This window comes from Streptomyces sp. B8-7 (assembly GCF_058833805.1).
Window position 1 is genome coordinate 690,030 of record NZ_JBYRRL010000003.1, and the last position, 56,577, is coordinate 746,606.

The 56,577-nt window shown below is 75.9% G+C and carries 47 protein-coding genes and 3 pseudogenes (1 of these 50 cut by a window edge); 22 read left to right on the plus strand and 28 right to left on the minus strand.

All coding sequences use genetic code 11. The annotated features are described in order from the left end of the window. Window positions 1-92: 92 nt before the first annotated feature. Window positions 93-845 carry a GntR family transcriptional regulator gene (locus AC5K6T_RS18175; RefSeq protein WP_493210294.1) on the plus strand — a complete coding sequence of 251 codons (753 nt, stop codon included), beginning with the start codon at window positions 93-95 and terminating at the stop codon, window positions 843-845. Here the strand turns inward: AC5K6T_RS18175 and AC5K6T_RS18180 are convergent. Both AC5K6T_RS18180 and AC5K6T_RS18185 read right to left on the minus strand, forming a co-directional pair. Further along, window positions 812-1,615 carry a class I SAM-dependent methyltransferase gene (locus tag AC5K6T_RS18180; protein ID WP_493210296.1) on the minus strand — a complete coding sequence of 268 codons (804 nt, stop codon included), beginning with the start codon at window positions 1,613-1,615 and terminating at the stop codon, window positions 812-814. The two genes, AC5K6T_RS18175 and AC5K6T_RS18180, sit on opposite strands and share 34 nt — an antisense overlap. Window positions 1,616-1,702: 87 nt before the next feature. Continuing rightward, a complete protein-coding gene (locus AC5K6T_RS18185; RefSeq protein WP_493210298.1) occupies window positions 1,703-2,944 on the minus strand; it encodes a cytochrome P450 family protein in 1,242 nt (413 codons plus the stop codon). 356 nt (window positions 2,945-3,300) lie between these two features. Here AC5K6T_RS18185 and AC5K6T_RS18190 point away from each other — a divergent pair. Continuing rightward, window positions 3,301-4,194: pseudogene (locus AC5K6T_RS18190) on the plus strand (D-alanyl-D-alanine carboxypeptidase family protein); the annotation flags it as partial. A gap of 35 nt (window positions 4,195-4,229) precedes the next feature. On the opposite strand, the gene AC5K6T_RS18195 reads toward AC5K6T_RS18190, so the two are convergent. From AC5K6T_RS18195 to AC5K6T_RS18235, 9 genes are all read right to left on the minus strand, one after another. After that, window positions 4,230-5,588, minus strand: coding sequence for a glycosyltransferase 87 family protein (locus tag AC5K6T_RS18195; RefSeq protein WP_493210839.1), 1,359 nt, complete (start codon window positions 5,586-5,588; stop codon window positions 4,230-4,232). Between the two features lie 38 nt (window positions 5,589-5,626). Continuing rightward, window positions 5,627-7,195 (minus strand): polyprenol phosphomannose-dependent alpha 1,6 mannosyltransferase MptB, encoded by a 1,569-nt coding sequence (gene mptB / locus AC5K6T_RS18200; RefSeq protein ID WP_493210300.1) that lies wholly within the window; start codon window positions 7,193-7,195, stop codon window positions 5,627-5,629. A 96-nt stretch (window positions 7,196-7,291) separates the two neighbouring features. Next, window positions 7,292-8,233, minus strand: a complete 942-nt coding sequence (locus AC5K6T_RS18205) for a glutaminase (RefSeq protein WP_493210302.1) — start codon at window positions 8,231-8,233, stop codon at window positions 7,292-7,294. Window positions 8,234-8,603: 370 nt separating this feature from the next. After that, window positions 8,604-9,653 (minus strand): asparaginase, encoded by a 1,050-nt coding sequence (locus AC5K6T_RS18210; protein ID WP_493210304.1) that lies wholly within the window; start codon window positions 9,651-9,653, stop codon window positions 8,604-8,606. Between the two features lie 343 nt (window positions 9,654-9,996). After that, window positions 9,997-10,674 (minus strand): FadR/GntR family transcriptional regulator, encoded by a 678-nt coding sequence (locus AC5K6T_RS18215; RefSeq protein ID WP_493210841.1) that lies wholly within the window; start codon window positions 10,672-10,674, stop codon window positions 9,997-9,999. A gap of 149 nt (window positions 10,675-10,823) precedes the next feature. Continuing rightward, the gene (crcB, locus tag AC5K6T_RS18220; protein ID WP_493210306.1) at window positions 10,824-11,198 is read right to left on the minus strand and encodes a fluoride efflux transporter CrcB; all 375 of its coding nucleotides are present in this window, start codon (window positions 11,196-11,198) and stop codon (window positions 10,824-10,826) included. After that, window positions 11,195-11,557: a DUF190 domain-containing protein gene (locus AC5K6T_RS18225; protein ID WP_493210307.1), complete on the minus strand. Its 363-nt coding sequence runs from the start codon at window positions 11,555-11,557 to the stop codon at window positions 11,195-11,197. The genes crcB (AC5K6T_RS18220) and AC5K6T_RS18225 overlap by 4 nt, the downstream gene beginning before the upstream one ends. Then, entirely contained in the window at window positions 11,554-12,003 is a 450-nt protein-coding gene (gene crcB / locus AC5K6T_RS18230) for a fluoride efflux transporter CrcB (RefSeq protein WP_493210309.1), read from the minus strand. The genes AC5K6T_RS18225 and crcB (AC5K6T_RS18230) overlap by 4 nt, the downstream gene beginning before the upstream one ends. A gap of 574 nt (window positions 12,004-12,577) precedes the next feature. After that, window positions 12,578-12,895 (minus strand): ArsR family transcriptional regulator, encoded by a 318-nt coding sequence (locus AC5K6T_RS18235; RefSeq protein ID WP_493210311.1) that lies wholly within the window; start codon window positions 12,893-12,895, stop codon window positions 12,578-12,580. A 419-nt stretch (window positions 12,896-13,314) separates the two neighbouring features. On the opposite strand from AC5K6T_RS18235, the gene AC5K6T_RS18240 reads away from it, so the two are divergent. Both AC5K6T_RS18240 and AC5K6T_RS18245 read left to right on the plus strand, forming a co-directional pair. Beyond that, window positions 13,315-13,671, plus strand: coding sequence for a VOC family protein (locus AC5K6T_RS18240; protein ID WP_493210312.1), 357 nt, complete (start codon window positions 13,315-13,317; stop codon window positions 13,669-13,671). An 88-nt stretch (window positions 13,672-13,759) separates the two neighbouring features. Next, a complete protein-coding gene (locus AC5K6T_RS18245) occupies window positions 13,760-14,161 on the plus strand; it encodes a MarR family winged helix-turn-helix transcriptional regulator (protein ID WP_493210313.1) in 402 nt (133 codons plus the stop codon). A gap of 80 nt (window positions 14,162-14,241) precedes the next feature. Here the strand turns inward: AC5K6T_RS18245 and AC5K6T_RS18250 are convergent, their stop codons facing one another. From AC5K6T_RS18250 to AC5K6T_RS18265, 4 genes are all read right to left on the minus strand, one after another. After that, window positions 14,242-15,072, minus strand: coding sequence for an MBL fold metallo-hydrolase (locus AC5K6T_RS18250; protein WP_493210314.1), 831 nt, complete (start codon window positions 15,070-15,072; stop codon window positions 14,242-14,244). 83 nt (window positions 15,073-15,155) lie between these two features. Next, the gene (locus AC5K6T_RS18255) at window positions 15,156-15,566 is read right to left on the minus strand and encodes an SseB family protein (protein ID WP_493210315.1); all 411 of its coding nucleotides are present in this window, start codon (window positions 15,564-15,566) and stop codon (window positions 15,156-15,158) included. 330 nt (window positions 15,567-15,896) lie between these two features. Further along, a complete protein-coding gene (locus AC5K6T_RS18260) occupies window positions 15,897-16,328 on the minus strand; it encodes a tetratricopeptide repeat protein (RefSeq protein ID WP_493210317.1) in 432 nt (143 codons plus the stop codon). Window positions 16,329-16,687: 359 nt separating this feature from the next. After that, the gene (locus tag AC5K6T_RS18265; RefSeq protein WP_493210319.1) at window positions 16,688-17,887 is read right to left on the minus strand and encodes an NAD(P)/FAD-dependent oxidoreductase; all 1,200 of its coding nucleotides are present in this window, start codon (window positions 17,885-17,887) and stop codon (window positions 16,688-16,690) included. A gap of 399 nt (window positions 17,888-18,286) precedes the next feature. On the opposite strand from AC5K6T_RS18265, the gene AC5K6T_RS18270 reads away from it, so the two are divergent. Further along, window positions 18,287-19,678, plus strand: coding sequence for an MFS transporter (locus AC5K6T_RS18270; RefSeq protein ID WP_493210320.1), 1,392 nt, complete (start codon window positions 18,287-18,289; stop codon window positions 19,676-19,678). Between the two features lie 56 nt (window positions 19,679-19,734). Here the strand turns inward: AC5K6T_RS18270 and AC5K6T_RS18275 are convergent, their stop codons facing one another. The 4 genes from AC5K6T_RS18275 to lnt all read right to left on the minus strand — a co-directional run bounded on the left by AC5K6T_RS18275 (window position 19,735) and on the right by lnt (window position 24,849). After that, entirely contained in the window at window positions 19,735-21,747 is a 2,013-nt protein-coding gene (locus AC5K6T_RS18275) for a helix-turn-helix domain-containing protein (RefSeq protein ID WP_493210322.1), read from the minus strand. Window positions 21,748-21,823: 76 nt separating this feature from the next. Next, the gene (locus AC5K6T_RS18280; RefSeq protein ID WP_493210323.1) at window positions 21,824-22,633 is read right to left on the minus strand and encodes a 3-hydroxybutyrate dehydrogenase; all 810 of its coding nucleotides are present in this window, start codon (window positions 22,631-22,633) and stop codon (window positions 21,824-21,826) included. A gap of 54 nt (window positions 22,634-22,687) precedes the next feature. Further along, a complete protein-coding gene (locus tag AC5K6T_RS18285) occupies window positions 22,688-23,167 on the minus strand; it encodes an NUDIX hydrolase (protein ID WP_493210324.1) in 480 nt (159 codons plus the stop codon). 71 nt (window positions 23,168-23,238) lie between these two features. Further along, window positions 23,239-24,849: an apolipoprotein N-acyltransferase gene (gene lnt / locus AC5K6T_RS18290; protein WP_493210326.1), complete on the minus strand. Its 1,611-nt coding sequence runs from the start codon at window positions 24,847-24,849 to the stop codon at window positions 23,239-23,241. A gap of 326 nt (window positions 24,850-25,175) precedes the next feature. On the opposite strand from lnt, the gene AC5K6T_RS18295 reads away from it, so the two are divergent. After that, entirely contained in the window at window positions 25,176-26,237 is a 1,062-nt protein-coding gene (locus AC5K6T_RS18295) for an O-antigen ligase family protein (RefSeq protein ID WP_493210328.1), read from the plus strand. A gap of 384 nt (window positions 26,238-26,621) precedes the next feature. Here AC5K6T_RS18295 and AC5K6T_RS18300 read toward each other — a convergent pair whose 3' ends face one another. After that, a complete protein-coding gene (locus AC5K6T_RS18300; RefSeq protein ID WP_493210330.1) occupies window positions 26,622-27,167 on the minus strand; it encodes a hypothetical protein in 546 nt (181 codons plus the stop codon). 420 nt (window positions 27,168-27,587) lie between these two features. Beyond that, window positions 27,588-28,382, minus strand: a complete 795-nt coding sequence (locus AC5K6T_RS18305) for a glutamate racemase (RefSeq protein ID WP_493210332.1) — start codon at window positions 28,380-28,382, stop codon at window positions 27,588-27,590. Between the two features lie 39 nt (window positions 28,383-28,421). Here AC5K6T_RS18305 and AC5K6T_RS18310 point away from each other — a divergent pair, with 39 nt between their 5' ends. Beyond that, complete coding sequence (locus AC5K6T_RS18310; protein ID WP_493210334.1) at window positions 28,422-29,615, plus strand: glycosyltransferase; 1,194 nt, start codon at window positions 28,422-28,424, stop codon at window positions 29,613-29,615. Between the two features lie 138 nt (window positions 29,616-29,753). On the opposite strand, the gene AC5K6T_RS18315 is transcribed toward AC5K6T_RS18310, so the two are convergent. Then, entirely contained in the window at window positions 29,754-31,076 is a 1,323-nt protein-coding gene (locus AC5K6T_RS18315) for a TerD family protein (RefSeq protein ID WP_493210843.1), read from the minus strand. 354 nt (window positions 31,077-31,430) lie between these two features. Here AC5K6T_RS18315 and AC5K6T_RS18320 point away from each other — a divergent pair, with 354 nt between their 5' ends. The 3 genes from AC5K6T_RS18320 (at window position 31,431) to AC5K6T_RS18330 (ending at window position 35,835) form a co-directional block, all read left to right on the plus strand. Next, on the plus strand, window positions 31,431-31,865 hold the full coding sequence (locus AC5K6T_RS18320) for a DUF6643 family protein (RefSeq protein ID WP_493210335.1): 435 nt from the start codon (window positions 31,431-31,433) through the stop codon (window positions 31,863-31,865). A 41-nt stretch (window positions 31,866-31,906) separates the two neighbouring features. Beyond that, the gene (locus tag AC5K6T_RS18325; RefSeq protein ID WP_493210336.1) at window positions 31,907-32,731 is read left to right on the plus strand and encodes an MOSC domain-containing protein; all 825 of its coding nucleotides are present in this window, start codon (window positions 31,907-31,909) and stop codon (window positions 32,729-32,731) included. A gap of 641 nt (window positions 32,732-33,372) precedes the next feature. Then, the gene (locus AC5K6T_RS18330; RefSeq protein WP_493210337.1) at window positions 33,373-35,835 is read left to right on the plus strand and encodes a right-handed parallel beta-helix repeat-containing protein; all 2,463 of its coding nucleotides are present in this window, start codon (window positions 33,373-33,375) and stop codon (window positions 35,833-35,835) included. Here the strand turns inward: AC5K6T_RS18330 and AC5K6T_RS18335 are convergent. Further along, entirely contained in the window at window positions 35,823-38,246 is a 2,424-nt protein-coding gene (locus tag AC5K6T_RS18335) for a hypothetical protein (protein ID WP_493210339.1), read from the minus strand. The two genes, AC5K6T_RS18330 and AC5K6T_RS18335, sit on opposite strands and share 13 nt — an antisense overlap. Window positions 38,247-38,747: 501 nt before the next feature. On the opposite strand from AC5K6T_RS18335, the gene AC5K6T_RS18340 reads away from it, so the two are divergent. Beyond that, complete coding sequence (locus AC5K6T_RS18340) at window positions 38,748-39,602, plus strand: DeoR/GlpR family DNA-binding transcription regulator (protein WP_493210341.1); 855 nt, start codon at window positions 38,748-38,750, stop codon at window positions 39,600-39,602. Between the two features lie 232 nt (window positions 39,603-39,834). Next, window positions 39,835-40,305: an SRPBCC family protein gene (locus AC5K6T_RS18345; protein WP_493210343.1), complete on the plus strand. Its 471-nt coding sequence runs from the start codon at window positions 39,835-39,837 to the stop codon at window positions 40,303-40,305. Between the two features lie 61 nt (window positions 40,306-40,366). Here AC5K6T_RS18345 and cds1 read toward each other — a convergent pair whose 3' ends face one another. Further along, window positions 40,367-41,491 carry an L-cysteine desulfhydrase Cds1 gene (gene cds1 / locus AC5K6T_RS18350; RefSeq protein ID WP_493210344.1) on the minus strand — a complete coding sequence of 375 codons (1,125 nt, stop codon included), beginning with the start codon at window positions 41,489-41,491 and terminating at the stop codon, window positions 40,367-40,369. 350 nt (window positions 41,492-41,841) lie between these two features. On the opposite strand from cds1, the gene AC5K6T_RS18355 reads away from it, so the two are divergent. The 3 genes from AC5K6T_RS18355 (at window position 41,842) to AC5K6T_RS18365 (ending at window position 43,374) form a co-directional block, all read left to right on the plus strand. Then, window positions 41,842-42,165, plus strand: a complete 324-nt coding sequence (locus AC5K6T_RS18355) for a hypothetical protein (protein WP_493210346.1) — start codon at window positions 41,842-41,844, stop codon at window positions 42,163-42,165. A gap of 184 nt (window positions 42,166-42,349) precedes the next feature. After that, complete coding sequence (locus AC5K6T_RS18360) at window positions 42,350-42,934, plus strand: ATP-binding protein (protein WP_493210348.1); 585 nt, start codon at window positions 42,350-42,352, stop codon at window positions 42,932-42,934. A 251-nt stretch (window positions 42,935-43,185) separates the two neighbouring features. After that, on the plus strand, window positions 43,186-43,374 hold the full coding sequence (locus AC5K6T_RS18365) for a DUF1272 domain-containing protein (RefSeq protein ID WP_493210350.1): 189 nt from the start codon (window positions 43,186-43,188) through the stop codon (window positions 43,372-43,374). Between the two features lie 72 nt (window positions 43,375-43,446). On the opposite strand, the gene AC5K6T_RS18370 is transcribed toward AC5K6T_RS18365, so the two are convergent. Beyond that, window positions 43,447-44,751, minus strand: a complete 1,305-nt coding sequence (locus tag AC5K6T_RS18370) for an ROK family protein (RefSeq protein WP_493210352.1) — start codon at window positions 44,749-44,751, stop codon at window positions 43,447-43,449. 487 nt (window positions 44,752-45,238) lie between these two features. On the opposite strand from AC5K6T_RS18370, the gene AC5K6T_RS18375 reads away from it, so the two are divergent. Next, window positions 45,239-46,372 (plus strand): methyltransferase, encoded by a 1,134-nt coding sequence (locus tag AC5K6T_RS18375; protein ID WP_493210845.1) that lies wholly within the window; start codon window positions 45,239-45,241, stop codon window positions 46,370-46,372. Between the two features lie 198 nt (window positions 46,373-46,570). On the opposite strand, the gene AC5K6T_RS18380 is transcribed toward AC5K6T_RS18375, so the two are convergent. After that, on the minus strand, window positions 46,571-47,464 hold the full coding sequence (locus AC5K6T_RS18380; RefSeq protein WP_493210354.1) for a class II fructose-bisphosphate aldolase: 894 nt from the start codon (window positions 47,462-47,464) through the stop codon (window positions 46,571-46,573). A gap of 171 nt (window positions 47,465-47,635) precedes the next feature. Continuing rightward, window positions 47,636-48,517: an SIS domain-containing protein gene (locus AC5K6T_RS18385; RefSeq protein WP_493210355.1), complete on the minus strand. Its 882-nt coding sequence runs from the start codon at window positions 48,515-48,517 to the stop codon at window positions 47,636-47,638. Between the two features lie 173 nt (window positions 48,518-48,690). On the opposite strand from AC5K6T_RS18385, the gene AC5K6T_RS18390 reads away from it, so the two are divergent. The 4 genes from AC5K6T_RS18390 to AC5K6T_RS18405 all read left to right on the plus strand — a co-directional run bounded on the left by AC5K6T_RS18390 (window position 48,691) and on the right by AC5K6T_RS18405 (window position 54,250). Then, window positions 48,691-49,470, plus strand: a complete 780-nt coding sequence (locus AC5K6T_RS18390; RefSeq protein WP_493210846.1) for a DeoR/GlpR family DNA-binding transcription regulator — start codon at window positions 48,691-48,693, stop codon at window positions 49,468-49,470. Window positions 49,471-49,675: 205 nt separating this feature from the next. Further along, window positions 49,676-51,559, plus strand: coding sequence for a glycoside hydrolase family 15 protein (locus AC5K6T_RS18395; RefSeq protein ID WP_493210356.1), 1,884 nt, complete (start codon window positions 49,676-49,678; stop codon window positions 51,557-51,559). Between the two features lie 32 nt (window positions 51,560-51,591). Beyond that, window positions 51,592-53,190 carry an amidohydrolase gene (locus AC5K6T_RS18400; protein WP_493210358.1) on the plus strand — a complete coding sequence of 533 codons (1,599 nt, stop codon included), beginning with the start codon at window positions 51,592-51,594 and terminating at the stop codon, window positions 53,188-53,190. A gap of 325 nt (window positions 53,191-53,515) precedes the next feature. Next, window positions 53,516-54,250: a maleylpyruvate isomerase family mycothiol-dependent enzyme gene (locus AC5K6T_RS18405; protein WP_493210360.1), complete on the plus strand. Its 735-nt coding sequence runs from the start codon at window positions 53,516-53,518 to the stop codon at window positions 54,248-54,250. Between the two features lie 196 nt (window positions 54,251-54,446). Here the strand turns inward: AC5K6T_RS18405 and AC5K6T_RS18410 are convergent. After that, window positions 54,447-54,812, minus strand: a pseudogene (locus AC5K6T_RS18410) (MarR family winged helix-turn-helix transcriptional regulator); the annotation flags it as partial. A gap of 86 nt (window positions 54,813-54,898) precedes the next feature. Here AC5K6T_RS18410 and AC5K6T_RS18415 point away from each other — a divergent pair. Both AC5K6T_RS18415 and AC5K6T_RS18420 read left to right on the plus strand, forming a co-directional pair. Further along, window positions 54,899-56,389, plus strand: coding sequence for an MFS transporter (locus AC5K6T_RS18415; RefSeq protein ID WP_493210362.1), 1,491 nt, complete (start codon window positions 54,899-54,901; stop codon window positions 56,387-56,389). A gap of 75 nt (window positions 56,390-56,464) precedes the next feature. Beyond that, a pseudogene (locus AC5K6T_RS18420) lies at window positions 56,465-56,577 on the plus strand (DUF6332 family protein) (its annotated part continues 124 nt past the right edge of the window); the annotation flags it as partial.

Consider the following 56,577-nt stretch of genomic DNA (forward strand, 5'->3'; position numbering starts at 1 on the left):
GTCCACTCTTCCCTAGTGGTTTAGACCAATGCTAGATCTGGTGGCACAATGAGCCGGTACGGCTACGGTACGTCACCAACAGGAGGCGCGGCATGGCCCGCACCACCCCGCACGACCCCCTCCCGGCGCCACAACCCGCCGCGGAGCACCCTCTCTACCGGCGGATCGCCGCCGAACTGCTGGGCGAGCTCAGAGACGGCACCATTCCGCCGGGCGAACGCCTGCCCGGCGAGCGGCAGTTGGCCGACCACTTCGGCGTCAGCCGGGAGACCGTACGGCAGGCGCTGGAGGTGCTGCGCCGGGACGGCCTGGTCGCCACCGACCGGCGCGGCAGCCACGCGGTCCTGCCCGTGGCACCGGTGGAGCCGCCCTCGGCACTGGCCTTCCCGATCGGCGCCCGGCGCCCCGGCGATCTCGGCCGGGCCACCGTGACCTGGGAGATGCCGCCGCCGGACCACGCCGAGACGCTGGGGCTGGCACCGCTGCGGCCCACGCTGGTGCACCGCTACGAGTCCGCCGCCGCCGACGGGCACGGACGCCGCACCGCGGTGTCGTCGTTCTCCGCGGTGGCACTCGCCGAGGTGGAGGAACTGGCCCGCTACCGGTACCGCGCGGACGGCACCGCCGCCGCCCAGCTGCGCCGCGCCTACGACTGGATGCGGCGGGCCGGACTGACCCTCCACCACCGCGACCGCATCACCCGTCTGCCGGACGGCCCCTCGGTCCGCGTCACCCGGGTGGTGCACGACCAGTTCGGCCGGCCGCTGGAGATCACGGATCTGACGGTGGACGCCCAGCAGGACGCCCTGGTCTACGAGTTCACCGTGCCGGCCATGTCCGGCTGAGCCCCGGCCGCGGGCCGGCGGGCGAGCACCAGGCCGGCCCGGGGACTGCCGTCGGAGCGCCGTCCGAACTCCTCCAGGGGCCGCAACTCGATCCGGAAGCCGGCCCGTTCCAGCGCGCGCAGGACGTCCCCGAGCCGGACGGCGCGGTAGTACATCACGAACGGCGGCCGCCACAGGGCGTTGCGCACCCGCATCACGGCGTCGAAACCCAGCAGCATCCAGTACCCGGCCGAGGCGGGACGGGGCGGGGCGAGGACCGGGAAGGCGAAGCATCCGCCCGGCCGGAGCGCGGCGTGCACCCCGACGAAGAGGCCGGGCAGCTCGCGCGGCAGGAAGTGCCCGAACGCCCCGAAACTCACCACCAGGTCGAAGGCCCGGGTGAACGGCAGCCGCCGCGCGTCCGCACGCACCCAGGAGACCCGTGGCCCGCCCGCGGCCGTCTCACCGGACGCTCCGGCAGGGGACGTCCGCCGGGCCGCGCCGCGGCGGGCCACCTCCAGCATCCCGGCGCTGAAGTCCACGCCGGTGACGCTGCGCCCGCACAGTCCGGTCAGCGTGTCCGTCGCGGCGCCGGTGCCGCAGCACAGGTCGAGCCCGTCCTGCCAGGGGCCGGCCCGGCGCAGTGCGGCCGCGGCCGCGTGCAGCACCGGGTCGGGCGTACGGAAGGGGGTGTGGTCGAACTTCGGCGCGAGCAGGTCGTAGCCGTGCTCGACGGACGACAGGGCCTGGACGGCGAGTTCGCGCAGGGTGGGACCTTCGGGACTGAACATCCCTGTCAGCGTAGTGCTGCGCCCCGGAACGGCGCACCGGCTCGCGGCACCCGGCGCACCCCCGGCCGCCGTGCCCGTGCCGCGGCCTTAGAGCGTGCCCGGTCGCACGGGCAGGGCCCGCACGCTGTTGCCGACGAAGCTGGCATGCCGGGGCAGGCCGTCCGGCGGCGACGCGAGGTCCAGGTCCGGGAAGCGGGTGAACAGGCCGCGCAGCGCGGTCTCTGCCTCCAGCCGGGCGAGCGGGGCGCCCAGGCAGTAGTGGGCGCCGTGGCCGAGGGAGAGCGAGCGTACGGCGTCGGCGCGGCGCGGCCGGGTGACGTCGAACCGGCCGGCGTCGGGGCCGTGCGCCGAGGGGTCCCGCCCGGCGGCCGAGTAGCCCGCCAGCACCGGGGTCCCGGCGGGGACGAGCGTGCCGTCGACGGTGAGGTCGCGCACCGGGTAGCGGAACGGGAAGTAGCTGACCGGGGCGTCCCAGCGCAGGGTCTCCTCCACCACGTCGCCCCAGTCCGCGCCCCCGTCGCGGACCAGGGCGAGCTGGTCGCGGTGTCCGCACAGGGCGCGGACGGCGTTGGTGACCAGGTTCAGGGTCGTCTCGTGCCCGGCGATCACCATCAGGACGAGGGTACCGATGAGCTCCTCGTGCGCGAGCCGGTCGCCCTCCTCGTCGCGGGCGGCGATCAGGGCGCTGGTGAGGTCGTCGCCGGGCTCCTCCGCCTTGGCGGCGGCGATCGCGCCGAGGACGGCGACCAGCTCACGGTTGGCGGCCACGGCCTGCGCGGGGCCGATGTCGGTCGCCACGACCTGGTTGGACAGGTGGTGCAGCCGGTCGCGGAACTCCGGCGCCACGCCCAGCAGCTCGCAGATCACGCCCATCGGCAGCGGCAGGGCGAAGTGGGCGCGCAGGTCGGCGACTCCCCCGGCGTCGGCGGCCGCGGCCCGGTGCAGGCCGTCGAGGAGTCCTTCGGTGAGCTCCTCCACGCGGGGCCGCAGCGCGGCCACCCGGCGCGTGGTGAAGGCGCGGCTGACCAGCGAGCGCAGCCGGCGGTGGTCGTCACCGTCGGCGGTCGTCATGCCCCGTACGGTGGCGAAGGTGGCCAGCGGCCAGCCCTCGGGGACACGGTCCTCGCGCAGGGCGGTGAAGTGCCGGGCGTCCTTGGCGACGTCGGGGTGGGCGAGGAACTCCTTGAGCGCCTCGTGGCCCAGCACCGCCATGCCCTCGACCCCGCCGGGCATCACCACCGGGGCGACGGCGCCCTCGGCGAGCAGCCGGGCGTTGTCCGCGTGCGGGCAGCCGCCTGCGGGGTCGAGGCGGTGCGCTGGGGTCGTCACCGGTGAACTCCTGTTCAGTCAGGGGGACTTGGCGAGGCGCGGACCCCCGATTCTGCCGTCCGGCGCGGACCGTGAACAGAAGCCGTCGCGCCATACGCCGACGGGCTCGACCGGCCGTACGTGGGGCCGGAGGCGGGGGTGGCCGTCGCCCGCGTGACCGCCCCGGACGCCGCCCGCGCCGCCCGGCGGGCCGCCCGTCCGGCCGCAGGACCGCCCCCGCCGGCCGGGCGTGCGTCCCGGCCGGGTGCCCGCCCGTGCGGCGAACGGCGTGACGGCCTTAGCGCATCCGAGTGCTCACCTGCGCGGCGCGGCGAGGGCGGCGGGGCGCGGCGCGGACCGCTTCCTAGGTTGACCGTATGACGATCGGATTCTCCTGCCGAAGCTCCCGGGCGGCCCTGACGACCTGCGCGTTCGGGACGGCGGGCCTGCTCGCGCTGGCACCGCTCGCGGCGGCCGTCCCGGCCCGGCCGGACCCCGGCACACCGGGCGCTGCACGGGCCGCCGCCCCGCCGGCCGCCCTGCTGTACCGCTCGGGCACGCAGGTGCGGCCGCGGGACGGGGCGCCGGTGGTCCCGGACGTCTCCGCCCTGTCGTGGGTGGTGGCCGACGCGGACAGCGGCGCGGTGCTCGCCGGGCACGAGGCGCACCGCGAACTCCCGCCCGCGAGCACCCTCAAGACACTGTTCGCGCTCACCGTGCTGCCGCTGCTGCCGGGCGGGCTGCGCCACCGGGTCCGGGACGAGGAACTCGCGGGCATCGGGGCGGGCAGCAGCCTCGTCGGGGTCGCCGAGGACCGGACCTACCGGGTCGCGGACCTGTGGCGCGGGGTGTTCCTGAGCTCCGGCAACGACGCGGTGCGGGTGCTGGCCGCGCTCGGCGGCGGCTGGCGGACGACGGCCCGGCTGATGCAGGAGAAGGCGCGTGCGCTGGGCGCCCGCGACACCCGGGTCGTCTCCCCCGACGGCTACGACGCGCCGGGCCAGGTGTCCTCCGCGTACGACCTGGCCGTGTTCGGGCGGGCCGGGCTGCGCAACGCCGACTTCGCCCGCTACTGCCGTACGGTCGAGGCCCGGTTCCCGGGCCGGAACGGGTCGTCGTACGGCATCAGGAACACCAACCGGCTGCTGTCGGGCTCGGACGGGGTCGACCGCTATCCGGGCCTGGTCGGGGTGAAGAACGGCTACACCAGCAAGGCGGGGCACACGCTCGTCGCCGCCGCCCGCCGCGGCGGGCGCACCCTGGTGGTGACGGTGATGAATCCTCAGGCGGGTGGCGGCTTCCGGGTCTACGAGGAGGCGCGCTCGCTGCTCGACTGGGGGTTTCGTGCGGCCGGCCGGGTGGAGCCGGTGGGTTCGCTGGATGCGTTCCGGGCGCCGCCGGCGGCGGGTCCGGAGCCGACTCCCGTGGTCGCCGAGGCCGCCCCGGCACGGTCTCCTGCGGGCCTGCCGGCGGGGCCGGCGATCGCGGGGGCGGCCGTCCTCGGTGCCGGGACCACGGCGCTGGTGATCCACTGGGGGAGCCGCCGCCGGGCGGCGCGCGGCTGACCGGCGGGCAGCCACAGCAGCAGCCCCAGCGTGATCCAGGTGTAGGTGTTGGCGCCGACGAAGCCGTCGACGCCGGACGCGTCGTCGAACCACAGCCACACCAGGCTGGTGCACATCACCGCGTACAGGCAGGCCGCCGGACGGGTCCGCCCGGTGCGGACCAGCACGGCGAACGCGGGCAGCAGCCACACCAGATGGTGCACCCAGGTGATCGGACTGACGAGGCAGGCCGTCAGCCCGGTCAGCGCGATCGCGGCCGGCCAGTCGCCGTCGGCGGCGGCCCGGCGGGCCCGTACCGCCCACACGGCCAGCACGGCCACGGCGGCCGCCGCCCAGACCGCGCGGTCCGCTTCGCCGAGACGCGCGAGGACGCCCTGCAGGGACTGGTTGGAGACGTAGTCGAGTCGGCCGATGCGGTCGGTGTCCCACAGGGCGACGGTCCAGTAGAAGCGCGAGGCGTCCGGGGCGAGCACGGCGGCCAGTGCCGTCGCGCCGCCGGCCGCGGCCGCCGCGGTGGCGGCGGCGCGCCGCCGCCCGGTGAGCAGCAGCAGCCCGACGAAGATCGCCGGGGTGAGTTTGACCGCCGCGGCCAGGCCGATGCCGAGGCCGGCCCATCTGCTGCGGCCGGTGGCGAGCAGCCGGCCGTCGGCGAGGACCAGGGCCAGCAGCAGCACGTTGACCTGGCCGAAGCTGAGGGTGTCCCGCAGTGGTTCGAACAGGGCCAGCACGCAGCAGCCCAGGGCGCAGCCGTACCAGCCGTGGCGCCGCCAGGCCCGCCCGGCCAGCAGGCGCAGCACCAGGGCGAGGGCGGCCAGGTTGAGCAGCAGGCCGACCGCGACGGCGGGGCCGAGCGGCAGCCACGCCAGGGGCAGCATGGCGAGCGCCGCGAACGGCGGATACGTGAAGCCGTACGCGGTGCCCGGCACCCGGTAGTCGTACAGGGGACTGCCCCCGCGGATCCAGCTGTGCAGGGCGCCGTGGTAGACGCGCAGGTCGAACCAGTCGCGCAGCAGCGGCACGGTGGCGGTGAAGACGGTGACGGCGGTGGCGGCGGCCAGCACGAGCAGCAGGCGTCCGCGCTCGGTGCGGGGCGCGGGCAGGAGGGAGGACGGCCGGTCGCGGTCCGTGCGGGTCGCGCTCACGCGGCGCGTCCCAGGGCGGGGGTCTGCGTGGCCCGGTGGGCCTGCCACAGGACGAGGACCGCGAGGACGCCGCCGGAGACGGCCGGCACCAGCTGGTCGAGATCGGCGGGGCCGCCGCCGGGCAGCACGGTCAGCGCGAGCACACCGGTGACGGCGGCGACGCGGTGGCGCACCGAGACGCTCGGTGCGGCGGCCGCGATCAGGAACAGTCCCCACAGCGCGTACCAGGGGCGGACGGCGGGGCCGAAGGCGGCGACGGCGGCGAGGCTGAGGCCGAGCGCGTAGACGGGCCGGGGCCGCAGCCGGATCCATATGGCGAGCAGGGTCAGCACGGTCAGGGCGAGGCCGGCCGTGTGCCAGACGGGCACGGCGAGCGGTGCGAGGTCGCTGCCGAGGCGTTCCAGCAGGGCGCCGGTGGCGCGGCCGAGGAGGCTGGTGAGCGCCCAGTTGTGCGGAGAGACGGGGGTGTCGAGGGCGCCGATCCAGCCATAGCCGGTGCCGGCGGCGGCGGTGGCCGCGACGGTGGTGCCGGCGGCTGCCGCGCCGGTGGTCAGCACGGCGGCGACGGGGCTGCGGCCGGCCCGGACCTGGAGCAGCGCGACCGCGGCGAGGCCGAGCAGCGCGGGCGCCTTGACCAGGGCGGCGAGGGTGACCAGGGCGGCGCCGAGGGCCGGCCGGCGGCCGAGCGCGGCGACCAGGCCGATGCCGAGCAGGCCGAGCATCATCGCGTCGTTGTGGGCGCCCGCCACCAGGTGCAGCAGCACCAGCGGGTTGAGCGCGCCCAGCCAGAGCGCGGCGGCGGGGTCGGCGCCCGAGTGGCGGGCCAGGCGGGGCAGAGCGGCGGCCATCAGGGCCACGCCGGCCAGGGCGACCAGCCGCATGCCCATCAGCCCGGCGGGCAGCTCACCGCGGGTCAGCGCGGACAGCGCGGAGGCGGTGGCGAGGAACACGGGTCCGTAGGGGGCGGCGGTGTGCTGCCACACGGGGGCGACCTCGTCGGCGAGCGGGCCGCCGAGGTGGGAGGGGCCGTGGGTGTAGACGTCGATGTGCGCGTCGACCATGGCGCCCTGGGCGAGGTAGCTGTAGACGTCGCGGCTGAACAGCGGCGGGGCGAGCAGCAGCGGTGCCGCCCACAGGGCCAGCACCAGCAGCAGGGCCCGCGGCGAGGGCGGTTCGCAGCTGTGGATCAGACGGCCCAGCAGTGCCCAGGCCGCGATCAGCAGGACGACGCCGAAGTAGACGACGACCAGGCCGAGGGCTGCGCCCGGGGAGGCGGGGGTGAGCAGTTCCCGGACGGGGAGGGCTCCGGCCGTCTCGCCGCCCGCCGAGAGGAAGGCGGTTGCGATGACGCCCAGGGCCCGGCAGCGGCGCAGCTCGACCGCGTGAGTGATGGCCAGCACTTCGGCAGCGTGTCGGCGCGGAGTGGCCGGAAGGCGACACGGAGCCCTCTGTGGGGTCTCGGATGCGTGTCGGGTGCGTGCTCGGCGGCCCGTGGCGGCCGGCGGACGCCTGGAGGTACGGTGCGGCAACGCGGTGTTGAGGCGTCCGCCCGTCTGCCGCCGCACGGGGCCGGTGGCCGGACAGGGGGTGCCGGGCCGTCGGACGCGGTCGCCGGCGGCGGTCCGCGCGGCGCCGTGTCCGCGCGAGGAACGGCGCCGGGCTCAGAAGACGGACAGGCCCGTCAGCGTCGTGAACCGGTCCAGGGCCGCCACTCCGGCCACCGAGTTGCCGTGATCGTCCAGGCCCGGACTCCACACGCACAGGGCGCACCGGCCGGGGACGACCGCGACGATGCCGCCGCCCACGCCGCTCTTGCCGGGCAGGCCGACGCGGTAGGCGAAGTCGCCCGCGGCGTCGTAGGTGCCGCAGGTGAGCATGACGGCGTTGATCTGCTTGGCCTGGCTGCGGGTGAGCAGGCGGGTGCCGTCGGCGCGGGTGCCGTGCCGGGCGAGGAAGGCGGTGGCACGGGCGAGGTCGGCGCAGCTCGCCCGCAGGGAGCACTGCCGGAAGTACTGCTCCAGCAGCTGCGGTACGGGGTTGTCGATGTTGCCGTAGGAGGCCATGAAGTGGGCCAGGGCGGCGTTGCGGTCGCCGTGCGCGGCCTCGCTGGCCGCGACCTCCTCGTCGTAGTCGAGGGCGGGGTTTCCGCTCTCGGCGCGCAGGAACGCGCGCAGTTCGCCGGCCGCGTCCCCGGTACGGGTGTGCAGCCGGTCGGTGACGACGAGGGCCCCGGCGTTGATGAACGGGTTGCGCGGGATGCCGTTCTCGTACTCGAGCTGCACGAGGGAGTTGAACGGGTTGCCGGAGGGTTCGCGGCCCACGTGCTCCCAGAGTTCGTCGCCCTCCCGGGCCAGGTCCAGGGCGAGGGTGAACACCTTGGTGACGGACTGGATGGAGAAGGGCTCACGCCAGTCGCCCACGCCGTACACGGTGCCGTCCAGCTCGGCGACGGCCATGCCGAAACTGCGCGGGTCGCAGGCGGCGAGCGCCGGGATGTAGTCGGCGGGGCGCCCGCGGCCGGGGGTGTGCTCGATCTCCTCGGCGATGCGTTCCAGGACCGGCTGGAAGGGCAGGGACGACGACGCGACAGGCATGATCACCATTCTGCCTCCGGGCCGGCCCGGGCGCGCCCGGCGGGTGGGGTCGACGGGCGGGTCCGGGGTCCGGGACGGGGCGGAGACGGGCCCGGCGGCAGGGCCGGGGCGGGGAGCGGTACGACGGTCGGGGTGCAGGGACCCCCGGGCCGGGAGGAGGCCGGGGGCGTGTGGCGAGGCCGGGCGCCGCGGGGGCGCGGCCGGAGAGGGGCGGGCGCTGCGGCGGCGCGGGGCGCCGGGCGCCACGGCGCGGGGCGGCCGGCCGCACGGCACGGCGGCACGCGGCGGACCACGGTCCCCGGGCCGGGCGGCGACCGGGAGCGGTGGCCCCGCACGGGGTGCGCCGTCCCGGCCGTCCCCCGCGCGGCGGACGCCGCCCCTACGCCACGGACTCCAGCGGCGGCGGGTCGAGGCGGTCCAGCGCGGGCACCACGCGCACCTGCCCCACCGGCCTGCCGCCGCCGAGCAGCGGCTCTCCCGCGAACCGGGTGAGCAGCGCCGGGTCGACCCCCGCGCGGGCCAGCGCGGCCGCGGCGACCGGGATCCGGGCGCGGTCCGCGCCGTCGGCGATCTTGACGGCGACGGCCCGGCCGTCCGGCAGCGCCGCCACCTCGACGCCTTCGAAGCCGTCCTTGGCGATCAGCCCCGGGACGGCCTCCATCAGCTCGGCGACGTCGCGGCCGGCGCCGGAGGCCATCCCGGCGTGGCGGCGCAGGGCGTCGGCGAGGCGTGCCTCGGGCGTGCCGGGTGCGGCCGTGGCGATCCGGGACAGGGCGCGGGCGAGTCCGTGCAGGGAGACGGAGAACAGCGGTGCGCCGCAGCCGTCGACGCTGACCCGGGCGATGCGCTGGCCGGTGAGGTCCTCGACGGTCTCGGCGACGGCCCGCTGCAGGGGATGGCCGGGGTCGAGGTGTCCGTCGAGGGGCCAGCCGTTGAGCCGGCAGGTGTAGAGCATGGCCGCGTGCTTGCCCGAGCAGTTCTGGGCGAGCCGCGAGGCCGGGCGGCCCGCGCGGATCCAGGCGTCCCGCACGACCGGCCCGTACGGCAGGTCCGGGGTGTTGCGCAGGTCGTCCTCGGTCAGTCCGGCCAGGTCCAGGATCCGGCGGGCCCCGGCGAGGTGGCGCTCCTCCCCGGAGTGGCTGGCCGCGGCGAGCGAGAGCAGCGCGCCGTCCAGCGGGAGGCCGGCCCGCAGCATGGCGACGGCCTGGACGGGCTTGACCGCCGAGCGCGGGTAGAACGCGGCCTCGGCGTCGCCGAGCTGGAAGGCGACCTCGCCGTCGGCGCCGAGGACGACGGCCGACCCGTAGTGGACGCCCTCGACGACCCCGCTGCGGACGAGGTGGGCGACGGGGGCGTGGAGGGGTTCGCGGACGGCGGGGGCGGGAGCGGGGGTTCCGGCGGGGCCGGTTGCGGGGGTGTCGCTGTGCATCACTGCCTGGTTCGGTGTCTCGTGCGGGGCGGGGTGCGGGGCGGGGGTCCGGTGCGCGGGCCCGGGTGTGCGGTGCGTGGCGGGCCCCGGGCGGGGGCCGGGGTGGACCGGCGCGTCGTTCATGCGGCGGTCCGCGTGCGGACCCGGGGACCGGCACAGGCCCGGGTACGGGTACGGGTACGGGTACGGGTGCGGATACAGGTGCGCGTGCGGGGGCGGGTGCGGGGGCCGGCACAGGCCCGGGTACAGGTGCGGGTACAGGTGCGGGTGCGGATACAGGTGCGGGGGCCGGCCACGGTACTGCCGGAACGTTTCCGCACGCCGTGGTGCCGGGACTGCTCACTCACGTCCGGGGTCCGCCTTCCGTGGGGCCGCTCGTGCGGGAGGACCGCACGATGTCGGTGAGGGTGGTCTCCACGCGGTCGAGGTGGTGGCGCATGGCCTCGGTCGCGTCGTGCGCACGGCCTGCGGCCAGCGCCTCGAAGACGGCCCGGTGCTCGCGGTCGGACTGCTCGCGGCGCCCGCCCAGTTCGTTGAGGAACGCCGACTGGCGCGCCAGTGCGTCGCGGATCTCCTCGATGACCCGGCGGAAGACGGGGTTCTGCGCGGCCTCGGCGACCGCCAGATGGAACAGCGTGTCCATGGCGACCCAGGCGATGGTGTCCGTCTCCCGCTCCATGCGCTCCAGGAGGTGCGCGAGGCGGTCGAGGTTCTCCGGGGTGCGGCGCAGGGCCGCGTACCCGGCGACCGGGATCTCCACGTGGCGGCGCACCTCCAGCAGGTCGCTGGCGGTGTAGTCGCCGAAGGTGGGGTCCTCCACGGCGTCGGCGACGACGAACGTGCCCTTGCCGGTCCGGGACCGGGTCAGGCCCATGGTCTGCAGGGCGCGCAGCGCCTCGCGCAGCACGGGCCGGGAGACCTCCAGGGTGCGGCAGAGTTCCGCCTCGGAGGGGAGTTTGTCCCCCACGGCGTACACGCCGGTCTCGATGGCGCCGCGGAGGTGGCGCAGCACCGCTTCCATGGCGCTGACACGCCGCGGGGCCGGACCACCTGTCTGGCTGTCTGACAGGTTCACGCGAGCGATGGTCCGGCCACCAGGCGGACCGTGTCAAGGCAGGCGGCCGGGGCCGCGCGGTGACCTGCGCGACAGGCGGCCGGGCCGGGCCGGTCTCAGCCCCACGCCGCGTGGGCCAGCGCCGCTCCGGCGAACGCCGCGCCCAGCCCCACGAGCACGCTCACGGCCGCGTTGGCCAGGGCGTAACCGCGGGCGCCGTCCTCGGCGAGGCGCAGCGTCTCGTAGGAGAAGGTCGAATAGGTGCTCAGCGCCCCGCACAGGCCGGTGCCGAGGAAGAGCTGCAGGGAGGAGCCGGCCGCCCCCTCGACGACGGCGCCGGTCAGCAGCCCCAGCACGAGGCAGCCGCTCACGTTGGCCGCGAACGTGCCCCAGGGCAGGACGGAGTCGTGCCGGGACTGCACCGTACGGTCGGTCAGGTAGCGCAGCGGCGCCCCGATCATGCCGCCGAGGGCGACCAGCAGCCAGTTCATGCCCCGGCCTCTTCCCCCTCGGCGCCGGGCCCGGCGAACCTGACGACCTCCACCTCGTCGAGCGTGACCAGCCCCTCGCCGACGACCTCGCCGAGCCGCGGCAGGAAGGCCCGTACGCGATCCTCGGTGTCGACGATCACCACGGCCACCGGCAGGTCCTCGCTCAGCGACAGCAGCCGCGAGGTGTGGATGAGGGAGGTGGTGCCGAAGCCCTCCATGCCGCGGAAGACGGAGGCTCCGGCGAGGCCTGCGGCATGGGCGCGGTGGACGATCTCCGAGTACAGGGGGCGGTGGTGCCAGGTGTCGTCCTCGCCGACGATGACCGTCAGGCGCAGCGCGCGTCCGGCCGGGCCGCTCATCGCGGGCTCCGCACGAGTGCCCGGCGGGCGGCCGTCACCGCCAGCCACACCGCGGCGAGCGCGGCGAGCAGGGTGGCGGCCAGATAGGCCAGGGCCGTGCCGGCCCGGCCGTCGTCGAGAAGCCGCCGGATGTCCACGGCGTACGTCGAGAAGGTGGTGAACCCGCCGAGCACTCCGGTGCCGAAGAACGGCCGCACCAGCCGGTGCACGGTCCGCGCCTCGGTGACGAGCACCATGAACACGCCGATCACGGCGCACCCGGCGACGTTGGCCGAGAACGTCGCCCAGGGGAAGCCCCCGCCGTGCGCGGGCCAGAGCAGGGCGAGCCCGTAGCGGGCCGAGGCGCCGACCGCGCCTCCGGCGGCGACCGCCGCGACGACCGGTGCCTGACCGTGGCGACGGGCCGCGCGCACGGCGGTGGCGCTCTCCGTCTCCTGGGCGGTCATGGTCACAGGTCTCCTGGGCGGGCGTGATCGCGAACGGGCTACAGGGTATCGCCGGGACGGCCGCGGGGCATCGCGCGGGTGCCCCGCCCGCGCCGCCCCGCTCCCGCGGCCCCCCGCGCCGCGGACGGCACGTGCTCGGGCTGCACGTACTCGGCGGCGGGCGGTCGTGGACGGCGGGCGGTGGCGCCGGCGTGCGGTGCGCGGCGGGCGGTGGCGCCGGCGTGCGGTGCGCGGCGCGCCGGGTCCGGGCGGCGGCCCCGCCCGCGGAGCGGGTGCGATGCCCGCGACGCCCGGGGGTCCCCCTTCCGCGGCGGGGCCACCCCGGCCCCGGCCCGTTCCGGCCGTACTCCGGGGACGGCGGCGCCCGTCCGGGTGCCGGCCGCGCCGTGCCCCGCCGGGGCCGCCGCTCTCGTCCCGGCCCCGGCGGGGCGGCCACAGCACGGCTGAGGCGCCCGGGGCCACGGGGACACGGCACCGCGGCGGGGGCCGGGCGCCCCGGTGCGGCCCCGGGTCGCCGGCGCGCCCGGTGCGGGGCGGACGGCCGCCGGTCCGGGTGCCGGCCGCCTCGCCGCCGTCACCACCCCTTCTCGAACATCCGCGCCACCTCGGCGATCCGCACCTCGTCCCGCCGGTAGCGGACCTGACGTCCGACCGTACGCGCGCGCAGCAGTCCGAGGTCGGCGAGGAGACGGAGATGGCTGGTGGCGGCGTCGTGACGCAGGCCGAAGCGGACGGCGACGGCGTCCGCGGTCACACCGTCGGCGGTGACGCCCGCCTCGACGGCACTGCGCCCGGCGGGGCGGCCGCGCCGGGCGGGCAGGAAGTGGGCGACCGGATCCTTCATCAACTCCAGGATCTCCAGACGCAGTTCGCTGGTGGGAGTGTTCAGCATCGCATCCCCCTCGACTACGGGCGCTCGTAACGGGGCGTTCCCACTCTCGCGCCGCACACGCCGAGGCGTCCGGGACTTCGCCGCCTTTGTCCGGATCGAACTGCCGTGCGGGCGAAAGTCGCCCGGCGCGCTCGCGCACGACCGCCCCCGCGCACTCCGGGCGCGCGCCCCGACCCGCCCGCCACGGGCGCCGCGGCGCCCTCCGGCGGCCCGCGTCCGGGCGGGCCGGGCATCCGCGGCCTCGCCCCGGCCCGTAGCGGTGGGCCCGGCCTCGGCCGAGGGCGGCACACCGAGGGGCGGCACCCTCACGGAGCAACCGGTCAGGATCGGAGAAGCCGGGCCCGGCCCGCCGGTCCTAGCGTGGAACCACCGGCGCGGAACGGGCGCCGGGCACACGGACCACCACCGAGGAGTACGCCATGACCGCGGGACTGAAGACGATCGTCTACCCCGTCAAGGATCTGCAGAGCGCCAAGGCCGTGTTCGGGGCGCTGCTGGACGTGGCACCCTACGCGGACACCCCGTACTACGTCGGCTACAGGGACGCCGGGACGGACATCGGGCTCGACCCCAACGGCCACGCCCAGGGCATGACCGGCCCGGTCCCCTACTGGCACGTCACCGACATCCGGGCCAGGCTCGCCGCGCTGCTGGAGGCCGGGGCCGAGACGCTCCAGGACGTCCGGGACGTCGGCAACGGCCGGCTGATCGCGTCCGTCAAGGACGCCGACGGCAACCTGGTGGGACTGCTCCAGGACCCCGAGGCCCGCTCCTGAGGCCCGGCCGCCGGGACCACCGGGCCGGACCCACTCCTTGGTAGTTGCACACGCAACCAATGGCCGGAACGGTGTTACCGTGCGGAGTATGGCAGTCAACTCGGCCGAGGCCCGGCTGGAAGAGCGGTGGCGGGACATCCTCTCGGTGCACGCGCGCACGGTGTGCGAGATCGACCGGACCCTCCATCCGCACGGTCTGGGCGCCAGTGACTTCGAGGTGCTCGACCTCCTCGCCACGGAGCGGGGCGGGGACGGCGAGCACTGCCGGGTGCAGAACCTGGCGGAACGGGTGCACCTCAGCCAGAGCGCGCTGTCCCGGCTCATCGGCCGGCTGGAGAAGGACGGTCTCGTCGAGCGCTCGATGTGCGCCGAGGACCGGCGCGGCGTCCAGGTGGCACTCACCCGCAAGGGCCGTGACCTGCACGCGGAGGTCCTCCCTCTGCAACGGGCCGCGCTGGCGCGCATGCTGGGACCGGCCCCCGGCACGTGACGCGCCGCGCGACGGCGGCCGGGCCGTGCCCCTGGGTACGGCGCCCGCCGGGTCGGCGAGCCGCCCGGACGGGCCCTGCCTCAGAGCACGAACTCCGCTCCGTCCGGGAGCACTTCGGGGCCACAGGTCCCGGGTGACGCGTCCAGCAGAGGGTTCGCGTCGTCGAGCCGGGTGGCGATCAGCCGAGCACCGGCGGCGGCCGGGGCAGCGCCCGCGAGGGCGGCCGGGACATCGGCGGGAGCGGCGGCCCGGGCGGAGGCGTCGAGCAGGACGCAGTCCGCGCCGGCGGTCAGCCCGGCCGGTGCGGGGCCGGCGGTGCCGAGCGCGGGAGCGTAGACGAGCACCCCTCCGGTGGCCAGGTCCTCGACCCGGTACGCCGTCGACCAGCGCGGGTCCTCCGACCGGGCCGTCAGGTAGGCGGGCGGCCGGGCGCCGACGGCGTACGCGGTGACGACCAGGCCGCCGGAGAGCACGAAACCCTCGTCCGTCAGCGCGTCCCGCCACTCCCAGGGTGCGTACCGGTCCAGCGCCGTGCGGGCCGCGGACAGGGCGGTGAGCACGGGCGGAGCCGCGTAGACGGTCAGCCTGGGCGCGCCGCGCAGCACGGCCAGCCCGCCCGCCTGGGCCGGCTCGGCCCCGGTGAGCAGCACACCGCGCACCGGGGCGGCGCGGGCGGCCGGCCCAGGCCACAGGGCCGCCGTGCCGGTGAGCTGCGTGCGCAGGTCGGGCGAGGCGTCGAGCAGCCACCAGTCGCGGGAGTTGCCGGTGACGGCGACGCCCGCCTGGGTCCGGGCGGGCGCCTTGCCGTCGCGGGCCGCCGCGCACCGCGCGCAGCCGCACGCCCACCGCGGGACGCCGCCGTCCGCGGCGGTACCGAGCAGGACGACCCTCACCACGCCCCCCGTGTTCACTCGACTCGGGTCCCTCGGCAGGGGTCTTCCCGCCCCGGGCCGTCCGGCCACTCCGCCCCGGGAGGCATTTCCGGCCGATCTCCTCAGCCCTGCGGCCGGGCCAGCAGGGTGCGCACCCCCTCCGAGGTCAGCGTCAGGCCGTGAGCCGAGGCCGCGTCTATGGTCAGCGACAGCCCCTCCTCCTCGGGCCACTGCGAGGCGAGCGCGCCCAGCGGGACCAGGCGGTAGCGGGAGACGTACGGCAGCAGTCCCGTCATCTCGGGTTCCGAGGTGAACACCGGAACCACGGGCACACCGCCCGGCTGCTCGATCACCGGCAGCGTCACGGTCCCGGGGTCGCCCGCCTCCGCGTCGGTGGCGTCGTCCGGCACGGGCACCAGCACCTCACTGCCGGCCAGAGTGTCCAGTGCGGCGGTGTCCTCGGTGTTCTCGGCGAGCGCGTCCAAAGCGCGCCCGGCGGGGGTCTCATTGTGTCGGTGCTCGGGTGTGTCCATGACTGTTTTCCCTGGTGGCGGCGGTCTGGGGTGCGCCCGGACCGAATCGGCCCGGGGCGTCTCCCCCGCGTACCCGGAACGTGCGGGTCCATGCGCCCTCCGCACGACCGGGGCGCCGGGCCGGGGCGTGCTGCGCACGAGCCGTCCTCCGCGGTCCGGCGTGTACGCGGCTTCCGGGAGCCGCCCGGTCCACCCCGGCCCCGGGGCGGCGAGGCCCGGGACCGGGACGGGCCGGGACCGGGACGGGCCGGGACCGGGGCAGTCGCCGGGGACGGGCACCGGGTCACGAACCGGGAGCAGGCTCCCCGAGCCTGCGGCCGGGGCACGGGGTCAGGAGCCGGCGGGGAACTCCCCCGAGAACGCGGCGGCCATCCGCAGCCACGGCTCGGCCTCCCGCCGGCGGCCCTGGCGCTCCAGGGTGCGGCCCAGCATGAGGTGGGCGTAGTGCTCCACCGGGTCACGCGCGACGACGAGCCGCAGCTGTTCCTCTGCGCGCCCGAGCTGAGCCGAGTGGTAGTAGGCGCGGGCCAGCAGCAGCCGGGGCCCGGTCTGCTCCGGAACCTCGTCCACCACCGCGGTCAGCAGCCGGGCGGCACCGGCGTAGTCCTTGGCGTCGAAGAACAGGTGCGCCCGCTCCCAGAGCTCCGCCGCGGTCTCCTCGCGCGCGGCGCCCGCGCAATCGTCGAACGGGTGCTGCGCGCCGACCCGACGGTCCGGCGCGAGGCCGTCCTCGGGGGTGTTGCCGTGGAAGTCGCCGGTCATCGGCCCTCCGTCCGTTGCCTTGGCGGACGGGGTCCGGCTGGTCCGCGGGCCGGTGCGTGCCCTCGGCGCCGGGCGCGGGCATCGCATCCGCCCGCGGTCCCGTCCGCAGAGTCGGTACAGGAACTGCACCGGCGCGAACGCTTTCCCGGGCCCAGCTGTTCCAAGCCGGTGCGCGGGACGGCACCGGCACCGCCCGGCACCCGGATTCCCGCAGCCTCGTCCGGCGGCCGATCGCCGAGCGGGCCGCGCCAGGTCCCCCGCGGTCCGGCGGTGCCCCGCAGGGCGCTGGAAGGCGTGCGGCCGGCCACGACGGCGCCGTGGCCGGCCGGCGTCCTGCGACGGCACGTCCGGCGGGGAGCTCAGACCGCGCGCCCGGCAGTGGCCGAGGCCGCCTCGCGCTTGGCCCGTACGAGTTGTTCGCGTTTGCCGTCCTTGAACATCCAGCGGTACGAACCGGGCTTGCGGGCCTCGTGGGAGAGGTGCTTGAGCAGCCCCGAGTAGCTGGACTCCTTGACCAGGACCCCGAGGCGCCCGCCGACGGCGAGCCTGTTCGACACGTCGTTCCTGGAGGCGAGCTGCACCGTCGCGGAGCGGCGTCCCACGCTGACGCACATACCGAAGAACCCGACCTCGATGGGGACCGGCTGCTCTCCGGCGTGGCGGTGGAGCACCGTGTCGGCGGCGTGCGCGCCGAGCGGGTTCGCGGACTGGCAGCTCATCCGCAGGGGCAGGTCGGAGGGGGCCGCCGCGTCTCCGGCGGCGATGATGCGCGGGTCGTCCACGCTGGTCAGCGTCTCGTCGGTGAGCAGACGCCCGTGGACGTCGGTGCTGAGCCCGCTGCGTGCGGCGAGGTCCGGCACCGCGAAGCCGGCCGCCCAGACCGTCACCTGGCTCGGCAGCAGACGGCCGTCGGCGAGGCGCACGGCGTCGCGCGAGACCTCGACGACCTTCGTACCGGCTCCCTCCAGGACCGTCGCACCGAGCTTGGCGAGCCGCCTGGCGAAGGAGCGCCGCACCCGGGGATGCAGATAGGGGCCCAGGTCTCCGCCGCACACCATGGTCACCGCGCGGCCGGACTCGGCGAGTTCGCCGGCCACCTCGATGCCGAGCGGCCCGGCTCCGACGACGGTGACCGGCGCGGTGGCGGGGGCCGCGTCGAGGGCGGCCCGCAGCCGCTCCGCCTCCTCCAGCGTGGCGGCCCGGTGGGCGAACTCGGCCGCTCCGGGTACACCCGGGTCCCCGCTGCCGCTGCCGACCGCGTAGATCAGGTAGTCGTAGCCCACCGTGCCGCCGCCGGCCAGGGTGACGCTGCGTGCCGGGGCGTCGATACGGGTCACGGTGTCGACCGTCAGACGCACGCCGTCGGCCAGGATCTCGCGGTAGTCGACCACCGCGTCGGAGGATCTTCCCGCGAGCTGGTGCAGGCGGATCCGGTGGACGAAGTCGGGGCGCGGATTGATCAGCGTGACGGTGAGGTCGTCGCGCTGTGTGAGGCGGTTGGCCGCCATCACGCCGGCGTAACCGCCGCCGATCACAAGGACTTGGGTGTTCTCGGTCATGGTGTCTCCTCCGTCTCCCGCGGCATGGGGTACGGGCACCGCAGGATCGAGCACATTGACACCTTATGAGGCGGATAACCTCAAAGCCTCACCAATGCACCATATGGAGTACTCGGCGAACCCCCGGCTGACGCCGCCCGCCGGACCCGGCCCGGTCCCGTCCGCCCGCGGGTCGGCCGGGCCGGGCCGGGTCGGCCGGGTCCGGCCGGGTGGGCGGCGCTTCTGCGCACCGACGGGTGCCACGAAGGGCACGACCGCGCCTGGGACGGCCCTGCATGGTGGGTGCGCGCACTCTGACCCGCACAACTATGGTGTCCCACCACATACGCCGCTGACCTGCGTCTTCCTACGGTGTGCCGACACGTACCCGTCCCCACCGCACACGAGGAAGTGGCGCACATGGCCTCCGCAGCATCCGCTCCCCCATCGCCCGGCAACCTCAAGCGCATCGTCGCCGCGTCCCTCATCGGCACCACCATCGAGTGGTACGACTTCTTCCTGTACGGCTCCGCGGCGGCGCTGGTCTTCAACAAGCTGTTCTTCCCGGACTCCGACCCGCTCGTGGGCACGCTGCTGTCGTTCCTCACGTACGCCGTCGGCTTCGCGGCGCGGCCGCTGGGCGCGCTGGTGTTCGGCCACTACGGCGACCGGCTCGGCCGCAAGAAGCTGCTGGTGCTCAGCCTGCTGATGATGGGCGGGGCGACGTTCGCGATCGGTCTGCTGCCGACGCATGCGACGATCGGCACGGCCGCTCCCGTGCTGCTGACCGTGCTGCGGCTGGTGCAGGGCTTCGCGCTGGGCGGCGAGTGGGGCGGCGCGGTGCTGCTCGTGTCGGAGCACGGGGACGCCCGACGGCGCGGCTTCTGGGCGTCGTGGCCGCAGACCGGGGCGCCGGCCGGGCAACTGCTCGCGACCGGCGTGCTGTCCCTGCTGACGTCGGTGCTGTCGGACAGCGCGTTCACCAGCTGGGGCTGGCGCGTTCCGTTCCTGCTCTCCGGTGTGCTGGTGCTCGTCGGCCTGTGGATCCGGCTCTCCGTCGACGAGTCGCCGGTGTTCCGGCAGGCGCTGGCCCGGGCCGAGGCCCGCAAGTCCGAACAGGGTGCCGACGCCGAGAAGCCGCCGGTCGTCTCCGTGCTCCGGCACCACTGGCGCGACGTCCTCATCGCGATGGGCGCCCGCATGGCGGAGAACATCAGCTACTACGTGATCACCGCCTTCATCCTCGTCTACGCCACCACCGCGGCGGACGTCTCCAAGCAGACCGCGCTCAACGCGGTCCTCATCGCCTCCGCCGTGCACTTCGCGGTGATCCCGCTGTGGGGGGCGCTGTCGGACCGGATCGGCCGGCGGCCGGTCTACCTGCTGGGCGCGGCCGGTGTCGGGCTGTGGATGTTCCCGTTCTTCGCACTCGTCGACACCGCCTCCTTCGGCGGGCTGCTGCTCGCGGTGACGGTCGGCCTGGTGCTGCACGGCGCGATGTACGCCCCGCAGGCCGCCTTCTTCTCGGAGATGTTCGCGACCCGGATGCGCTACTCGGGCGCCTCCATCGGCGCCCAGTTCGCCTCGGTCGCGGCCGGCGCGCCCGCCCCGCTCATCGCGACCGCCCTGCTCGCCGCGTACGACAGCGCCACGCCGATCGCGCTCTACGTGATCGCGGCCGCCCTCCTCACGCTCGTCGCGGTCGGCGCGGCCCAGGAGACCCGTCACCGCGACCTGGCCGAGGTCGGTCCCACCGGGAGCGCCGCACCTCAGGGGCCGGCCACGCACCCCGCGGACGCCCGTACCGTGTGATCCGGCCCGCACCGGGAACCGCACCGCCCCCCCGTGCGCCCGTCGCGCACGGGGGGTCAGCGCGGTGCGGGGGACGCCAGCCGGTGCAGGCGCAGCGCCAGCTGGATCTCCAGGGCGCGGGCCGGGCTCTGCCAGTCGTCGCCCAGCAGGCGGCTCACCCGCTCCAGCCGCTGAGCGACCGTGTTCACATGGACGTGCAGGTCGTCCTTGGTGCGCACGGGGCTCATACCGCAGGCGAAGTAGGCGTCGAGGGTGCGGACGAGGTCGGTGCCGCGGCGCGCGTCGTAGGCGACGACCTCGCCGATGGTGCGGCCGACGAAGCCGGCGATGTCGCGGTCCCCTGCCAGCAGCAGGCCGAGGAAGCCGAAGTCCTGGGCGGCCGCGCCGTCACCGCTGCGGCCCAGCAGACGCAGCGCGTCCTGGCAGCGGCGGCCCTCCGCGTAGGCGGCGGCGACCGCGTCCGGCCGTGCGCTGAGCCGCTCGACGGGCGCGGAGGCGCCCACCGTGACGGTCTCGTGGACGGCTGTGCCGAGCTGCCCCGCGGTACGCCGGGCCAGCCCGGTGGCCGTGTCGCCGGGGGCGAGCGGCAGCAGCAGGACGGTGCCGCCGTCGCGGGCGGCGGCCAGGCCCTGCCGGGTGGCGGCGAGGTGGGAGGCCGCGGCCCACAGGCGTCTTCGGGCGTCGGCCTCCTGCTCGGCATCGGCCGTGTCGCCGTCCAGGCGGGCGGCCAGCACGACATGGACCGCGTCCAGATCGGCGCCCAGCCGCCGGGCGCGTTCGCGCAGCAGGCGCGGGTCGCGGTCGCGGGCGTCGAGCAGGTCGTCGAGCAGCTCGCCCCGGACCCGATGCTCGGCCTCGGCGGCGGAGCGGCGGGCGAGCAGCAGCAGCGAGGTGACCATCGCGGCCCGCTCCAGGGTGCGCTGGTCGACCGGGTCGAGGCCGGGGTGGCCGCGCAGCACCAGCGCCCCGAGCAGTTCTCCGCCGGCGGCGACCGCGGCGATCCAGTCGTCGTCGTGCCGGACGGCATGGCCGTCGGCGCGGGAGGCCTCCAGTGCGCGGGCGGGCACGGCGGCGGCCTCGGTGAACTCGACGGTGCCCTCCAGCACCTCGGACACGGCGGCGGCCACGTCGTGCACCCCGCCGCCGCGCAGCACCAGTTCGGCGAGGCGGTCGTGGACGTCGGAGGCCCGCTCGATGACGCCGCTGCGGTCCCGGATGATCGCGTTGGCCCGCTCCAGGCCGGCGAGGGCGGAGCGGGTCTCGGTGAGCAGGTTGGCGGTGTCGATGGCGGCCGCGGCGAGGGCGGCGAACGAGCCGAGCAGCGCGATCTGCTCCCGCTCGAAGACGCGGGCGCGCCGGTCGGCGGCGAACAGCACGCCGATGACGTGGTGCCCCAGGGTCAGGGGCACGCCGAGGATCGCCACCAGGCCCTCGTCGCGGACGCCCGCGTCGATGCCGGCGGTGTGCTGGAAGCGGTCGTCCTGGAAGTAGTCGTCGGTGACGTAGGGCCGGGCCGTCTGGGCGACGAGTCCGCCCAGGCCCTCGCCCATGCCGAGGCGCAGCTGCTGGAAGCGGGCGGCGACCGAGCCCTCGGTGACGCGCATGTACGTGTCGCCGCGCACGGGGTCGTTCAGGCTGAGGTACGCGACATCGGTGCCGAGCAGGGAGCGGGCCCGCTGGACGATCGCCCGGAGGACCGCGTCGAGGTCCCTCAGACCCGCGAGGTCGTGCGCGGTCTCGAACAGGGCCGACAGCTCCGCCTCCCGGCGGCGGCGCCCCTCCAGCTCCGACCGCACGCGCAGGGCGAGCAGCTTGGCCCGGTCGAGCGCCGCGACCCGCGCGGCGGGCAGCCCCGCGGCGCGGGCGGCCTGCACCGGCTGCTCGTAGGCGTCGGCGGGCGCGCCCCGCGCGAGCAGTTCGAGGAAGGGCTCCTCGGCGCCTCGGCCGTCCAGGGCGCCGGCCCCCGTCCCGTCACGCGCGGGGACGGCGCCGTCGGCCGCCCCGTCGGCTCCGGTGCCGACGGGGTGCTCGGCCGGATGTTCGGCGGACTGCACGTGGTCGCGGGACATACCCACAGCATCACCCATCACCGGCGCTCCCCGGCAGCCCTGTGGAAAACTCCCGGCGCCCGGCCTGCGCCGCTGCTCAGTGCGCGGTCCATCCGCCGTCGAGGACGAGGGAGGTGCCGGTGACGAAGGAGGCGGCGGGACCGCAGAGGTAGGCGACGGCCTCGGCGACCTCCGCCGGTTCGATCAGACGCTTCACGGCGGTGTCCTGGAGCAGCACCTCCGCCAGGACGCGCTCCTCGGGAATGCCGTGCGCCTGCGCCTGGTCGGCGAGCTGCCGCTCGACCAGGGGGGTGCGGACGTAGCCCGGGTTGACGCAGTTGGAGGTGACGCCGTACGGGGCGCCTTCGAGGGCGGCGGTCTTCGACAGGCCCTCCAGACCGTGTTTGGCGGCGACGTAGGCGGACTTGAAGGCGGAGGCGCGCAGGCCGTGGACGGAGGAGATGTTCACGATGCGGCCCCAGCCCTGGCCGTACATGTGGGGCAGGGCGCCGCGGATGAGCCGGAAGGGCGCCTCCAGCATCACGGTGAGCACGGTGCGGAAGACGTCGGGCGGGAACTCCTCCAGCGGCCGGACGAGCTGCAGCCCGGCGTTGTTGACCAGGATGTCGCTGCCGGCCGCGGAGAGTTCGGCGGTGTCGAGGTCGGTGAGGTCCAGCAGGCGGGGTTCGAGGGCGCCGGGCAGGCCCGCGGCCGCCTCGGCGAGCGAGCACAGGCCGTCGTCGTCCCGGTCGACGGCTCTGACCTTGGCTCCGGCGCCCGCCAGGCGCAGTGCGCAGGCGCGGCCGATGCCGCCGGCGGCGCCGGTCACCAGGGCGGTGCGGCCGCCGAGGTCGAGTGCGGGGGCGGACGGGCCGGGGACCGCAGAGGGCGGGGTGCGCTCGGTCATGGCCCGACCCTAGGCAGCGCCGCAGCACCACCCCATATGGTCAGACACCACACTTCACTCGGACGTCATAGGCTCGAACCATGTGGGTTCGTCGGACATCGCCTGTTTGATCTTGAAGATCTGGGACGCGGTCATCGCGGGCAGCGCGTCCACCGCGAACCAGCCCACCGCCACCGACTCGTCGTCGCCGACGACCGCCTCGCCGCCGACCGCCCGGCAGCGCACGGTGACGTCCATGAACTGGCACCGGTCCCCGTTGGGGTAGGCCACCTCCCGGCCGGACCGGACGGCCACGATCCGCTCGACGACGCAGCGCACCCCGGTCTCCTCCAGGACCTCCCGTACCGCGCACTGCGCGGGCTGCTCCCCGGGGTCGGGGATCCCGGAGATCACGCACCACCTCAGGTTGTCGGCGCGCTGTCCGAGCAGCACACGGCCGTCGTCGTCGAACACGACCGCGCTGACACCGGGCAGCCACAGCAGCTGCCGGCCCGCGGAGGCCCTGATCGTGCGGATGAAGTCAGGCGTTGGCATAGGTCGACCGTAGCCGAGACGCCCCGGGCCGGTCCGGCCCGGGCCCGCACGGGGGTTCGAGGGAGGTGCGGCTACGCGCCGCCGGTACGCCGTCCGCGGATCCCCGAGCCGATCGCCCAGCCCAGGCCGCCCGCCGCGACCAGCACCAGCGCGGCCTCCGGCAGGACGCCGAGCCGGGTCGCCGGCGTCTGCGAGGACCGCAGCGGCACCTCCTCGACCAGGGAGCCGGCCACGAACATGCCGGTGCGCCGGGTGACGGTGCCGTCGGGCAGGATGATCGCACTGACGCCGCTGGTGACCGGGACGGTGACGGTGCGGCTGTGCTCCACGGCCCGGATCCGGGACATGGCGAGCTGCTGGTAGGTCATCTCGCTGCGGCCGAACGTCGCGTTGTTGCTGGGCACCGAGATCAGCTGGGCGCCGCCGGTGACGGTGTCGCGCACCGCCCAGTCGAAGGCGGCCTCGTAGCAGGTGGCCAGGCCGATCCGGGCGCCCGCGACGGTGAACACGCCGGGCCGGTCACCACGGCTGAAGTCCTGGCGGACCATGCCGGTCCAGGTGTCGTTGACCGCGCCGACCAGGCCGCGCAGCGGGAGGTACTCGCCGAAGGGCTGGATCTGCCGCTTGTCGTAGGTGGCGACCGGACCCTTGTCCGGGTCCCACAGGATCTGCTCGTTGAGCAGCAGGCCGTCGCGTTCCACCACCGCGCCGACCGAGATCGGGGCCCCGACGGCGCGGGCCGCCCGGTCGATGACGGCGCGCGCGTCGTAGTTGGCGAAGGGGTCGATGTCGGAGGAGTTCTCCGGCCACAGCACCACGTCGGGGCGCGGGACGCGGCCCGCGTCGACCTCGGCGGCCAGCCGCTCGGTCTCCCGCACATGGTGGTCGAGCACGGCCCGGCGCTGGGCGTTGAAGTCCAGTCCGGCACGCGGGACGTTGCCCTGGACGACGGCGACGGCGAGGGTGCCGTCCTCCGCCTCGTCGCTGACCAGGGAGCGGGCGGCCAGCGCCCCTGCGACGGGTGCGGCGACACCGAGCAGCGCCACGGCCGCGGCGCCCCGCCGCCACACGCCCGTGCGCCGCCGTTCCCGGAGCAGCCTTGCGGCCTCGTACAGACCGAAGCCGCACAGGACGACCGCGAAACCGAGCACGGGCGTGCCGCCGACGGCGGCCAACGGGAGAAAGACCCCGTCGGCCTGGCCGAAGGCGACCTTGCCCCAGGGGAACCCGTGGAAGGGCACCCGCGCACGTGCCGCCTCCCCGGCGGTCCACACCGCGGCCGCCCACAGCGGCCAGCCGGGCAGCCGGGACACGGCGGCGACGCCCGCGCCCACCAGCGCCGTGAAGAGCGCCTCGATCGCCACCAGGGCCAGCCAGGGACCGGGCCCCACCTCCACGCCCGTCCACACCAGCAGCGGCAGCAGGAAGCCCAGGCCGAAGAGGTAGCCGAGGCCGAGGGCCGCTCCGGTGCCGCGCCCGCGCAGCACCCGGCCGAGCCCGGCGAACGCGGGCAGGGCCAGCCACCACAGGGTGCGCGGCGGGAAGCTGACGTAGAGCAGCACTCCGCAGAGCGCCGCTGCGGCGGGCGGCGCCAGACGCCGCAGCCACGCGCCGCGCGAGGCGGCCCCGTCCTGCGGCGGAACCTGGCCGGACTGGCCCACGGAGGTTGCGGTGACGGTCACTCCCGGAGTGTACGGCGGGTGGCGTCCGGGCCGACAGCGCTCCCCCGCTCACCTGCGCCACCCCGGACACCCACCCCGAAGCAACGTTTCTGCACCCATCGCCCGCGATCGACGGCATCCGGCCACGGTGCGGCTACGGTGACCGGGAGACGCACGAGGCAGGCGCGGCGCACCACGCCGGGGCAGGCCGGGGCAACCCGGGTGCGGTGGGACAGGTGGGGTCGAATTCGACGGTTCGGCGTTACGGTGTGCCGGAGCCGTGCGACCGGTCCGCGAGGGACCGGGGCGCGCGGGAAGGTCGGGGGCGGCCAGGTACGGGGGGACAGGTGGGGTCGACGGGAACCGCGGCCGCGGCCGGTGCGGAGGCCTACGGCGACAGGCGCCCGGTGTCGGACGCCGCGGGGGTGGTGGTGCTGGGCGCCGCTGCCGCCTGGTCGCTGATCTCGGCGAGCGTGCACGGCGGGCGCCCGGAGGGTGTGCTGCTCGCCGTGCTGGCGGTCGCCGCGGGGCACTCCGCCGGACGGATCTGCGGTGCGCTGCTGCCGGTGGCGACGCCCTGCGCGGCCGCGCTGGCGGGTCTGGCCCTCGCGGCCGCCCGGCCCTATCTCCTGCCCGGCCCGCAGCCCGGCGGACCGCTCGGGCATGCGGGTGCCACCGCCGCCCTCCTGGTGCTCTGCGCGGGCGCCGCCTGCTGCGCCGCGTGGGCCGCCACCGGCCCGGCCGCCCGTCTGCTGCTGCGCGTGCTGGCCGCCGCGATCGCCGTGGCCGCCGCCGTACTGGGCTCGACCGCGGGAGCCGTGCTGTGCGCGGTGGTGCTGCTGTGCTCGCTGGCCGCGGGCGGGGCGCGCAGCCGCGGGCCGGGCCTCGTCGCGCTCGGGCTGGCGGCGGCGCTGTCCGCCGCAGCCCTCTGGGCGATCGCGGGCCGGGCCCTGCCGGACGGTCTCGCCGTGACGCTGGAGAGCCGGCTCACCGCCCGGCGCATCGGCCTGTGGCACGACGCGCTGCACCTGGCCGGCGAGGATCCCCTGCTGGGTGTGGGCCCGGGACGGTTCGGCGAGCTGAGCCCGGTGGCAGCGGGCGCACCGCTGCCCGACGGCAAGCCGCACTCGGCTCCGTTGCAGCAGCTGGCCGAGCAGGGCGCGGTCGGTCTGCTTCTGCTCGCGGCCGCCTTCGTCTGGATGCTGTACGCGCTGTGGCGCACCGCCCGCCCCACCCCGGTCGCGCTCACCGCGGGCGCGGCCCTCACCGCGGTCGCCGTCGTCGCGGCGGTCGGCAACGCGCTCAGCTTCACCGCCGTGTCGGCCGGCGCGGGCTTGCTGGCGGGTCTGGCCACGGCCCGGCCGCTGACCGGCCGCCCGCCCGCCGGGGCGGCCACCGCCGACGGCTGAGGAGCAGGGGACCCGGGAGAGCCCGAGAAGCCCGAGAAGCCCGGGAAACCCGGGAAACCCGGGAAACCGAGGACTCGGGAACCCGGCGAATCCGAAGCCCCGGCGGACCGGGGAAGCCGGCGCCGGTCCGCGGGCCCGAGCACAGCCGGCCGCTGCCCGCTCCGCCGGCGGTGAGGGATCGGGCGGTGAGCGCGACCGGGGTGGGGCGGGCGGCGAGGCGAGCGGTGACGCGAACTGGGACGCGGCGCGGCCGACGGTGATCCACGGGCCGTGTCCCCGCCGCGGACAGCTCCCGAGCGGGGCGGCGCTCAGCGGGCGGCGCTCAGCGGGCGGCGCTCAGCGGGCGGCGCTCAGCGGGCGGCGCCGCCCGGCACGCGGCGTTGCTCAGCGCGTGGCGCCCGTCGTGCTCCGGCGCAGGCGGTCCCGGATGACGTCCACGGCCACCTCGGCATCGTCCACGGTGATGGTGAAGGTGTGGCCGTCCCACATCCGCAGCACCACGCCCTCGCCGCGGCGGACGACCACGGCCGTGCCCTTCTCCGGCCGCCAGCGGTAGCCCCAGCCGCCCCAGTGGCGCGGCGTGACGAGCGGGGCGAAGTCCGCTCCGGCCACGTGCGACAGGGGGATGCGGCGGCGCGGCAGCCCTATGTGCCCGCAGCGCACCTCCAGCGCCTCCTTGTCGACCTTCAGCGCGACATGCACGAAGGCGAGCGTGCCGAAGAGCACCAGCAGGCCGCCCGCGATGCAGCCGACGACGGCCATCACGAGCGGGGCGGTACCGGAGGTCCACGGGGCGTCCACGGCCAGCTCGATGCCGAGCGCCACACAGGCCGCGCCGATCAGCGCGAGGAGCCACTGGAACCGGTTGGTGGCCCGGCCGGTCCAGACATCGGGGTGTGACGACACGTCGCGTGCGGCGGACTCCCTCATGCTTCGAGACTACTCAGGATCCGTACCGCCGGTACCGGCTCAGGGGCCGCCGCTGCTCCGGACGGGCGGGGCCGAGCCTCCGGGCGCGGGGGACCGCGCCTGCCGGGCCCGCCCCGCGCCCCGTTCCCGTCGGCCGCGGCCACCGGCCGCGCCGCCGGGCCACCGCCACCGGTCACCCGCGGCCCGCCACCCCGCACGTCCGCGGCCCTCGACGCGCCCGGTCCGGCCGCCGGTGCCGCGGCCGGCGGGGCGGCGCACCTTCCGCTCGGTCCGGGCGAAGCCCGCTCGCGCCGAGGCCGCGAACCGGCGGCGCCCCGAGGGGCGCGGGGAACTCTGCGGCAGGCCGCGACGGGCGCCGCGCCCGGGCGGCGTCCTCCGCGGCGCTCTCCGGCGTCCCGCCGGGCGCTGCCGGCGGAGCGCTCAGCGCAGGTCGGCCGCCGGGCGGGGGACCGGAAGCAGCCGGCCCTCCTCGTAGGCGAGAGCGGGTGCCGGCAGGGCGCCCTCGCGTCCGCTCAGCAGCACGGTGAGCGTGCCGGACGCGGGGGCCTCGGGGGCCGTGCTCTCCCCGATACGGCGCAGAGCCTGGGCCGCGACCGCTCCGGCGGAGCCGTGCAGCGCGAGCGGCGGCCGTCCGGGGCGCTGTACGGCGGCCCGGATGCGGTCGGCGACGAGTTCGTAGTGGGTGCAGCCCAGGACGACGGTCGTCACCTCCGCCGGGGTCAGCGCGGCGGCCGCGGCGACGGCGGCGGCGACGGCCGCCCCGTCGGCGTGTTCGACCGCCTCGGCCAGTCCCCAGCAGGGCACCTCGACGACGGTGACGCCGTCGGCATGGTCGCGGATGAGCCCCCGCTGGTAGTCGCTGCCGGTGGTGGCCGGCGTGGCCCAGATCGCGACCGGGCCGCCGCCGGCCGCGGCCGGCTTGATCGCCGGTACGGTGCCGACGACCGGCAGCAGCGGCTCCAGGCGGGCGCGCAGGGCGGGCAGGGCATGCACGGTGGCGGTGTTGCAGCCGACGATCAGGGCGTCCGGGCGGTGCGCGGCGGCGGCCTCCGCGACGGCCAGCGCGCGCCGGGTGAGATCCCCGGGCGTGCGCGGCCCCCACGGCATGCCGTCGGGGTCGAGGGAGAGGACGAGATCGGCGTCGGGGCGCAGGCGCCGTACCGCGGCGGCCGCCGCCAGCAGGCCGATTCCGGAGTCCATGAGCGCGATCTTCACCCGGTCACGATAGTCGATGGCGGCCCGCGGGCCGGGCGCGTGGGGCAGACTGCGCGGGTGAGCGCCTTCGTGTGGATCTCCGCCGGATCACTCGCCGCGTGGCTGTGGCTGCTGCTGTGCCGGGGGTTCTTCTGGCGCACCGACGTACGGCTGCCGCCGCGCCGGGACCCCGGGGTCTGGCCGTCGGTGTGCGTGGTCGTGCCGGCCCGGGACGAGGCGGCCGTCCTGCCGCACAGCCTGCCCTCGCTCCTCGCCCAGGACTATCCCGGGCGCGCGGAGGTGTTCCTGGTCGACGACGGCAGCACGGACGGGACCGGGAGGCTGGCGCGTGAGCTGGCGGGGCGCCACGGAGGGCTGCCGCTCACCGTGGCCGTGCCGGGCGAGCCGCCCGCGGGCTGGACCGGCAAACTGTGGGCGGTGCGTCACGGCATCGGACTGGCCCGGGCGCGGGAACCGGGGTACCTGCTGCTCACGGACGCCGACATCGCGCACGCCCCGGACAGTCTGCGCACCCTGGTGGCGGCCGCGGACACCGGGGGATTCGACGCCGTGTCGCAGATGGCGCGGCTGCGGGTGGCGAGCGGCTGGGAGGGGCTGGTGGTTCCCGCGTTCGTCTACTTCTTCGCCCAGCTCTACCCCTTCCGCCTGATCGGCCGGCGGGGCGCGCGGACGGCGGCCGCCGCGGGCGGCTGCGTACTGCTGCGCACCGAGGCCGCGGAGCGGGCCGGGATCCCGGACGCGATCCGGCACGCGGTGATCGACGACGTGGCGCTGGCGCGTGCGGTGAAGCGCGGCGGCGGCCACATCTGGCTGGGGCTGGCCGAACGGGCCGACAGCGTACGGCCCTACCCGCGGCTGGCCGACCTGTGGCGGATGGTGTCGCGGAGCGCGTACTCCCAGCTGCGGCACAGCCCGCTGCTGCTGGCCGGCACGGTCGCCGGGCTGGCTCTGGTGTACCTGGTGCCGCCGGTGGCGCTGGCGGTGGGCGCGGCGACGGGCGGTACGGCGACGGCGGCGCTCGGCGGCGCGGCGTGGCTGGTGATGGCCGCGACGTACGTGCCGATGCTCCGCTACTACGGCCGGCCGCTGTGGCAGGCCCCGCTGCTGCCGTTCACCGCGCTGCTGTACCTGCTGATGACGCTCGACTCGGCGGTGCAGCACCGCCGGGGGCGGGGCGCGGCCTGGAAGGGCCGTACCTACGCCCGGCCGGACGCGGTCGGCGACGAGGGCTGACCTCTCCCGCGGGCCGCGGGGCGGCCCGGGCCGCCGCCCCCATACCCCCGCCCGGGCCGCCGCCCCGTACCCCCGCCCGGGGCGGCGGCCCGTCGTCACCGCGCCGGGGCGCCGCCCCTCGTCACCTCTGTGGTGTCCTCACTTGCGGCCGGGGGTCCAGTTCATGCCCCAGCCGTAGGCGTGGTCGACGGTCCGCTGCGGGCTCACGCCGCGGTCGGGCACGAGGTAGCGGGCCTCCCGCCGGACGATCAGGTCGTCGCCGCTGCCGGTGATCAGGGCCAGCGCGCACACGGTCGAGGGGACCGTGCACTCGTCCAGTGAGAACTCGATCGGGGCGCCGTGCTGCGGTTGCAGGGTGACCGTGGCGTGCAGGTCGGCGAAGGAGCGGGCGCCCTCGTAGACGGTGACGAAGACGAGGATGCGCCGGAACACGTGCTTGTGGTCGAGGTTGATGGTGAGGTTCTCACCGGTGGACACCGCTCCGGTGCGGTCGTCGCCGTCGAGGTGGATGAAGGGCGGCCGGTGCAGCGAGCCGAAGGCGTTGCCGAGGGCCTGGACGACGCCCTTGCTGCCGTCGGCGAGCTCGTAGAGGGCGCACAGGTCGAGGTCCAGGTCGTTGTGCATGGCGGCCGGGCGGCCCAGCTTGCTCGCCCAGCCCGAGAACTGCCTGCGCATCTGCCAGTTGAGGTTCACCCGCATCGCACCGGAGGTGCCGCCCTGCTTGGTCAGCGACACCGAGGGGGCCGCCTTGGTGAGCGTGACCTTGGACAGGCTCACCGGAGTGGCGGGCGGCGCCGCCGGGGGAGGCGGCGCGGGTGTGCCGTACCCGCCCGCCGGCCACGCGGCCGTGCCGGGCGCGGCGGGCGGCGGGGGCGCGGGAGCGGCCGGCGGGGCGGGGACCGTGGGCGGCGCCGCGGGCTGCGGGGCCGCGGGCGCGTGCTGGGGCTCGTCCACGGTGATGCCGAAGTCCGTCGCGAGGCCCTCCAGGCCCCGGTCGTAGCCCTGGCCCACGGCACGGAACTTCCAGGCGCCCTGGCGGCGGTAGAACTCGCCGAGCACGAACGCGGTCTCCACGGTCGCGCCGGTGCTGTCGAAGCGGGCGGCGACCGTGCCGCCGGCCGTGTCGGACACCTCCACGTACAGGCCGGGCAGCTGTCCGAAGGTGCCTCCGTCCGCGGACGCGGCCAGCACCACCGTCTCCACCGCGGGTTCCACGCGCGCGAGGTCCACGAGGAGGGTGTCGACGACCTGCCCGCCGGCGCTGCGCTTGCCCTCGTGCCGCACGGCACCGGAGGAATGGGCCGGCTGGTTGTAGAAGACGAAGTCCCCGTCCGTGCGCACCTTCCCGCCCACCAGCAGCAGCGCCGAGGCGTCGGCGTCGGGCACCCCCGGTCCGGAGCGCCAGCCCAGCTCGACCCGCAGGGCCGTCGTGGGCACCGGGACGTTCGATCCCTTCGGCATTGACATGTCCGCCCCCATCAGGTGGACGCGCCGGGTCCCGCCCGGCGGTCCTCATCCGTTGCCGTGTCCGTTTCTCTGTCCGCCCCAACCTATGCCCACCGCCGCGCCCTGTGAGCACCGCCGTCCGGGCCCCGGCCCGGCGCCCGCTCTGCACCCGTCCGGAACACTGCGGCACGATGTGTCCAACCGCCGGTAACCATCGGGAAACTGAGCCTTTACACGATCCAACGGGGGTAGTGCGCCCCTTTTTCTCCGAATTCACTCGCATTGAGGATCTGAGGTCTCCGCAGACACGGAAATCGACCCTCTTACCGGTCTCCCCAACCAGCACATCGTGGGCTTAACTTATGTGCCATGACCTCCCCCCGCTCCACCTATGGCGGCGGCTACTACTCCGCCTCCTTCCCGGACACCCCGATCTACGACTCGCTCGTCGCCGAGCGGGGCACCCCGCAGATCGCCCCGATCCGGGTCCCCGCCGCGTACGACATGCCGGGCGGCGGCCTGCCCGCGCTGCCGTCGGCGCTGCCCGCCCTCCCGGCGGCGCCGTCCCAGCCCGCCTACGGCTACCCCCAGGCACCGCAGCAGCCCGCCCCGCTGCACCAGGCGGCGCCCACGGGGTACATCCCGCAGCAGGCGTCCGCCCCGCGCGGGTATCCCGGCCCGCAGCCGCCGCGCCCGCCGATGTCGGGGGCCGCCGGCTACGAGACGATGCGCCCGGCCGCTCCGCGTCCGGCCCCCGCGCCGTACCAGGACCCCTACGGCAGCCAGCAGTACCGCGGCTACTGAGATCCTCCCGGGTCGTCGCCGCACGATGGCACGATGACCCCATGGGGATCGCGGAGCTGCAGTCGGTACACGTCCATCCGGTCAAGGCGTTGCGGGGTCACGCACCCCGCGAGGCCGTCGTGGAGCCCTGGGGGCTGGCCGGAGACCGGCGCTGGGTGCTGATGGACGACGGGGGAAAGGTCGTCACCCAACGCCAGCAGCCGCGCCTCGCACGGGCCGCCGCCGGGCTCCTTCCCGACGGCGGCGTCGTGCTGTCCGGCCCCGGCCTCGAGCCGCTGACGGTCCCGGTGCCCGAGCCCGCGGACCTCGTCACGCTCGACCTCCACGGCACCAAGGTCGAGGGCGTGCCCGCCGGCCGGAGCGCACACGAGTGGTGCAGCACGTACGTCGGCGCCCCGACGCAGCTCGTCCACATGGACGACCCGGCCACCCGCCGCCCCCTCGCCCCCGGTCACGCCCTGCCGGGCGAGACCGTGTCCTTCGCGGACGGCTTCCCGCTGCTCCTGACCACGCAGTCCTCGCTCGACTCCCTCAACTCGCTGATCGCGCAGGGCCCGCACGCCGCCGAGGGCCCCCTCCCCATGAACCGGTTCCGGCCGAACCTCGTCGTCCGCGGCACCGGGCCCTGGGCGGAGGACGACTGGACGCGCCTCGCCGTCGGCGAGGTCACCTTCCGCGTGGCGAAGAAGTGCGGGCGGTGCGTGGTGACCACCACCGACCAGGACCGGGGCGTCCGCGGCAGGGAGCCCCTGCACACCCTCGCCCGCCACCGCCGGATCGCGGGCTCCGTGGTCTTCGGCCAGAACCTGGTGCCGCTGACCGGTGGCACGGTCCGGGTGGGAGACCCGGTCCGGATCCTCGGCTGAGCGTCCCGCCGGACGCTCCGCGGCACGACGCCGGTCGGCCGCAGATCCGTCGTGGCCGGGCGGGCGCTTCCCCGCGCAGCGGTTCGGGGCGCTGCCGACCGCAGCGGACTCCGCCCGGCCCGATGGATGCCGCGGAGCCGCCGAACCGTTCCGGCCGCAGCACGGGAAAGGGACGCGGCCACGCGTGAGAAGGCTCCCCGGTGTTCCGGGGCCGGCACGCGCGAACCGCGGCGGGACGCCCGCCCGTCGACGGCTCGTGAGAGCTGTGTGAGGCCCCCCGTCCGGGCGCCGCGCCGCCCCGCCCGGCGCACGCCGGGTGGGCGGGCCCCCCACCCGGCGTGCGCCGCCGGCGCCACCGCACACGCCGTGTCCGCGGGCACCGGCGCCGTCGCCGCGGCGCTCGTCCGGACGGTCCGCCCCCTCGTCGTCCGGCGGACGCTCCGCGGGCGGTACCCGCGAGAGCGACCGGGCAGGACCGGACCCGGGCGGGACCGGCACCGGCCGCTGACGGTCTTCGACCGCCTTCCGGCTCCGGTCAACCCATCGCCTCCCCGCACGCTACGGTTGACCGGCCGAACCCCTTCGGCAGCAACCCGCGCGAGCGAACCGTCCGTACGACGAGGTGGGGGCACGACAACGCCATGGCACAGGGCACGGTCCAGGTGACGCACACCGGCACTTCGCGGTGGCGGCGCCGCACAGGTGAGTACGCCTCGCTCGCCGCCGCCCTGGAGGCCGCGGCCGACGGTGACGTCCTCACCGTCGCCCCCGGCACCTACCGGGAGAACCTCGTCGTCCAGCGGGCGGTGACCCTGCGCGGCCCGGAGGGCGCCCCCGGCTCGGTGCGCATCGCCCCTTCGGACGGCGTGCCGCTGACCGTGCGCGCCTCCGCCGTGGTCCGGGACCTGTATGTGGAGGGCCAGGACACGGCCGCGCCCGCACTGCTGGTGGAGGACGGCACCCCGGAGATCTCCGATCTGCGCATCGTCACCCGGTCCGCGGCCGGGATCGAGGTCCGCGGCGGCGCGCGCCCCACCCTGCGGCGCTGCACCGTCGACAACCCGGCCGGCATCGGCATCGCCGTCCTCGACGACGCGGGCGGCGTGTTCGAGGAGTGCGAGGTGGTCTCGGCCGGACAGGCGGGCGTCGCGGTGCGCGGCGGCGGCCGCCCACGGCTCGACCGCTGCCGGGTGCACCACTCCGGCGGCACCGGCCTCACCGCGACCGGCGAGAACTCCTCGCTGGAGGCGGTGGGCTGCGAGGTGTACGAGGTGCGGGGCAGCGGTGTGCAGATCACCGGCCACGCCACCGGGAACCTCGTCGACTGCGATGTGCACCGCACCACCGGCGACGGCGTCACGCTGGACACCGACGCCGCGCTCACCCTGGCCGACTGCCGCCTGCACGACATCCCCGAGAACGCGATCGACCTGCGGTCCCGCTCCGTACTGACGCTGACCCGCACCACCGTGCGGCAGTTCGGACGCAACGGCCTGTCGGTGTGGGACCCGGGCACCCGGGTCGACGCCAACCAGTGCGAGATCTTCGACAGCACCGGCGACTACCCCGCGGTGTGGGTGAGCGACGGCGCGACCGCCGTCCTCGACTCCTGCCGGGTGCACGACGTGCCGGACGCGCTGTTCGTCCTCGACCGGGGCTCCCGCGCCGACGTCGTCGACACCGACCTGACGCAGGTCCGCAACACGGCGGTGTCCGTCAGCGACGGCGCCACCGCCCAACTGGACGACTGCCGCATCCGGGACGCCGCCACCGGCGCCTGGTTCCGCGACCACGGAAGCGGCGGCACCCTCGCCAACTGCACCCTGTCCGGCACCCAGACCGGGGTGATCGTCACCAAGGGGGCCGACCCCACCGTCGAACGCTGCACGGTCGACTCCCCCGCCGAGGCGGGGTTCTACGTGTCCGCGGGCGGCCGCGGCAGCTTCCTCGGCTGCCGCGTGACGGGCAGCGGCGGCTACGGCTTCCACGTGATCGACGGCTGCCGCACCACACTGCGCGCCTGCCGCACGGAGCGATGCGCGCGCGGCGGCTACGAGTTCGCCGACGGCGGCCCCGACGGCGCGGCCGGCACCGGCCCGGTCGTCGAGAACTGCACCAGCGACGAGAGCATGGGGCTGCGTCAGCCCGCCGCCCCGGCCCCCGCCCCGCAGCCCGCGGCGCAGACCACCGGCCTGCTCACCGCGGTCCCCGGCCAGCTCACCGCCGCGGGGCAGCGCCCGCCCGGCGGCCCCGCCGACCGCACCGGCGGCCCCGCCGCCGGAGCCGAGACCGGACGCAGCTCCGAGGCCGTGCTCGGTGAACTGGACGCCCTGGTGGGCCTGGACAGCGTCAAACGCGAGGTGCGGGCCCTCACCGACATGATCGAGGTGGGCCGCCGGCGGCAGCAGGCCGGACTGAAGGCCGCCTCCGTCAAGCGGCACCTCGTCTTCACCGGCTCCCCCGGCACCGGCAAGACCACCGTCGCCCGCCTCTACGGCGAGATCCTCGCCTCCCTCGGCGTGCTGGAGAAGGGCCACCTGGTGGAGGTCTCCCGCGTCGACCTGGTCGGCGAACACATCGGCTCCACCGCGATCCGCACCCAGGAAGCGTTCGAACGGGCCCGCGGCGGCGTGCTGTTCATCGACGAGGCGTACGCACTGTCACCGCAGGACGCGGGCCGCGACTTCGGCAAGGAAGCCATCGACACCCTGGTGAAACTCATGGAGGACCACCGCGACGCGGTCGTCGTCATCGTCGCCGGCTACACCGCCGAGATGGAGCACTTCCTGTCCGTCAACCCGGGCGTCGCCTCCCGCTTCTCCCGCACCATCACCTTCCCCGACTACGGGCCCGGGGAACTCCTGCGGATCGTGGAACAGCAGGCCGAGGAGCACGAGTACCGGCTGGGTCCCGGCACCACCGACGCACTGCTCGCGTACTTCTCCGCGCTGCCCAAGGGACCGGCGTTCGGCAACGGGCGCACCGCGCGGCAGACCTTCGAGGCGATGGTGGAGCGCCACGCCGGCCGGGTCGCGCAGGTGACCGAGCCCAGCACCGACGACCTGACGCTGCTGTTCGCACGGGACCTGCCTCAGGCGTCCTGAGCCCGCGGTCCGCCCGGCCGGGCCCCGTCCTCCTCTCCCGCGGCCGCGGTCTCGCCGGACGCCGCCGCGCCCGGCGTGGGGCGCGGTCCCGGAACACCGGGCCGGAGCCGGGCCAGCAGCCGCTCGCGCTCCTCGGCGAACGCCGGGTCGGCCTGGTAGTCGGAGTGCCCGAGCACGGGCGCCGGCAGCGGATGGCGGTCGGTACGGCCGTGCGCGAGGGGATCCTTCAGGGCCGGGCGGTCCACCTGCGCCCCGAGGTCGCCGGGCAGACCGATGGGCCCGCCGATCGGGTCGGTCGTGCGGTACAGATTGCGCCAGCAGTCCACCTCCCGGTGCAGTTCACCCAGCGCGGCGGGCCCGAAGTGGGCGGGGAACCAGCGGCCGTAGAGGCGCTCCAGCGGGGAACCGTAGGTCAGCAGGGCGACCCGGGCCCGGTCGCCGGGCGGCAGCTGCCACACCGCGGCAGCCGCCAGGACACTGCCCTGGGAGTGGCCGGAGATCACCAGCTGCCCGCCCGTGGCCCGGGTCCACGTCGACATCCGCCAGGTCAGGTCGGGCACGGCCCGCTCGGCGTAGCAGGGCGGCGCGAAGGGGTGCGCCGCACGCGGCCAGAACGTCCCGACGTCCCACAGGATGCCGATCGTGCGGCGGGCGGAGGCATCCTTGTAGGCGCGCCTCCCCCAGGTGACGAACAGGATGAAACCGAGCCCGATCAACCAGGAGCCGAGCGCCTGCGCGACCTCGGCGGCACCCCGCACCAGGGGGTGCGCGCCCTCGGTGGCCTCGCCCGGGGTGCGGTCGCTGAGCCAGGCCCCGGCGAGCGCACCCGCCCCCAGCAGCAGCGTGGTGACGGCGGTGACCGCGACCACGGCCGGCGCGAGGTCGGTGAGCGTGGCCATCGCACGGGCCCGCGCGATCAGCCGGGTCCGCTCCGGCGCACGCGGTTCCCGCGGGTAGTCGCGCTCGACCGCCGGCCGCCCGGCGCGGGCCAGCCGCAGGGTGCGCCGCACGAGAACGGCCGCCACCGCCAGCAGGACGGCGAGCAGCGGGGGAATCACCGAGGCCTGCCACGTCAGCATCACCGGCGGGCCGGGGATGGCACCCCGGGTGCCGTCCAGCCAGTCGGCGACCCGCTGGGACAGACCGCCCGTCATCACCCCGCCCAACGCGCACGCCAGCAGGGTGACGGCCGGTCCGCCGAGGCCGTGCAGTACGGCCCGCGGGTCGGGCAGGGCGCGGTGGAGCACCCCGGCGACGACCGCGAGAGCGACCGCCAGCGCCCCCTGGGCCAGAGCGATGCCGCCGAACACGGCGTCACCGGGCAGCGGCCCCGCCGCGTGCCAGCCCGGCCGCTCCCACCCGGCGTAGACCATGGCGAGGAGCAGTGCCGCGAGCGCGGCCAGCGGCAGCAGCGGCACGAGCCGCCGATCGAGCCTGCGGTCCAGGCGGTGCTCGCTGCGCCCGCGGACGCACACCACCCACACCACCACAGCGCCCCCGGCGAGGAGCCCCGCCGCCAGCAGCCGGCCCAGCAGGTCCAGGAGGGCCGGACCGCCCGGCGCGCGGTCGTACCCCGACGCGGCCGCGGTCAGTGCGGCCGCGGCGGTCAGCAGGGCGGCGGCCGTGTGCGCGGCGCGCAGCCGCGCCACCAGGCGGCGGCCGTACCAGAACCCGGGCCGGCCCAGCGCGGTGCCACCGGAGCTGTCGGCGGCTGCCGCCGGGCGAGGCAGGGGCCGCTGCGACTCGTAGGCGTTCCAGGTGCGGTGGGACAGGTACCAGAGCAGGGCGGTGAGGGCGGCGGGCACCACGGCGGCCAGAGCGAGCCGGCGGCCGGGACCGCTCCACCAGCCGTGGCCGGAGCCGTCGGGCGCCACCGGGGCGAGCCAGGAGTTGCGCCGGACGCACGCCGGGGCCCCCGCGCACTGCCAGGCCGCCAGGTCCAGGGCGACCTCGCAGGCGCTCGCCACGAGCAGCACCGTCAGGGTCAGGCCGGCGAGCCGTACCAGCACCCCGTACAGGCGCACGGTGCGGGGGCGGCCGGCGGCCCCGGGGCGCATCCAGTGCGCGAGGTTGACCACCATGAAGGGCAGCAGGAGCAGCCACAGCGCACGGCTGCCGTTGCCGGAGGTGAGGTTGCACCAGACGTACGCCTCGGGGACGGGCCGGCCGGTGGCGGCCGGGCCTGCGGGGGGCCCGGTCCCGGCGTCGGCGGCGCGGCGGAAGACGGCCGCGGTGTCGTCGCCGGTCACCCGCACCGTGCGCGGGTCCCCCAGCATCTTCTCCGGGGAGCTGCCGCCGACGCCGTGGACGAGGAGTTCCAGGGCGGCCGCGGAGTCCGCGGCCACGGGTGGGCGGCCGCCGGCCGGCCCGCCGCAAGGGGAGTGCTCGGCGTGTTCGTGTGCGCGTTCCACTGTGTCGCACTTCCCCCGTGACGCTGCGTCGGCTGTCGGCTGGTGCGCTCATCAGGATCGCCGTGGGGCGTTCCGCGTACACGTATGGTCACCGAATCTCCCCGATCCGTGGCGGGACCGTGAGGCTCACGTGATGTGTGCCCGCCGGCCGACGGGTGCCGGGCCCGGCTCCGGGGCGCCGTACCGCGTCCGGTGCCGGAGCCCGGCGCCGCCGCGGACCGTGCGGCGGAGTGCGGCCGCCGGCGGGGCGGGCGGCAGGCGGGGCGGGCGGCCGGCGGGGCGGACGGCGGGGCGGACGGCCGACGGGGCGGACGGCGGGGCGGGCGGACGGCGGGGCACGGGCTCGTCCGGTGAGGCACGGGCTCGTCCGGTGGACGCGGTCCGGACCGGCCCGTGCGAGGATGGGACGCCCGCGCCTCGGGCGGACACCGCCTCGGAGCGGGTGCGGGCGGACGGCCGGCGGTGGTGGTGACGGTGACGGCGGAAGGGACCGGAGCGGACGTGGGCGAGAACCAGAACCTCCTCGCGGAGCAGCGGCGCACCCTGATCCTCGACGAGGTCCGCCGGCGGGGCGGGGTCCGGGTCAACGAGCTGACCCGCAGGCTCGGCGTGTCGGACATGACGGTCCGTCGGGACCTGGACGCGCTGGCCCGCCAGGGTGTCCTGGAGAAGGTCCACGGCGGCGCGGTCCCGGTACCGGAGGCGAGTACGCACGAGCCCGGGTTCGAGGCGAAGTCGAGCCTGGAGCCCACGGCCAAGCAGGACATCGCCCGCGCCGCCGCCCGGTTGGTCGCGCCGGGAAGCGCCATCGCCCTGTCGGGCGGTACGACGACGTACGCGCTGGCACAGCAGCTGGTGGACGTACCGGAGTTGACGGTCGTGACGAACTCGGTGCCGGTGGCGGACGTCTTCCATGCGGCGCTGCGCGCCTCGGACAGGGTGCCGGGGGCGGCGACCGTGGTGCTGACCGGCGGGGTGCGGACGCCGTCGGACGCACTGGTGGGTCCGGTGGCCGACCGGACCCTTTCCGCCCTCCACTTCGACGTGCTGTTCCTGGGGGTGCACGGGATATCGGCCGAGGCGGGCCTGTCGACGCCCAACCTCGCGGAGGCCGAGACCAACCGGCACCTGGTGCGGGCGGCACGCCGGGTGGTGGTGCTGGCGGACCACACCAAGTGGGGCACGGTGGGACTGAGTTCCTTCGCGACGCTGGACGAGGTGGACACCCTCGTCACGGACGCCGGGCTGCCCGACGCAGTTCGCGCGGAGGTGGCGGAGCGGCTGGGCCGCCTGGTCGTGGCGGGCGAGGACGACACCGACGGGGCGCACCACGACGGGCCGGGCGCGGGGGCCTGACGCCCCCGGCCTGCCCCCGCGGCCCCGGCGGGTGAGCGGTGAGCGGTGAGGCGAGCGTGCGGGGCGGCGAGCGTGCGGGGCCGGCCGGCGGGGCGTCCTCCACGGCGCTGTCGGCGCGTCGCGGGCCTTCGGCGGGCGGACGCGGCCGACGGGGAAGACGCCTGACGGACGGTCAGGTAGCGTGAGAGGGCTCCGTCGCCACCGCTGTCGTCCGCTGCCCCGGGGGGTACACATGGCTCGTCCCTTGCGTCCGGTGGACGCCGGTTTCGTGCGGGAGGCGCCCGTCCGGCTGGTGTTCGCGCGCAACGTCGCCGCGCCGCCCGAGCGGGTCTTCGCCGCGCTCGCCGGGGACGTTCCCGGCTGGAGCGAGTGGTTCGGTGCCGTACGGCGGGCCCGGCCGCTGCGGGACGGGGCCGGGCGGGAGGTGCGGCTGTGGGGCGGCATCCGGTTCGAGGAGACCGTCCTCACCGCGGAGGGACCCGAGTCGTACGTGTACCGGGCGGACGCCACCAACGCGCCCGGTGCGCGGGCGCTGGCCGAGGAGTGGCGGCTCACGCCGGCCGGCTCCGGTACCCGTGTGTGCTGGACCTTCGCGGTCGACGGGCCGGCGCCGTTCCGGCTCGCGGTGCGGCTCGCGCGGCCGGGCATGGCGCGGGCGTTCCGGGGCGCGGTGACGGCGCTGGACCGCCGGCTGGCGCGCTGAGCGGCGGCGGGCACGCCGGGCGGCGGCCGGTCCGCCCGGGGTGTCCTCCGCGCGGCAGCGGTCAGTCCGGCCAGACCCCGGTCTGCAGCAGGCTGTCGATGGCCTCGGCGTAGGGAGTGATGTCCAGCCCCTGGGCGGCGAGCCAGGCGTCGGAGTAGTACTTGTCGAGGTAGCGGTCCCCCGGGTCGCACAGCAGGGTGACGACGCTGCCCGTGCGGCCCGCGGCGACCATCTCGGCCACGATCTTCAGGGCGCTCCACAGCCCGGTGCCCGTCGAACCGCCCGCCTTGCGGCCGATGACCCGCTCCAGGGCGCGGACGGCGGCCACGCTCGCCGCGTCGGGAACCTTCATCATGCGGTCGATGGCGCCGGGGACGAAGCTCGGTTCCATGCGCGGCCGGCCGATGCCCTCGATGCGCGAGCCGCGGTCGCAGGTGACGTCCGGGTCGCCGGTGGTCCAGCCCTCGAAGAAGCAGGAGTTGTCCGGATCGGCCACGCAGATACGGGTGTCGTGCTGCATGTAGTGGACGTAGCGGGCGATGGTCGCGGAGGTGCCGCCGGTGCCGGCGGTGGCGACGATCCAGGCGGGCTCGGGGTACCGCTCGCGCTCCAGCTGACGGAAGACGGACTCGGCGATGTTGTTGTTGCCGCGCCAGTCCGTGGCCCGCTCTGCGTAGGTGAACTGGTCCATGTAGTGGCCGCCGGTCTCCGCCGCGAGGCGGGCGGAGGCCTCGTACATGGTGCGCGAGTCGTCCACGAAGTGGCAGCGGCCGCCGTGGAACTCGATCAGGCGGATCTTCTCGGCGCTGGTCGTGCGCGGCATGACCGCGATGAAGGGCACGCCGATCAGGTTGGCGAAGTAGGCCTCGGAGACGGCGGTGGAGCCGCTGGACGCCTCGATGACCGGGCGGCCGGGCCGGATCCAGCCGTTGCACAGGCCGTAGAGGAACAGCGAGCGGGCGAGCCGGTGCTTCAGGCTGCCCGTGGGGTGGGTCGACTCGTCCTTGAGGTAGAGGTCGATCCCCCACGCCTCCGGCAGCGGGAAGCGCAGCAGATGGGTGTCGGCCGAGCGGTTCGCGTCGGCCTGCACCTTGCGGACGGCTTCTTTCAGCCAGTCCCGGTAGGCGTGGTCGGTGCGGTCGACATCCAGGGTCGCACCGGTCGGGGTCTGCTGAATCGTGCTCACGGCGGGGCTCCTCACGCTGCGCGCCGGCCGCGGTCGGCGCGGTCCTCACTCCGATCATAAGCAGCTGCGCACACCCATCCCACCTGCATAAACGCATCTTTGAGCGGCCCAAAGCAGGGCTGGGCGCGCAGGGGCGCACCGTCCGGGGCGCATGCGGCCGAGTGCTCCTCGCGCCCGGCGCGAGCCGGCCGCGCACACTGGTGCACGGCGCCGGGGGCGGGCAGACTGCACCGCGCGGGGTAGCCGAGGGGTGTCCCCGGTGCTGTCGACAGGGGATCACGGCGTGCGGCGCCGCAGGCCCGGCCGGGGCCTCGGACGCGTCACGCCGGCGCGACGAGGGGCAGGACGGCATGGCGGAACCGGAGTTCACGGCCACGGGCGTGCGCATCGGGAAGGGCCTGCGCTCACTGACCCGGGCCGGTCGGGTCCGGATCAGCGGCGGCAGGCTGGAGCTGCTGACCAGCTACGGCAGTGAGATCGACAGCGCGCCGCTGGCATCGGTCCGGGCGTCGAGGCCGTGGTTCGGGTCCGGGGACCGGGCCGTGGCGGATCTGGCCGGAAAGCGGTACGTGCTGACGCTGGGCGACCACGATCCGGCGCCGGGCGAGCCGGGGCCCCCGGCCGCGGGCCGCTTCCTGGAGGCCGTACGGAAGGCTGCGGGGCGTAACCGCTGACGCACGGCGAGTTGCGGCCCGGCACCCCTTGCGCCACTCTGGTCTCACGTCACTCTGGGTCTACCGGCGACAACGCTGTGAACCAGCCCGCCGGGAACGACAGCAGGCGGCCGTCTCGACTCGGACTCCTGCTGGATCCGAACTCCGTGTTCTTCCGGACCTTCAACGTCGGGGAGTCGCAGCCGTGATCAGTCACCCAAGCAGACACTGCACGGTGGAGCTCCAAGCCCTGCCGTCGCGGATCGGCCAGGTCCGCAGAATCCTTTCTGCGCAGTTGCGCTACTGGCACCTCGATCCACTGATAGACCGGGCGGCGCTCGGTGTGACGGAGCTGCTCAGCAACGTCCACCGGCATGCCCGGCCCGACAAGACGTGCACCGTCGAGATCGAGCTGCTGCTCGACCGCCTGACGGTGTCGGTGCACGACCACGATCCCCGTCTGCCGGAGATGGAGGCGGCCGACCCGCTGGCGACCTGCGGGCGCGGGCTCGCGATGGTGGCCGCGGTCAGCGAGAGCTGGGGGGCACGCCCGGACGGCGAGCACGGCAAGGTCGTCTGGTTCAGCCTGCCGATGCCCGCCACCGCCGGGGCGAGGAGCCGGGCCGCGCGTCCGCCGCTGCCCGTGACCGACGGAGAGCCGGTGCACGCTCTCCCCGCCGTCGGGTCCGCCGTCGAGCCGGCCGTGCTCCCCGAGGTCGCCCCCGTGGCCGTCACGGCCGACGCGCTGCGGCCCGACCACGCTCCCGCCCGGTCCGCCGTTGCCGGCTGACCGGGCGGTGAGGGGGTCCCCGGGCACCCGCCGGACCTCCCGGCGCGGTCGTCCGCGGCATGCCGGCGTCCTCCGTACGGACCCTGAGGCCCTGCCCGGCGGTGCGCGGCCCTGCCCGCCCCGGCAGGCCGACGCCGCCCGCCCGCCGGGGCGCCCGTGCCGCGGGTGTGTGCGTACCGCGGGTGTGTCCGGGGCGGGGAGTACGACAGGATGAGGCCGGCACCCGGACGTCGGAGGCGAGGAGGCGGGCCATGGCCCTGGAGATGCGCGAGCGCTGCGAGCGGTGCGGGACGGCCGAGCTGCCCGTCGACGCGGCCGCCCGGATCTGTTCCTACGAGTGCACGTTCTGCGTGCCGTGCACCGACGCGATGGACGGGGTGTGCCCCAACTGCGGTGGAGAGCTGGTCGCCAGGCCGCGCCGGACCGCCTCCGGAACCTGACAGGACGCCAGGAAGAGCCGCCGCGGCGGGAGTCGGCGCGGCGGGAGTCGGCGCGGCGGCGGCCGCCGGGGGTCAGGTCGCGGTCAGCGCGCCCAGCGGGTCGTCGAGCACCGGCTGCCAGGCCAGTTCCGCCGCGCCGACCAGGCTGTTGTGGTCGAGGGAGCAGGCCAGGATGGGCACACCGCCGCTGCGGCCCCACAGGCAGCGGTCGGCGACCACGGCCCGCAGCCGGTCCGGGTCGGCGTCCAGCAGCGTGCGGTGCAGGCCGCCGAGGATGATCCGGTCCGGGTTGAGGATGTTCACCAGGCCCGCGAGGCCCAGTCCCAGCCGGTCGATGAGGGCCTCGGCCGCGGCCCGCACCGCGGGGTCCGCGTACTCCCGGCGGAGCAGGTCGTTGGCCTGCTGGAGCAGCGACACCTCCGGGCCCGGCACCCTCCCGGCCGCGGTGAGCAGGGCCAGCGGGTCCGCCTCCACGTCCAGGCAGCCACGGCCGCCGCAGTAGCAGGGCCGGCCCTCGGGGCTGACGGTGAGGTGGCCGACCTCCAGCGCGAGTCCGGCGCTGCCCGTGTGCAGCCGGCCGTCCAGCACCAGCGCGCCCCCGACCCCGCGGTGTCCGGTGGCCACGCACAGCAGGTCCCGGGCACCCCGCCCGGCTCCGTGCCGGTGCTCGGCCAGCGCGGCGAGGTTGACATCGTTGGCGGCGAAGGCGGGACCCCCGATCCCGGCCGCGCGGACGCACGCGGCGAACGTCTCCCGCACCGGCGCACCCGCCGGCCAGGCCAGGTGCAGCGGGTTGAGGGCCAGGCCCTCCGGTTCGGTGACCGCCGCCGGCACGGCGAGGCCCGCACCCACACAGGTCCGTCCGGTCTCCCGGAGCAGCCGGGCGCCCGCGTCGACGACCGAGCCGATCACCTTCGCCGGATCCGCGTCGACGGTCTCGCATCCCGGCGCGGTGGCGACGATCCGCCCGCCGAGGCCGACCAGCGCGGCCCGGTACCCGTCCGAGTGCACCTGCGCGGCGAGCGCGACCGGGCCGTCCCCGGCGACCTCCAGCCGGTGCGAGGGACGGCCCTGGGAACCCGCGGCGGCGGGCCGGGCGTCGACCCTGATCAGCCCGAGCGCCTCCAGTTCGGCGGCGACCGCACCGGCCGTGGCACGGGTCACGCCGAGTTCCGCGGTGAGGACGGCACGGGTGGGCGCCCGCCCGGTGTGCACGAGCTGCAAGGCGGGCCCGAGCGCGCCGCGCCCACGGTCCAGCCGCGTCCTCGACGCCGCCCCCGCCGCCCCCGCCGTCCCTGTGCTGCCCGTGGAACCCGTGGTACCCGTGGTGCCCGTGGTCCCTTCCCCCGTCGGCCGGGGATCAGCCTTGCCGCTCATGAGGGCGAGTCTCCCATGATCCGTATCGCCGGGTGATCCGCGTCCCGGGGTGATCCGGGCCATCGGGAGTCGCACGCCGCGCCCGGGGGCCGTCTCGGCCCCGGGGCGTCCGCCACCGCGCGGCTGCCACCTCACCGAGCCAGGCCGGAACGGGCTTCACGGACGGGCCCTCGCCGACGGTACGGGCGGGGACGTACGGGCGGGGACGTACGGGTACCGGTGCCGGACCGGGCGGACCTGCCGTGCGGTCATGCTGCCGCCGCCCGGGGCACGTACCGTGCGCGGCCCGGCGGGGCGGCGGGGCCCACGTCCGGCGGGCGGCGAGCAGCTCGCGCCGCCGGCCGGGGCGAGCCGGTCCGGCCGGCGGACCGCGCCCGGCGTCACCTCGACACGGTGGCGGGGGAACGGCCCGGCGTCCCTGTGCCCGTCCTCCCCCACCCGTGCTGAGCTGCGGCTCGGTTAGCCTGGACGCACCATGAACGACCGCATGACGACTCCGTGGGGCGAGTTCGCGCCGACCCGTTTCCCCGAGGACCCGCGCGACCGGCTGCGCGCCTGGGACGCCTCCGACGCGTATCTGCTGCGACACCTCGCCGAGAGCGGCGTCGACCTGTCCGGCACGGTCGTGGTGCTCGGCGACCGCTGGGGGGCACTGGTGACCGCGCTGGCGTCGCACCGGCCGGTGCAGATCACCGACTCCTGGCTGGGGCAGGAGGCGAGCCGGGCGAACCTGGCGCGGGCCGGGGCCGAGCCGGGCACCGTGCAGCTGCTCACCACCCAGGACGCCCCGCCGGAGCGGATCGACGTGCTGCTGGTGCGGGTGCCCAAGAGCCTTGCGCTGCTGGAGGACCAGCTGCAGCGGCTGGCACCCGGCGTGCACGAGGGCACGGTCGTCGTCGGGACCGGCATGGTCAGGGAGATCCACACCTCCACGCTCCGGCTCTTCGAGCGGATCCTCGGCCCGACCCGGACCTCGCTCGCGGAGCAGAAGGCACGGCTGATCTTCTGCACCCCGGACGTCGCGCTGGAGCGCCCCGCGAACCCGTGGCCGTACCGGTACGCGCTGCCGGAGGGGGTCGGGCCGGTGTCGGGGCGTACGGTGGTCAACCACGCGGGCGTCTTCTGCGCCGATCGCCTCGACATCGGTACGCGCTTCTTCCTCGGCAGGCTGCCCGGCACCCGCGGCGCGCTGCGCGTGGTGGACCTCGGCTGCGGCAACGGCGTCGTCGGTACGGCGGTGGCACTGGCCAACCCGGACGCCGAAGTGCTGTTCACGGACGAGTCGTTCCAGGCGGTGGCCTCCGCCGAGGCGACGTACCGGGCGAACGGGGTGCCGGGACACGCCGAGTTCCGGGTCGGGGACGGGCTGAGCGGTGTGGCGCCGGGCAGCGTCGACCTGGTGCTGAACAACCCGCCGTTCCACTCCCACCGGGCGACGACGGACGCCACGGCCTGGCGGATGTTCACGGGCGCCCGGCAGGTGCTGCGGCCCGGCGGGGAGCTGTGGGTGATCGGCAACCGGCATCTGGGCTACCACCTCAGACTGCGCAAGGTGTTCGGCAACAGCGAACTCGTCGCGAGCGACCCGAAGTTCGTGGTGCTCAAGGCTGTCCGGCGGTAGCGCGGGCCGGGCCGTGCCCCGGGTCGGGTTCCGTCCTGGTCCATAGAGCCCGCCGGGTCCGTCGAGCCCGTCGGGTCCGTCGAGCCCGTCGGGTCCGTACGGCCCGTGTGGTCGGTGTGGTCGGTGTGGTCGGCTTCCGTCCGTGCCGTCGGTCGGATGCGCCGGGGCGGCCGGCCCGGACCGGCCCGCTACGTCACGTCACGTCACGTCCGCGGGGGCCGTCCCGTCGGGCCGCGGGGCCGAACCGCCCAGGACGCCGACGATGGCGGAGACCGCCGACGCCATGGCCTGACGGCCCACGCTGAGGTAGGTGCGGGAGTCCACCGCCTCGGGGTGCGCGGCGAGGAACTCCCGTATGGCGCCGGTCATCGCCGCGTTCAGAGCCGTACCGATGTTGACCTTGGTGATGCCGCCGGCGACGGCGGCGGTCAGTTCGGCGTCGGGGACCCCGGAGGAGCCGTGCAGCACCAGCGGCACCTCCAGCTCCGACGACAGGCGCCTGAGGAGGGCGTGGTCCAGGGCGGCGGTGCGGGTGGTCATGGCGTGCACACTGCCGATGGCGACGGCGAGGGCGTCCACGCCGGAGCCGGCGACGAACGCCCGCGCCTCGGCCGGGTCGGTCCGCGCGCCCGGCGCGTGCGCGTCCAGCGCGGGCCGTCCCGCCTTGCCGCGCACCTCCCCCAGCTCCGCCTCGATCCACAGGCCCCGGGCGTGCGCCCAGCTGGCCGCGGCCCGGGTGGCCGCGAGGTTCTCGGCGTACGGCAACCGCGCGGCGTCGTACATCACCGAGCTGAACCCCGCGTCCGCGGCCTGCCGGAGCAGGGTGTCGCTCTGGACGTGGTCCAGGTGCAGGGCGACCGGCACGGCGGCGCCCTCGGCGGCGGCCGCGGCGGCCCGGGCCAGCGGGAGCAGCCTTCCGTAGCGGAACCTGACGGCGTTCTCGCTGACCTGGAGCACGACCGGGGCGGCGGCGCTCTCCGCACCGGCGATCACGGCCTCGACGTGCTCCAGGGTGATGACGTTGAAGGCGGTGACGGCGCGACGGTCCGCCGCGGCGCGGGCGACGAGCTCTGCGGTGGTGGTGAGGGGCACGCGGACCTCCCTGGTGCTGGGGCTGGGGCTGGGGCTGGGACGGGCGGAGGGGTGGCCCCCGAGGGCGGAGACGGCGGGGGAGCCGGTCCCGGACCGGACACGGGACAGCGCGCCCGTCCGCGCCGCACGGCCCGGGAGACCCACGGTCGGGCGAGCGGGACGCGTCGTCCGTCAGGGGCTGAGGATCACCGAGCGGGTGAGGTGACGGGGGTTGTCCGGGTCCAGGCCGCGGGCGACGGCGACCGCGACGGCCAGGCGCTGGGCGCGGACGAGCTCGGCGAGCGGATCGAGCCCCCCGGCCAGCCACTGCCCTCCCGTGGCACGCACCTGATCGGCCAGCCCCTCGGGCGCCTCGCCGAACATCCAGGTGGCCGTGGTGGGCCCGGTGACGCTGATCGGGCCGTGCCGGTACTCCATGGCCGGGTACGCCTCGGCCCACGACAGCGACGCCTCCCGCATCTTCAGCGCGGCCTCGTTGGCCAGACCCACGGTCCAGCCCCGCCCGAGGAAGGTGAACTGGGCGCGCCCGGACAGCTCGTCGGGCAGGGGGTCGGCGAGGGCGGTGCGGGCGTCGGTGACGGCGGTCTCGCTGTGCAGCCCCGCGTGGGCGCGCAGCAGGGTGAGCGCGGTGGTGGCGAACCGGGTCTGCACGACCGAGCGTTCGTCGGCGTAGCCGAGGACGGCCACCTCGTCGGCGGCGGCCGTGACGGGAGCACGGGGGTCGGCGGTGACGGCGCTGGTGCGGACGCGGCCGCGCAGCGCGCCCAGCAGGTCGAGCACCTCGGTGGTGGTGCCGGAGCGGGTGAGGGCGACGACGCGGTCGTAGCGGCGCCCGTGGGGGAACTCGGAGGCGGCGAAGGCGTCCGTCTCGCCCTGGCCCGCGCTCTCGCGCAGCGCGGCGGCGGCCTGGGCCATGAACCAGGAGGTGCCGCAGCCGACGATCGCGACCCGCTCCCCCGGCTCCGGCAGCACGGCCCTGAACTCCGGTGCCTGGGCCGCGGCCCGGGCCCAGCACTCCGGCTGGCTGCGGAGCTCGTCCTCGACATGCGTCATGCCGTACCCCTCCCACGCGGTGGTCGACGGCCACCCCTGGATGATTGTTTCTGCAAGATATCGCGACCTTTCGAGCATCTTCAAGCATTCTGTCGGCACTCCCGCGGTCGAGGCGTGCGCTAGGGTCGCCGGGAACGCCCATGACCTCGGATTTCGGCCGGCTGGAGGTGCGGATGTCGCGCGACGCCCGCTGGAAGACGCTGCTGGAGCTGCTCGTCGAGCGGGGCCGGCTGGACGTCGAGGAGGCCGCCGCCGAACTCCGGGTGTCGGCCGCCACCATCCGCCGCGACTTCGACCAGCTCGCCGAGCAGCAGATGCTCGTCCGCACGCGGGGCGGCGCGGTCGTGCACGGGGTGTCGTACGAACTGCCGCTGCGTTACAAGACGGCCCGCCGCGCCTCGGAGAAGCAGCGCGTGGCCCGCGCGGTCGCCCATCTGGTCGCCCCCGGCGAGGCGGTCGGGCTGACCGGCGGCACGACCACCACCGAGGTGGCCCGTGCCCTGGCGGTGCGCGCCGACCTGGCCTCCGGCTCGCCCGCGCTGACGGTCGTCACCAACGCCCTGAACATCGCCAACGAGCTCGCCGTACGACCCCAGTTCAAGATCGTGGTGACGGGCGGGGTGGCACGGGCGCAGAGCTACGAGCTGACCGGCCCGCTCGCGGACGGTGTGCTCGGCCAGATCACCCTCGACGTGGCGGTGCTCGGCGTGGTCGCGTTCGACGCCGAGCACGGGGCCGCCGCGCACGACGAGGCCGAGGCCGCCGTCAACCGGCTGCTGTGCGAGCGCGCCGAGCGGGTGGTCGTCGCCGCCGACTCCAGCAAGCTGGGGCGCCGCGCCTTCGCCCGGATCTGCTCGGCCGACGCCGTCGACACGCTGGTCACCGACGCGGCGGCGGACCCGGCCGCGGTCCGGCGCTTCGAGGAGGCGGGAGTCACGGTACGGACCGTGTGACGGGCCGCCCGCGGCCCGCGGTCCGGCCCAGGGTCTCCCCGGAGCCCGGACCCTTCCCGGAGCCCGGGTGCCGGGCCCGGAGCCGGTGCCGGCCTGCCCGGGGCCCCGCGCGCTTCCCGGAGCAGGCGCGGGCTCGCCGGGGTGCCGCCGGAGGATCGCGCCTAAGCTGGTAGCCGCGCTCGCGCGCACCGGTGAGGAGGCTTCCATGGCCGGGACACCGAGGTTCGAGGGGGCCGGGGACTCCCGGTACCTGCCCATCTCCGAGCACGGCCTGATCGGTGACCTGCGCACGGTCGCCCTGGTGGGCACCGACGGCACCATCGACTGGTACTGCTGTCCGGCGTTCGACGCACCGAGCGTGTTCGCCTCGATCCTGGACGCCGACCGGGGCGGGCGCTTCGAGCTGACGGCGACCGTCCCGGCCCGCACCAAACAGTTCTACTTCCCCGACACCAACGTCCTGATCACCCGCTTCTTCACCGAGGAGGGGGTCGGCGAGGTGCAGGACTTCATGCCGGTCGGAGAGCAGCGGGCGGGCCCCGGGCGGTCCCCGGTCCTGGCCGGCGCCCCCGCCGGGACCGGGGAGGCCGAACGGCACCGGCTGATCCGGCGGGTGCTGTGCGTGCGCGGCACGGTCGCGTTCCGGGCGCGGGTGGCGCCCCGCTTCGACTACGGCGCCCTGCCGCACCGTCTGCACCTGGAGGAGGACGGAACAGCCGTCTTCGCCTCCGACCGGATCCGGCTGGCGCTGACGTCCACGCTGCCGCTGGAGGCCGACGGGGCGGACGTGCGCGCCGACTTCAAGATGTCGGAGGGAGAGGCGGCGGTGTTCGCCCTGGACCAGGTCGGCCACGGCCTGTCCGCGCGCGGCTGCGCCCACAGCGAGGCGGAACGCCAGTTCACCGCGACCGTGGCGTACTGGCGGCGCTGGCTCTCCCAGTCCCGCTACCGCGGCCGCTGGCGCGAGATGGTGCACCGGTCCGCCCTCACCCTGAAGCTGCTCACCTACGCCCCCACCGGCGCGATCGTCGCCGCGGCCACCACCAGCCTGCCCGAGCAGCCGGGCGGCGAACGCAACTGGGACTACCGGTACGTGTGGGTACGTGACGCGGCCTTCTGCGTCTACTCGCTGCTGCGGCTGGGCTTCTCCGACGAGGCCCAGGCGTTCATGGAGTTCGTCACCCGGCACATCACCCCGGGCGAGAGCCGCGCCTCCGGCCCGCTCCAGATCATGTACGGCATCGACGGGCGCACCGACCTGCCCGAGCGTGAACTCCCCCATCTGGAGGGCCACCGCGGCTCGGCGCCGGTCCGGGTCGGCAACGCCGCCGCCGACCAGCTCCAGCTCGACATCTACGGGGCGCTCATCGACTCGGTCTACCTCTACGACAAATGGGCCCGCCCCGTCTCCAGCGACCAGTGGGACGACGTGTGCGCCCTGGTGGACTGGGTGTGCGCGCACTGGGACCAGCCCGACGAGGGCGTCTGGGAGACGCGCGGCGGCCGCCGCAGGTTCCTGTACTCGCGCCTGATGTGCTGGGTCGCCGTCGAACGGGCCATCCGGATGGCCAACCGGCGCGGGCTGCCCGCCGACCTCAACCGCTGGCGGGAGGCCCGCGACGCGGTCTACCGGCGCATCATGCGCAACGGCTGGTCCGAGGCCCGCCGCGCGTTCGTGCAGCACGAGGACGGTGACGTGCTCGACGCGGCGGTGCTGATGATGCCGCTCGCCAAGTTCATCGCCCCGACCGACCCCAAGTGGCTGTCCACCCTGGACGCGCTCACCCACGACCTGGTCTCCGACTCGCTCGTGTACCGCTACGACCCGCAGGCCAGCCCCGACGGCCTGCGCGGCGACGAGGGGACGTTCTCCATCTGCTCCTTCTGGTACGTCGAGGCCCTGGTGCACGCCGGCCGGCTGGACGAGGCACGCCTGGCGTTCGAGAAGATGCTCACCTACGCCAACCATCTCGGCCTGTACGCCGAGGAGATCGGCCCGTCGGGTGAGCAGCAGGGCAACTTCCCGCAGGCGTTCACCCATCTGGCCCTGATCAGCGCCGCGTTCAACCTCGACCGTGCGCTCGGCTGAGTTCCCGGGCCGGGCCCGACCCGGAGACCGCCTTGACGCATCCCGACGCCCTGCCCGGCCGGCCCGCCGAACCCTCCACGGAGTTCACCCTGGCACGAGCCCGCCTCGGACCGGGCGGACCGCTCGCCCGGGTGCGCATCGCCGGCGGCCGGGTGGCCGCCGTCACCGACGACACCGACGTCACCGACAACACCGACAACACCGACAACACCGACGACGGAACCGGAGACGCCGGGGGGCGGGCGAGGCGCCGGGCCGACGGTGACCTCAGGAGGCCCGCCGGCCCGGTGCTCGACCTCGACGGCCGTACCGTACTGCCCGGTCTGTGGGACGCCCATGTGCACGCCGCGCAGTGGGCGAGCGTACGGCACCGGGTGGACCTGTCGGCCGCCGGCTCGGCGCACTCGGCCGCCGGCACCGTACGGCGGCACGCCGCGGGCAGGGCGGGCGGGGAGCCGCTCGTCGGGTACGGCTTCCGGGACGGACTGTGGCCCGACACGCCCCACAAGTCCCTGCTGGACGCGGTGTGTCCGGGGCGGCCGGTCGCCCTGGTCAGCGCCGACCTGCACGCGGCGTGGCTGAACTCGGCCGGGCTCGCGCTCGTCGGGCGGTCCGGGCACCCGACAGGGCTGCTGCGCGAGGGCGAGGCCTTCGCCGCGGTGGCCGCGCTGCCCGAGGTCCCCCCGGAGGTCCTCGACGGCTGGGTCGCCGAGGCCTGCCGTGACGCGGCGGCGCGGGGTGTCACGGGCGTGGTCGACTTCCACTTCGCGGACAACCTCACCGACTGGACCAGGCGGGCGGCGGCCGCACCGCTCGCGGTGCGGGTGGACGCGGCCGTGCACCCCGCCCACCTGGAGGCGGCGATCGGCCGCGGGCTGCGCACCGGTGACGTCCTGCCCGGCACCGACGGCCTGCTCCGGGCGGGCCCGCTGAAGCTGTTCACGGACGGGTCCCTCAACACCCGGACCGCGCTGTGCCGCGACCCGTACCCGGGCCTGGAGAACACGGTGGAGGCCTGCGGCATCCTGGAGACGCCGTACGAGGAACTGGTGCGGCTGATGCGGCGCGCCTGGGCGCACGGCATCGAGCCCGCCGTGCACGCCATCGGCGACCGCGCCAACACCCTGGCCCTGGACGCCTTCTCGGCCGTCGGATGCCCGGGGCGCATCGAGCACGCGCAGTTGCTGTCGGCGGCGGACGTGCCGCGGTTCGCGGAGCTCGGGGTGGTCGCCGGGGTGCAGCCCGCGCACGCCGTGGACGACCGGGACGTGGCCGACCGGCACTGGGCCGGGCGCACCGGGTGCGCCTTCGCCTACGCCGACCTGCTGTCCGGCGGGGCCAGGCTGGAGTTCGGTTCGGACGCCCCCGTGGCGCCGCTGGACCCCTGGCTGGGCATCGCGGCGGCGGTCGGCCGCACCGGCGACGGCCGTCCGGCGTGGCATCCGGAGCAGCGGGTGCCGTTGCCCGCGGCCCTGGCGGCGTCGGCGCGCGGGCGGCGCACCGTCGCGCCCGGCGACCCCGCCGACCTGGTGGTGCTGGACGCGGAGCCGACGGCCGACCCCGGCCTGCTGCGCGCCATGCCGGTGTACGCGACGCTGCTCGCGGGCCGCTTCACGCACGGCCCGTCCTGAGGACCCCCTCGGCGCGCCCGGCGGGGCGCGGCGGCGGCACCCGGCCCCGCCGGGGCCGGCCGGAGCGGGGTGTACGGGGCCCGGCCGGACGGCCGGACGCCTCGCCCGGCACCCGGCCCGGCACGGCGCGGCTCCGTATGCCGTATGCCGTATGCCGTATGCCCTCCGCCCTCCGCCCTCCGCCCGCCGCCCGCCGCCCCGGCGGGGCCGGATGCCGCCGCCGCCCCGCCCGCCGCCCGCGGACGATACGGCCGCCCAGCCCGCGGACCGCACCGGGCCGAGGGCCCCTTGACCTCCGGCCCGGCCCATGCGGCAGACTCCTGCCATGGAGATCGCCCGACACCTTGAGGCCCTCGACACGGCAGGCCGGCTCCTCGCGGAGTCCGCGCGCAAGGCCGGAGTCGACGCCGACGTGCCCACCTGCCCCGACTGGCGGGTACGCGACCTGCTGCGGCACACCGGAGCGGTGCACGTCTGGGCCGCCTCGTTCGTGCGCGAGCGGTCCACCGAGCCGCGCCCGTTCGGCGAAGCGCCCGACCTCGACGGCGACGAGCTGCTCGACTGGTACGCGGACAGCCACCGCCGGCTGGTCGCGGTCCTGGAGGACGCCCCGGACGACATCGAGTGCTGGACCTTCCACCCGGCCCCCTGCGCCTCCCCGCTGGCCTTCTGGGCCAGGCGGCAGGCACACGAGACGACCGTGCACCGCTTCGACGCCCAGAGCGCGCTCGGCATCGACCCCGACGGCGTCAGCCCCGACGTCGCCGCCGACGGCATCGACGAGCTGCTGCGGGGCTTCCACGCCCGCTCCCGCAGCCGCGTCCGCACCGACGAGCCGCGGGTGCTGCGGGTGCGGGCGCTGGACGCGGACGCGGTGTGGAGCGTGCGGCTGTCCGCCGGACCGCCGGTGACCACGCTCGGCGCGGACGGCCCTGCCGACGCCGAACTCGCGGGTCCGGCAAGTGAGTTGTACTTCGCGCTGTGGAACCGGACACCCGTCCCGCAGCTCACCGGCGATCCCAAGCTCGCCGCGCTGTGGCGCGAGCTGTCGAGGATCTGACCGCACCTCTGCGAATCGCCTCTGCGGCGGGTCAGCGCGGCTCCACCGCTTCCCGACCCGCCGCGCCGCCCTCCCCCGCCACGCCGCCCTCCCCTGCCGTGCCGGGCGCCCCGCCGGCCGGGGCGGGCCCGGCGGCGCGGACCCGTCCGGCCGCGTCGGTCCGGCCGTCACCCGGCGCCCGGGCCCCGGCGCCGCCGAGCACCCGCGCCAGCACCGCCCGCTGCACCGGCAGCGCCGCCCGGTGCAGCGCACGCCCCTTCGACGTGATCGCCACGCGCACGCCCCGCCGGTCCTCGGGGCACAGCCCCCGCTCGACGACACCGCAGCCCTCCAGGCGGGCGACCAGACGCGACAGCGCGCTCTGGCTCAGATGGACCCGCTCGGCGATCTCCTGGACGCGGCGGTCGCCCTCGTCCGCGAGCACGTCGATCACCTCGAAGTCACTGGCGCACAGGCCGAACCCGCCCAGAGCACGGTCGAGTTCGCACTGCGTGCGGGCGTGCAGCGCGAGGATGTCCCGCCAGCGGCCCGCCAGCGCCCGCCCAGCATCGTCGGCAGCCATCCGCGCACCGTAGCAGAGAACAGCCCTTAGTTGCACCGACATTAACTGCACTTGCATTGAATGCATATGCATGTACTGTCGTCGTCATGACCTCTCCGCTCACCACCCCCGCCGCCCGTCCGGCCGCGGACCGCTGGACACCCCGGCTGTGGGGCACGCTGCTGGTGCTGTGCGCCGCGATGTTCCTCGACGCCCTGGACGTGTCGATGGTCGGTGTCGCCCTGCCCTCCATCGGATCCGACCTGGGCCTGTCCACCGCGACCCTGCAATGGATCGTCAGCGGCTACATCCTCGGCTACGGCGGACTGCTCCTGCTCGGCGGACGGACCGCCGACCTCCTCGGCCGCCGCGAGGTGTTCCTCGTCGCGCTGGGCGTCTTCGCCCTCGCCTCGCTGCTCGGCGGTCTCGTCGACTCCGGCCCGCTGCTCGTCGCCAGCCGCTTCGTCAAGGGGCTGAGCGCCGCCTTCACCGCCCCGGCCGGCCTGTCGATCATCACCACCACGTTCGCCGAGGGCCCGCTGCGCAACCGCGCCCTGTCCATCTACACCACCTGCGCCGCCACCGGCTTCTCCATGGGCCTGGTGCTCTCCGGCCTGCTCACCGAGGCGAGTTGGCGTCTGACCATGCTGCTGCCCGCGCCCGTGGCCCTGCTCGCGCTGGCCGCCGGGCTGAAGCTGCTGCCGCGCACGGCCCGCGAACGCGACCACAACGGCTACGACGTGCCCGGCGCGGTCCTCGGCACCGCCGCCATGCTGCTGCTGGTCTTCACCGTCGTCCAGGCTCCCGAGGCAGGCTGGGGGTCGGCCCGCACCCTGCTGTCCTTCCTCGCCGTCGCCGCACTGCTGACCGCCTTCGTGGCCGTGGAACGGCGCTCCGCCGGCCCGCTGGTCCGGCTCGGTGTACTGCGCTCGGGGCGGCAGATCCGCGCCCAGCTCGGCGCCATGGCCTTCTTCGGCTCGTACGTCGGCTTCCAGTTCCTGGTCACGCTCTACATGCAGGCCCTGCTCGGCTGGTCCGCACTGCACACCGCGCTCGCCTTCCTGCCCGCGGGTGCCCTGGTGGCGCTCTCCTCGGCCAAGGTCGGCGCGCTCGTCGACCGGTTCGGCACCCAGCGGCTCATCGCCACCGGGTTCGCCCTGATGGTCCTCGGCTACGTGCTGTTCCTCGGCATCGACCTCGACCCGGTCTACGCCGTCGCGATCCTGCCCAGCATGCTGCTCATCGGCGCGGCCTGCGCGCTGGTCTTCCCCTCCCTCAACATCCAGGCCACCAACGGCGTCGAGGACCACGAACAGGGCATGGTGTCCGGCCTGCTCAACACCTCCGTGCAGGTCGGCGGTGCGGTCTTCCTCGCCGTGGTGACGGCCGTGGTCACCGCCGGCGCACCCGCCGACCCCACCCCGCAGGCCGTCCTCGACAGCTACCGCCCGGGGCTGACGGTGGTCGCCGGCATCGCGGCGCTCGGCCTGCTCACCGCCCTCACCGGACTGCGGGTACGACGCCCCGCGCACTCGCTCGTCGTCGCCAGGTCCACCACGAAGGAGGCGGACGCGGACCGCGTGGCGGTCCGCGACTGACCGGGGGCCGCCTCCCCGGGCGCCCGGCGGGGCGACCTGCCCCTCCGGGCGCCCGCCTGTTCGCATCCGGCCATGATGACGCACGGGGGGCGGCGTCCGCGTTCGCGGGCCGAACGGGACGCGCCGACCGTCGAGATCGGCTACGCACTGCTCAGCACCGCGTTCGCGGCCCTGGTGGTGTGTGGCGC

Bases quoted from the DNA above. Each gene is read 5' to 3' on its own strand.
- AC5K6T_RS18180 (WP_493210296.1), bottom strand. From the start codon at position 1,615: ATGTTCAGTCCCGAAGGTCCCACCCTGCGCGAACTCGCCGTCCAGGCC.
- AC5K6T_RS18325 (WP_493210336.1), top strand. From the start codon at position 31,907: ATGGGGATCGCGGAGCTGCAGTCGGTACACGTCCATCCGGTCAAGGCG.
- AC5K6T_RS18375 (WP_493210845.1), top strand. From the start codon at position 45,239: ATGACGACTCCGTGGGGCGAGTTCGCGCCGACCCGTTTCCCCGAGGAC.
- AC5K6T_RS18315 (WP_493210843.1), bottom strand. From the start codon at position 31,076: ATGCCGAAGGGATCGAACGTCCCGGTGCCCACGACGGCCCTGCGGGTC.
- AC5K6T_RS18390 (WP_493210846.1), top strand. From the start codon at position 48,691: ATGTCGCGCGACGCCCGCTGGAAGACGCTGCTGGAGCTGCTCGTCGAG.
- AC5K6T_RS18245 (WP_493210313.1), top strand. From the start codon at position 13,760: ATGGCAGTCAACTCGGCCGAGGCCCGGCTGGAAGAGCGGTGGCGGGAC.
- AC5K6T_RS18240 (WP_493210312.1), top strand. From the start codon at position 13,315: ATGACCGCGGGACTGAAGACGATCGTCTACCCCGTCAAGGATCTGCAG.
- AC5K6T_RS18205 (WP_493210302.1), bottom strand. From the start codon at position 8,233: ATGGTGATCATGCCTGTCGCGTCGTCGTCCCTGCCCTTCCAGCCGGTC.
- AC5K6T_RS18225 (WP_493210307.1), bottom strand. From the start codon at position 11,557: ATGAGCGGCCCGGCCGGACGCGCGCTGCGCCTGACGGTCATCGTCGGC.
- AC5K6T_RS18365 (WP_493210350.1), top strand. From the start codon at position 43,186: ATGGCCCTGGAGATGCGCGAGCGCTGCGAGCGGTGCGGGACGGCCGAG.
- AC5K6T_RS18235 (WP_493210311.1), bottom strand. From the start codon at position 12,895: ATGCTGAACACTCCCACCAGCGAACTGCGTCTGGAGATCCTGGAGTTG.
- AC5K6T_RS18280 (WP_493210323.1), bottom strand. From the start codon at position 22,633: ATGACCGAGCGCACCCCGCCCTCTGCGGTCCCCGGCCCGTCCGCCCCC.
- AC5K6T_RS18355 (WP_493210346.1), top strand. From the start codon at position 41,842: ATGGCGGAACCGGAGTTCACGGCCACGGGCGTGCGCATCGGGAAGGGC.
- AC5K6T_RS18345 (WP_493210343.1), top strand. From the start codon at position 39,835: ATGGCTCGTCCCTTGCGTCCGGTGGACGCCGGTTTCGTGCGGGAGGCG.
- AC5K6T_RS18330 (WP_493210337.1), top strand. From the start codon at position 33,373: ATGGCACAGGGCACGGTCCAGGTGACGCACACCGGCACTTCGCGGTGG.
- AC5K6T_RS18395 (WP_493210356.1), top strand. From the start codon at position 49,676: ATGGCCGGGACACCGAGGTTCGAGGGGGCCGGGGACTCCCGGTACCTG.
- AC5K6T_RS18175 (WP_493210294.1), top strand. From the start codon at position 93: ATGGCCCGCACCACCCCGCACGACCCCCTCCCGGCGCCACAACCCGCC.
- AC5K6T_RS18385 (WP_493210355.1), bottom strand. From the start codon at position 48,517: ATGACGCATGTCGAGGACGAGCTCCGCAGCCAGCCGGAGTGCTGGGCC.
- AC5K6T_RS18320 (WP_493210335.1), top strand. From the start codon at position 31,431: ATGACCTCCCCCCGCTCCACCTATGGCGGCGGCTACTACTCCGCCTCC.
- AC5K6T_RS18405 (WP_493210360.1), top strand. From the start codon at position 53,516: ATGGAGATCGCCCGACACCTTGAGGCCCTCGACACGGCAGGCCGGCTC.
- AC5K6T_RS18215 (WP_493210841.1), bottom strand. From the start codon at position 10,674: ATGGAAGCGGTGCTGCGCCACCTCCGCGGCGCCATCGAGACCGGCGTG.
- AC5K6T_RS18285 (WP_493210324.1), bottom strand. From the start codon at position 23,167: ATGCCAACGCCTGACTTCATCCGCACGATCAGGGCCTCCGCGGGCCGG.
- crcB (WP_493210306.1), bottom strand. From the start codon at position 11,198: ATGAACTGGCTGCTGGTCGCCCTCGGCGGCATGATCGGGGCGCCGCTG.
- AC5K6T_RS18270 (WP_493210320.1), top strand. From the start codon at position 18,287: ATGGCCTCCGCAGCATCCGCTCCCCCATCGCCCGGCAACCTCAAGCGC.
- AC5K6T_RS18210 (WP_493210304.1), bottom strand. From the start codon at position 9,653: ATGCACAGCGACACCCCCGCAACCGGCCCCGCCGGAACCCCCGCTCCC.
- AC5K6T_RS18260 (WP_493210317.1), bottom strand. From the start codon at position 16,328: ATGACCGGCGACTTCCACGGCAACACCCCCGAGGACGGCCTCGCGCCG.
- AC5K6T_RS18275 (WP_493210322.1), bottom strand. From the start codon at position 21,747: ATGTCCCGCGACCACGTGCAGTCCGCCGAACATCCGGCCGAGCACCCC.
- AC5K6T_RS18370 (WP_493210352.1), bottom strand. From the start codon at position 44,751: ATGAGCGGCAAGGCTGATCCCCGGCCGACGGGGGAAGGGACCACGGGC.
- AC5K6T_RS18255 (WP_493210315.1), bottom strand. From the start codon at position 15,566: ATGGACACACCCGAGCACCGACACAATGAGACCCCCGCCGGGCGCGCT.
- AC5K6T_RS18415 (WP_493210362.1), top strand. From the start codon at position 54,899: ATGACCTCTCCGCTCACCACCCCCGCCGCCCGTCCGGCCGCGGACCGC.
- AC5K6T_RS18265 (WP_493210319.1), bottom strand. From the start codon at position 17,887: ATGACCGAGAACACCCAAGTCCTTGTGATCGGCGGCGGTTACGCCGGC.
- crcB (WP_493210309.1), bottom strand. From the start codon at position 12,003: ATGACCGCCCAGGAGACGGAGAGCGCCACCGCCGTGCGCGCGGCCCGT.
- AC5K6T_RS18300 (WP_493210330.1), bottom strand. From the start codon at position 27,167: ATGAGGGAGTCCGCCGCACGCGACGTGTCGTCACACCCCGATGTCTGG.